This is a genomic window from Bacteroides sp. HF-4919 (genome assembly GCF_018860125.1).
In genome coordinates this window covers 1-57671 of the sequence record NZ_JAHKNF010000002.1, presented here as the reverse complement: position 1 = coordinate 57671, position 57671 = coordinate 1, and the positions used below count along the sequence as shown (strand labels likewise).

The 57671-nt window shown below is 44.9% G+C and carries 36 protein-coding genes, 1 tRNA gene and 1 pseudogene (1 of these 38 running past the window's edge); 14 read left to right on the top strand and 24 right to left on the bottom strand.

All coding sequences use genetic code 11. The annotated features are described in order from the left end of the window. Positions 1 to 761 carry the 5' portion of a M20 family metallo-hydrolase gene (locus KO473_RS04500; protein ID WP_032531066.1) on the bottom strand. The gene continues 301 nt to the left of window position 1, outside the view, so 761 of the gene's 1062 nt are visible here — the first part of the coding sequence; it begins with the start codon at positions 759 to 761; its stop codon lies beyond the left edge, outside the window. Between the two features lie 189 nt (positions 762 to 950). Here KO473_RS04500 and KO473_RS04495 point away from each other — a divergent pair, with 189 nt between their 5' ends. The 7 genes from KO473_RS04495 to KO473_RS04470 all read left to right on the top strand — a co-directional run bounded on the left by KO473_RS04495 (position 951) and on the right by KO473_RS04470 (position 10225). Then, the gene (locus KO473_RS04495) at positions 951 to 2756 is read left to right on the top strand and encodes a long-chain fatty acid--CoA ligase (protein ID WP_005784128.1); all 1806 of its coding nucleotides are present in this window, start codon (positions 951 to 953) and stop codon (positions 2754 to 2756) included. 60 nt (positions 2757 to 2816) lie between these two features. Next, positions 2817 to 3933, top strand: a protein-coding gene (gene prfB / locus KO473_RS04490; protein WP_122130148.1) for a peptide chain release factor 2 whose coding sequence is annotated in 2 segments (ribosomal slippage) — positions 2817 to 2879 and positions 2881 to 3933 — 1116 coding nt in all. Because the reading frame shifts where the segments join, the coding sequence is not laid out codon by codon here. A 152-nt stretch (positions 3934 to 4085) separates the two neighbouring features. Continuing rightward, on the top strand, positions 4086 to 4220 hold the full coding sequence (locus KO473_RS23660) for a hypothetical protein (RefSeq protein ID WP_005812004.1): 135 nt from the start codon (positions 4086 to 4088) through the stop codon (positions 4218 to 4220). A 116-nt stretch (positions 4221 to 4336) separates the two neighbouring features. Continuing rightward, complete coding sequence (locus KO473_RS04485) at positions 4337 to 5656, top strand: OprO/OprP family phosphate-selective porin (protein ID WP_122130149.1); 1320 nt, start codon at positions 4337 to 4339, stop codon at positions 5654 to 5656. Positions 5657 to 5658: 2 nt separating this feature from the next. After that, positions 5659 to 6129 carry a CYTH domain-containing protein gene (locus KO473_RS04480; RefSeq protein WP_122130150.1) on the top strand — a complete coding sequence of 157 codons (471 nt, stop codon included), beginning with the start codon at positions 5659 to 5661 and terminating at the stop codon, positions 6127 to 6129. Between the two features lie 56 nt (positions 6130 to 6185). Beyond that, positions 6186 to 7481 (top strand): DUF4010 domain-containing protein, encoded by a 1296-nt coding sequence (locus KO473_RS04475; protein ID WP_122130151.1) that lies wholly within the window; start codon positions 6186 to 6188, stop codon positions 7479 to 7481. A 170-nt stretch (positions 7482 to 7651) separates the two neighbouring features. Further along, entirely contained in the window at positions 7652 to 10225 is a 2574-nt protein-coding gene (locus KO473_RS04470; protein ID WP_005822830.1) for an outer membrane beta-barrel family protein, read from the top strand. A 229-nt stretch (positions 10226 to 10454) separates the two neighbouring features. On the opposite strand, the gene KO473_RS04465 is transcribed toward KO473_RS04470, so the two are convergent. From KO473_RS04465 to KO473_RS04430, 8 genes are all read right to left on the bottom strand, one after another. Beyond that, positions 10455 to 11678 carry a DUF2264 domain-containing protein gene (locus tag KO473_RS04465; protein ID WP_122130152.1) on the bottom strand — a complete coding sequence of 408 codons (1224 nt, stop codon included), beginning with the start codon at positions 11676 to 11678 and terminating at the stop codon, positions 10455 to 10457. After that, entirely contained in the window at positions 11675 to 13765 is a 2091-nt protein-coding gene (locus tag KO473_RS04460; RefSeq protein WP_122130153.1) for a glycoside hydrolase family 2 TIM barrel-domain containing protein, read from the bottom strand. Before KO473_RS04460 ends, KO473_RS04465 begins: the two co-directional genes overlap by 4 nt. A 56-nt stretch (positions 13766 to 13821) precedes the next feature. Further along, positions 13822 to 15357: a beta-N-acetylhexosaminidase gene (locus tag KO473_RS04455; protein WP_122130154.1), complete on the bottom strand. Its 1536-nt coding sequence runs from the start codon at positions 15355 to 15357 to the stop codon at positions 13822 to 13824. A 30-nt stretch (positions 15358 to 15387) separates the two neighbouring features. Beyond that, positions 15388 to 16299: an alkaline phosphatase gene (locus tag KO473_RS04450; RefSeq protein WP_122130155.1), complete on the bottom strand. Its 912-nt coding sequence runs from the start codon at positions 16297 to 16299 to the stop codon at positions 15388 to 15390. A 20-nt stretch (positions 16300 to 16319) separates the two neighbouring features. Beyond that, positions 16320 to 17531 (bottom strand): glycoside hydrolase family 88 protein, encoded by a 1212-nt coding sequence (locus tag KO473_RS04445; protein ID WP_181996012.1) that lies wholly within the window; start codon positions 17529 to 17531, stop codon positions 16320 to 16322. 3 nt (positions 17532 to 17534) lie between these two features. After that, positions 17535 to 19442 (bottom strand): heparinase II/III-family protein, encoded by a 1908-nt coding sequence (locus KO473_RS04440; RefSeq protein ID WP_122130156.1) that lies wholly within the window; start codon positions 19440 to 19442, stop codon positions 17535 to 17537. Positions 19443 to 19792: 350 nt separating this feature from the next. Next, positions 19793 to 21640, bottom strand: coding sequence for a RagB/SusD family nutrient uptake outer membrane protein (locus tag KO473_RS04435; protein ID WP_005779141.1), 1848 nt, complete (start codon positions 21638 to 21640; stop codon positions 19793 to 19795). A 17-nt stretch (positions 21641 to 21657) separates the two neighbouring features. Next, positions 21658 to 25011 carry a TonB-dependent receptor gene (locus tag KO473_RS04430; protein ID WP_122130157.1) on the bottom strand — a complete coding sequence of 1118 codons (3354 nt, stop codon included), beginning with the start codon at positions 25009 to 25011 and terminating at the stop codon, positions 21658 to 21660. A gap of 363 nt (positions 25012 to 25374) precedes the next feature. On the opposite strand from KO473_RS04430, the gene KO473_RS04425 reads away from it, so the two are divergent. After that, positions 25375 to 27024 carry an ATP-binding protein gene (locus KO473_RS04425; protein WP_022012545.1) on the top strand — a complete coding sequence of 550 codons (1650 nt, stop codon included), beginning with the start codon at positions 25375 to 25377 and terminating at the stop codon, positions 27022 to 27024. Positions 27025 to 27116: 92 nt separating this feature from the next. On the opposite strand, the gene KO473_RS04420 is transcribed toward KO473_RS04425, so the two are convergent. The 8 genes from KO473_RS04420 to KO473_RS04385 form a co-directional block, all read right to left on the bottom strand. Then, positions 27117 to 29555, bottom strand: a complete 2439-nt coding sequence (locus tag KO473_RS04420) for a two-component regulator propeller domain-containing protein (RefSeq protein WP_044299805.1) — start codon at positions 29553 to 29555, stop codon at positions 27117 to 27119. A gap of 139 nt (positions 29556 to 29694) precedes the next feature. Continuing rightward, complete coding sequence (locus tag KO473_RS04415) at positions 29695 to 30438, bottom strand: SGNH/GDSL hydrolase family protein (RefSeq protein WP_005779136.1); 744 nt, start codon at positions 30436 to 30438, stop codon at positions 29695 to 29697. Continuing rightward, positions 30439 to 31794 carry a glucoamylase family protein gene (locus KO473_RS04410; protein WP_122130158.1) on the bottom strand — a complete coding sequence of 452 codons (1356 nt, stop codon included), beginning with the start codon at positions 31792 to 31794 and terminating at the stop codon, positions 30439 to 30441. A gap of 158 nt (positions 31795 to 31952) precedes the next feature. Further along, the gene (gene bglX / locus KO473_RS04405) at positions 31953 to 34253 is read right to left on the bottom strand and encodes a beta-glucosidase BglX (RefSeq protein ID WP_005811975.1); all 2301 of its coding nucleotides are present in this window, start codon (positions 34251 to 34253) and stop codon (positions 31953 to 31955) included. A 126-nt stretch (positions 34254 to 34379) separates the two neighbouring features. Beyond that, positions 34380 to 35900, bottom strand: coding sequence for a RagB/SusD family nutrient uptake outer membrane protein (locus KO473_RS04400; protein ID WP_005779130.1), 1521 nt, complete (start codon positions 35898 to 35900; stop codon positions 34380 to 34382). Between the two features lie 11 nt (positions 35901 to 35911). Then, positions 35912 to 38980 (bottom strand): TonB-dependent receptor, encoded by a 3069-nt coding sequence (locus tag KO473_RS04395; protein ID WP_005779128.1) that lies wholly within the window; start codon positions 38978 to 38980, stop codon positions 35912 to 35914. Positions 38981 to 39513: 533 nt separating this feature from the next. After that, on the bottom strand, positions 39514 to 39804 hold the full coding sequence (locus tag KO473_RS04390) for a helix-turn-helix domain-containing protein (RefSeq protein ID WP_005779124.1): 291 nt from the start codon (positions 39802 to 39804) through the stop codon (positions 39514 to 39516). Between the two features lie 2 nt (positions 39805 to 39806). Then, complete coding sequence (locus tag KO473_RS04385) at positions 39807 to 40157, bottom strand: type II toxin-antitoxin system RelE/ParE family toxin (protein ID WP_122130159.1); 351 nt, start codon at positions 40155 to 40157, stop codon at positions 39807 to 39809. Between the two features lie 870 nt (positions 40158 to 41027). Here KO473_RS04385 and KO473_RS04380 point away from each other — a divergent pair. Further along, on the top strand, positions 41028 to 41381 hold the full coding sequence (locus KO473_RS04380; protein ID WP_005779117.1) for a hypothetical protein: 354 nt from the start codon (positions 41028 to 41030) through the stop codon (positions 41379 to 41381). Between the two features lie 836 nt (positions 41382 to 42217). Here the strand turns inward: KO473_RS04380 and KO473_RS04375 are convergent. From KO473_RS04375 to KO473_RS04360, 4 genes and pseudogenes are all read right to left on the bottom strand, one after another. Next, entirely contained in the window at positions 42218 to 43114 is an 897-nt protein-coding gene (locus KO473_RS04375) for an Abi family protein (RefSeq protein WP_005822858.1), read from the bottom strand. Positions 43115 to 43302: 188 nt separating this feature from the next. Next, positions 43303 to 43770, bottom strand: coding sequence for a hypothetical protein (locus KO473_RS04370; protein WP_005822859.1), 468 nt, complete (start codon positions 43768 to 43770; stop codon positions 43303 to 43305). Continuing rightward, positions 43767 to 44406: pseudogene (locus KO473_RS23765) on the bottom strand (topoisomerase C-terminal repeat-containing protein); the annotation flags it as partial. The pseudogene KO473_RS23765 and the gene KO473_RS04370, both read right to left, overlap by 4 nt. 58 nt (positions 44407 to 44464) lie before the next feature. Next, positions 44465 to 44546 (bottom strand) — tRNA-Leu (locus tag KO473_RS04360). Between the two features lie 341 nt (positions 44547 to 44887). Here KO473_RS04360 and KO473_RS04355 point away from each other — a divergent pair. Further along, the gene (locus KO473_RS04355) at positions 44888 to 47947 is read left to right on the top strand and encodes a TonB-dependent receptor (protein ID WP_044299800.1); all 3060 of its coding nucleotides are present in this window, start codon (positions 44888 to 44890) and stop codon (positions 47945 to 47947) included. A gap of 29 nt (positions 47948 to 47976) precedes the next feature. Next, positions 47977 to 49464, top strand: a complete 1488-nt coding sequence (locus tag KO473_RS04350; RefSeq protein WP_122130160.1) for a RagB/SusD family nutrient uptake outer membrane protein — start codon at positions 47977 to 47979, stop codon at positions 49462 to 49464. Positions 49465 to 49540: 76 nt separating this feature from the next. Here the strand turns inward: KO473_RS04350 and KO473_RS04345 are convergent, their stop codons facing one another. Genes KO473_RS04345 through KO473_RS04335 form a run of 3 tightly spaced genes read right to left on the bottom strand, consistent with a single transcriptional unit; the run spans position 49541 to position 54129 of the window. Continuing rightward, positions 49541 to 50572: a S41 family peptidase gene (locus tag KO473_RS04345; protein WP_005811948.1), complete on the bottom strand. Its 1032-nt coding sequence runs from the start codon at positions 50570 to 50572 to the stop codon at positions 49541 to 49543. Positions 50573 to 50586: 14 nt separating this feature from the next. Next, a complete protein-coding gene (locus tag KO473_RS04340; protein ID WP_229066957.1) occupies positions 50587 to 51423 on the bottom strand; it encodes a DUF3316 domain-containing protein in 837 nt (278 codons plus the stop codon). Between the two features lie 57 nt (positions 51424 to 51480). Continuing rightward, positions 51481 to 54129 (bottom strand): DNA gyrase/topoisomerase IV subunit A, encoded by a 2649-nt coding sequence (locus KO473_RS04335; RefSeq protein ID WP_005779105.1) that lies wholly within the window; start codon positions 54127 to 54129, stop codon positions 51481 to 51483. A 184-nt stretch (positions 54130 to 54313) separates the two neighbouring features. Between KO473_RS04335 and KO473_RS04330 the strand changes: the two genes are divergently transcribed. From KO473_RS04330 to KO473_RS04320, 3 genes are read left to right on the top strand one after another with little or no spacing between them, the layout of a single operon-like run. Next, the gene (locus KO473_RS04330; RefSeq protein WP_122130161.1) at positions 54314 to 55855 is read left to right on the top strand and encodes a glycine--tRNA ligase; all 1542 of its coding nucleotides are present in this window, start codon (positions 54314 to 54316) and stop codon (positions 55853 to 55855) included. A gap of 16 nt (positions 55856 to 55871) precedes the next feature. Next, a complete protein-coding gene (locus tag KO473_RS04325) occupies positions 55872 to 56921 on the top strand; it encodes a DUF4848 domain-containing protein (RefSeq protein WP_005822864.1) in 1050 nt (349 codons plus the stop codon). Between the two features lie 24 nt (positions 56922 to 56945). Continuing rightward, on the top strand, positions 56946 to 57509 hold the full coding sequence (locus KO473_RS04320; RefSeq protein ID WP_080783752.1) for an FKBP-type peptidyl-prolyl cis-trans isomerase: 564 nt from the start codon (positions 56946 to 56948) through the stop codon (positions 57507 to 57509). The last annotated feature ends 162 nt before the right edge of the window (positions 57510 to 57671 follow it).

The following is a 57671-nucleotide window of genomic DNA, read 5'->3' as shown; positions in this document are numbered from 1 at the left end:
TTGGAGTAAAGTTCGTTGCTTCGTACGTCCACTACGAAATTGCAACGGTCGGGGATGACATTGTGCTGTGTACCGGCATTGATCACCGTGACACTCATTTTGACAGGGCCCAGCAGAGACGATTCTTTGGCAAAACGGTAGTCGCGGAACCAGGCAATGTCGTCCAATACCTTATATATAGCATTATCACCTTCATTACGGGCTGCGTGTCCTGCTTTTCCGATGGCAGTGACATCAAGTACCATTAACCCTTTTTCGGCAATGGCAGGTTGCATTTCGGTAGGTTCTCCCACTACGGCAAAACTGATAGGAGGAAGTCCGGGCAATACACTTTCGATACCCCCTTTTCCCGATACTTCTTCTTCGCAGGATGCCAGATAAATGAGGTTATAACTTTGTTGCCTGCGGCATAGTTGCAGAAACACCTGTAAGAGTGTCACTACGCTTGCACCGGCATCGTTGCTGCCCAATCCGTAAAGTTTCCCATTCTCTTCGCGGGGAGTGAACGGATCTTTTCGCCAACCGTTGACCGGTTTTACGGTATCGATATGGGAATTGAGCAGGATTGTCGGTTTCTTCAGGTCGAACATGGGACTCAGACACCAGATGTTGTTTCCTTTACGGCCTGTGGTCATACCTTCGGCCTCGATATAGTTTTGCAGGTAATCGGCTGCTTTTTCTTCTTCGCGGCTGAGCGAAGGGATGCTGATCAGAGATTTCAGCAAGCCGACAGCTTCGGATGTAATGGATTCGTCTATCATTTCTTTTTTTGCTTTGAACGGATGCAAATGTACAAATAATACTTGAATCTTTCAGTTTGTCAGACAACTATTTATCAGGTACTATATGGCTAAGTGCCTGACTCTGTTAAGCAAAATAATTCAGTGTTCACACCTGATAATTCCAAATTAAACGATACCTTTGCAGACGAATAACTAACAACAAAGGATATGACTTATCATCATTTATCTGTCTTGGTTCATCGTCAGGCTGAAAAGTATGGCGACAAGACAGCTCTGAAATACCGTGACTATGAGAAGGCACAGTGGATCCCTATCTCTTGGAATGAATTCTCGCAAACTGTAAGGCAGGCCGCCAATGCCATGGTGGAACTGGGGGTACAGGAAGAAGAAAACATCGGTATTTTCTCTCAAAATAAGCCGGAATGTCTGTTTACGGATTTTGCCGCTTTTGCCAATCGTGCGGTGACGATTCCGCTTTATGCAACCAGTTCTCCGGCACAGGCTCAATATATCATCAATGATGCCCAGATACGTTTCTTATTTGTAGGCGAGCAGTTCCAGTATGATGCTGCTTTCAGTGTGTTCGGCTTCTGCCCCTCACTTGTACAGTTGATCATTTTTGATCCGGCGGTAGTGAAAGATCCGCGTGATATGAGTTCTATTTATTATGACGAGTTTTTGGCTAAAGGAAAAGATTTGCCGCACAATGAAGTAGTGGAAGAACGTACGGCACGTGCCAGTGCCGAAGATTTGGCAAATATCCTGTATACGTCCGGTACTACGGGCGAACCTAAAGGAGTCATGCTGCATCATTCTTGCTATTTGGAAGCATTCCGCATTCATGATATCCGTCTGGTAGATATGACCGATAAAGATGTTTCGATGAACTTCCTGCCGCTGACTCATGTGTTTGAGAAGGCATGGACTTATCTCTGTGTGCATAAGGGCGTACAGGTCTGCATCAATCTCCGTCCGGCCGATATCCAGACAACCATTAAAGAAATACGTCCGACATTGATGTGTAGTGTACCCCGCTTTTGGGAGAAGGTGTACGCCGGCGTTCAGGAAAAAATAGCCGAGACCACCGGAATAAAAAAAATGCTGATGCTGGATGCTATTAAAGTAGGCCGTATCCATAATCTGGATTATTTGCGGGTGGGTAAGACGCCTCCCCGAATGATTCAGTTGAAATATAAGTTTTATGAGAAGACTATCTATGCTCTGCTGAAAAAGACCATCGGAATAGAGAACGGTAACTTTTTCCCGACAGCCGGTGCTGCCGTTCCCGATGAAATATGCGAGTTTGTACATTCGGTGGGCATCGATATGCTGGTCGGATATGGTTTGACAGAATCTACAGCGACTGTTTCGTGTACTTCGAAGACGGGCTATGATATTGGTTCGGTAGGTCAGGTAATGCCAGAGGTAGAAGTGAAGATCGGCGAAGATAACGAGATTCTGCTTCGTGGAAAGACCATCACGAAAGGGTATTATAAAAAGGCGGAAGCGACGGCTGCAGCCATCGATGAAGAAGGTTGGTTTCATACCGGTGATGCCGGCTATTTTAAAAATGGGCAGTTATATCTGACAGAGCGTATCAAAGACTTGTTTAAGACATCGAACGGAAAATACATCGCTCCTCAGGCATTGGAAACCAAATTGGTTATCGACCGTTATATCGATCAGATAGCTATTATTGCCGATCAGCGTAAGTTTGTATCTGCACTGATTGTACCCGTATACGGCTTTGTGAAACAGTATGCCAAAGAGAAAGGCATCGAATACAAAGATATGGCCGAATTGTTGGAGCATCCTAAAATTACTGCTCTGTTCCGCGCACGTATCGATACGTTGCAGCAGCAGTTTGCCCATTACGAACAGATTAAACGATTTACGTTGCTTCCCGAACCGTTCAGCATGGAAAAAGGGGAACTGACTAATACCCTGAAGTTGAAACGCCCGGTAGTGGCACGCAATTATAAAGAGGTAATTGATAAAATGTATGAGGAGTAAGAACACAAAATTTTGTATATCTTTGCTCCCCATAATTAATGAAAACCATAAATAAGAAGTATGATTACTATTGAACAACTTAAAGACGTGAAAGAGCGCACTGATGCGCTGAGGAGGTATCTTTGACATCGACGGGAAGAAAATTCAGGTCGAAGAAGAACAATTGAGAACACAGGCTCCGGGATTCTGGGATGACCAGAAGAAGGCCGAAGCACAAATGAAACTGGTGAAAGGACTGCAAAAGTGGATTGAGGGATACAATGAGGTCAAGACACTGACAGACGAACTGGAACTGGCTTTCGATTTTTATAAAGACGAATTGGTCACCGAAGAAGAAGTAGACGAGGCCTATGCAAAGGCATTGGAGCATGTCGAAAATCTGGAGTTGCAGAACATGCTTCGTGATGAGGCCGACCAAATGAGTTGCGTGCTGAAAATTAACTCCGGTGCCGGTGGCACGGAGAGTCAGGACTGGGCATCGATGCTGATGCGTATGTATCTTCGTTATGCCGAGACCAATGGTTATAAAGCAACCATGGCCAACTTGCAGGAAGGTGATGAAGCGGGTATTAAAACCTGTACCATCCAGATCGAAGGCGACTATGCTTATGGATATCTGAAAGGTGAAAACGGTGTACACCGTTTGGTTCGTGTTTCCCCTTACAATGCGCAGGGTAAGCGCATGACTTCTTTTGCTTCCGTGTTTGTCACTCCGTTGGTGGACGATAGCATTGAAGTGAATATTTTGCCGGCCTGTATCTCTTGGGATACTTTCCGTTCGGGAGGTGCCGGTGGACAGAACGTAAATAAAGTGGAATCCGGCGTTCGTTTGCGTTATCAGTACAAGGACCCTTATACCGGAGAGGAAGAGGAAATCCTGATTGAGAATACCGAAACCCGTGACCAGCCTAAGAATCGGGAGAATGCGATGCGTCAGTTGCGGTCTATTCTTTACGATAAAGAATTGCAGCACCGCATGGCAGAACAGGCTAAAGTGGAAGCCGGTAAGAAAAAAATCGAATGGGGGTCACAGATACGAAGCTATGTCTTTGACGACCGTCGTGTAAAAGACCATCGCACTAACTTCCAGACCTCTGATGTAAACGGAGTGATGGATGGAAAAATAGAAGGATTTATCAAAGCCTATCTGATGGAATTTTCTTCGGAAGAAGCTTAAAAATAACAGAATTGTAACATCCTCCGGATTTTTCTGCTCCGGGGGATGTTTTTTTATTTCCTTTCTTTGTCCGTCATTTTATTCTCTATATTTTTGGCAGGTTAAAAGATTTGTTCTTACTTTGTTAGCGTTGAACTTTAAAGCTAACGATTATGAGTAAGAATAAGAAAAAAGTAACACACAGCAAGAAAGAAGAAGAACAAGCCAAAAAGGTCGTTAAGGTAGTTTTTGTCTCGCTGGTCATTCTGGCATTGGCTATGATTATCGGTTTTTCTCTTTTGGGCTAAGAGTGAGTGATTAGTGACTGACAATTAGTGATTAGTACCGTATAGATGAATTGTACTAATCACCGGTTATTAGCTGCTAATCACTGCCAATTAATCGCTAATCACTAAAAAGACGGATGAACAAGCAACTGATTACTATTTTTTCTATCTTCTCAATTACTTGTCTGGGGATGGTTTCTGCCCAGGAGTCTAAATCTTTTCTTCCTGAGGTGAAGAAAGAATCATTAACCTTCAGTTCGGAGGACAATAAGTTTAAACTGACTTTCAATGGCCGTATCCAGGCAGATGGAGCGGTGTTTTTGGGAGAGGATTACCAGCCCATAGGCAATGGTGTCGGATTTAGGCGTGTACGTTTAGGTGCCACTGCTGCATTTGGTAAAAGATTATCCGGTAAAATAGAGATGGATCTGACCGATGGCGGATTTTCATTAAAAGACTGTTTCATTAAATATGCTTTTCCCAACGGGCTCTACTTTAGGGCAGGTAATTTTAAAGAGAGTTTTGGGATGGCTGCAATGACTTCTTCGGGCGATTTATGGTTTATGGAGAAAGCGAATGTGGTATCGGCATTTGCTCCTGAATATCATATTGGCGTACAGGGAACTTGGGAACATGACCAGTTCCTGGGGGTAGCAGGTGTACATTTCAAGCGAATTGAAGGTAATAAAGAAAAAGATTATTCTGAAAGTAACAACAAAGCCGGAGAAGATGAAGGAATATCGGTGACTGCCCGTGCGGTTTGGCAACCTGTTTCGGCAGATAAAGTGAAAGGCTTTCATCTGGGAATTGCTGCATCTTATCGCACTCCGAAGACTACGGTTGGTTCACTGATGCCAAATACGGTGAGATACAGTACAAGGTCGCTGTCTTATATCAATAAAATCAAGTTTCTGGATACGTCGCCTATTGCCTCGGTCAGTCACGACTGGCTGGCGGGTGCCGAGTTGGCCGGATTCTACAGAGGGTTTCGTTTTCAGGGAGAATACATTATGAACAACACAGTGCGTATGGAAGGATTAGCGACGGAGAAGTTCAATGGTTTCTATGTACAGGCTGCTTATCTGCTGTTTGGCGGACAGCAGCGGTATAGTAAATCACGTGGCGCTTTTTCACAGCCGTCGTTTGGGCGTAGTTGGGGCGACATAGAACTGGCAGCCCGTTTTGACCGTATCGACCTGAACGGAACAGAGGTGATGGGCGGATCGGCCAACGGATGGACGTTTGGGGTGAATTATTATGCTACCCGGAATCTTAAATTCCAGATTAACTATTCGTATGTAGATAATGATAAATATGCCAATGCCTTCGGACAGGCAGCGGTGGGGTATAAATCGAACGGAGAGATTGCTTACAAACCCGAGGAAGTAGATGAATCGTTGGGGAAGGGGGGGAATGCATATGGCATTCTGGGACTCCGTATACAATTGAATTTTTAAATATGTCACAAGAGATAGAACGTAAGTTTCTCGTTAAAGGAGACTATAAATCACAGGCTTTTGCGCAGAGTCGCATTGTTCAAGGATATATCAGCAGTGCCCGTGGAAGAACGGTCCGGGTACGTATCCGCGATGGGAAAGGTTACCTGACTATTAAAGGAGCCTCCGATGCCTCAGGGTTGAGCCGCTATGAGTGGGAGAAAGAACTGCCGCTTATTGAGGTAGAGGAACTGATGAAACTTTGTGAACCGGGAGTGATCGATAAGACCCGATACCTGGTTCGTAGTGGGAAACACGTATTCGAAATAGATGAATTCTACGGTGAGAATGAAGGACTTGTAGTAGCTGAGGTGGAATTGGGTTCGGAAGACGAAGTGTTTGTAAAACCCGACTTTATAGGAGAAGAGGTTACGGGGGACATTCGCTACTATAATTCCCAGTTAATGAAAAAACCGTATACTACCTGGTCGTAGCTAACAAATAATCCGTATATTTGTTTCTTTAGTTACGGGCTCAAGAATAAAGATATATGGAACAACTGTACAACTACTTGCCGGAAAAGCTGGTGACCTTTATTCTGGTCACCTTGTTTTCACTTTTAATAGGACTCTCGCAACGCAAGATCAGTCTGAAGCGTGAAGGAGAAATCACTCTTTTCGGTACGGACCGCACCTTTACGTTTATTGGAATGTTAGGGTACCTTTTGTATATCCTCGATCCGGAAGAGATGCGGCTCTTTATGGGGGGCGGGTTGATACTCGGTATGCTTCTGGGATTGAACTATTACGTAAAACAAGCCCAGTTTCACGTATTCGGGGTGACGACCATCATCATTGCGCTGATCACTTATTGCATTGCTCCTATTGTTTCTACACAGCCTTCCTGGTTTTATGTCATGGTGATTGTAACCGTTTTATTATTCACTGAATTGAAGCATACCTTTACGGAGATTGCACAGCGAATGAAAAACGATGAAATGATCACACTTGCCAAATTTTTGGCTATCAGTGGAATTATTCTCCCCATGCTGCCCAATGAGAATATCATTCCGGATATCAACCTGACCCCCTATACCATTTGGCTGGCTACAGTAGTTGTCTCGGGCATTTCTTACCTTTCTTATCTGTTGAAGCGATATGTCTTTCGTGAATCGGGAGTATTGGTTTCCGGTATCATCGGTGGATTGTATAGCAGTACGGCCACTATTTCAGTATTGGCGCGTAAAAGCAGGAATATCCACTCGCAGGAAGCACCCGAATACGTTGCTGCCATGCTGTTGGCTGTGAGTATGATGTTTCTGCGTTTTATGATTTTAATTCTTATTTTCAGTTCCACCATCTTTGCCTCTATCTATCCTTATCTTTTGATTATGGCTGCTGTTGCAGCCGGCGTTGCCTGGTTTATCCACTGCCGGCGGAAACGGACGCCTGGTGCTGATCTTGTGGAAGAAGAGGATGACAGCAGTAACCCTTTGGAGTTCAAAGTAGCACTGATTTTTGCCGGACTATTCGTTATCTTTACTGTGTTGACACATTACACATTGATTTATGCCGGTACCGGAGGATTGAACTTATTATCGTTTGTGTCCGGATTCAGTGATATCACTCCTTTCATCCTGAACTTATTGCAGGGAACCGGGAGTGTGGCGGCCACTGTTGTGATGGCTTGTACCATGCAGGCCATTATCAGCAATATTGTGGTGAATATGTGTTATGCACTTTTCTTTTCGGGTAAACAGAGTAAGTTGCGCTCATGGATATTAGGCGGTTTCGGCTGTGTGATTGCGGCAAATGTTGTCGTACTTTTTTTCTTTTATCTGATTTAATGTGCGTTATCGAACAACTTCTGATAAAAAAGAATAAAAATCGCCCTATTTCACCTTTCTTAACTCCGAGGGTTTCGTAAACGAATATAAAGTCGATATTTTCGTTGCCAATCTGTAACAAATACTATGATTTTGCGTCTGATAGACTATAAACTAAAACATAACTTCACATGAGAAACAAACTACTACTATTATTGCTGTTGATGTTTATAACATCCGGCATGATGTATGCTCAACAGCAGAAACCTCAGCAAACCCAGCAACGTACAGCAGCTCCATCTTATACATTGAAAGGCGTGCTTCTTGACTCGCTGACGCAAGAGGGAGAACCTTATGCTACGATCAAAATCGTGAAAAAGAGTGCTCCCCAAAAAGCTTTGAAAATGGCCGTAACTGACTTGAATGGTAAATTCCAGGAAAAATTGACTGTCGCTCCCGGAAACTATGTCGCTACTTTTTCATCTGTAGGTAAAGTGACATTGGTGAAAGACTTCACCGTAAAGGCAGGAGATAAAGTAATTGACCTCGGACAATTGAATATGGCTGAGGCTACTAACGAACTGAAGGGCATAGAGATCGTTGCCCAGAAACCATTGGTAAAGGTGGATGTGGACAAGATTGAATATAACATTGAGGACGACCCGGACTCAAAGACCAACACAGTGATGGAAATGCTTCGTAAAGTCCCGTTGGTTACAGTGGACGGTGAAGACAACATTAAGGTGAATGGCAGCAGCAGTTTTAAAATCCATGTAAACGGTAAGCCGAATAACATGATGAGCAATAATCCGAAAGATGTGCTCAAAAGTATGCCTGCTAATACAATTAAGCATATCGAGGTAATCACTTCTCCGGGAGCTAAATATGATGCAGAAGGTGTAGGCGGTATCCTGAATATCGTTACTGTAGGCGGTGGCTTTGAAGGGTATACCGCTACTTTCCGTGCCAGTGGCAGTAACCGTGGTGCCGGTGCGGGCGGATATGCCACTATTAAGTCGGGTAAACTGACTCTGACCGGTAACTATAACTACAATTATAATACAACTCCGAAGAGCTACTCAAATAGTTTCCGTGAAAACTTCGACTCGGAAGATCAGAAATATCTGGAATCAAACAGTACTTCCGATTATGACGGTAGTTTCCAGTACGGTAATCTGGAAGCCAGTTACGAAATTGATACATTACGCCTGCTGACTGCTTCTTTCGGTATGTATGGAGGTAGTAATGATAATAACAGTGACGGACTGACTACGATGTGGAATGCAAACAGAGATGTGTTGGCTTATCAATATGGCTCTCTGAGTGATGGAAGCGGTTCGTGGTATTCGATGCGGGGTAATGTCGACTACCAGCGTACGTCTAAAAAGAATAAGGACCGTATGATTACTCTTTCCTACAAGATCAGCACTCAACCCCAGAATTCGGATTACTACACTAAGTATAGAGATATAAAGGATCCTTTTGAATTGGAAATTATTGAGAAGTTCCTATTAAACAACTCTCACTCGGATGGAAAAACGAATACTACTGAACATACCTTCCAGGTGGACTACACCACCCCTATCGGAAAGTTACATACGATAGAAGTAGGTGGCAAATATATTATCCGTAATAATTTAAGTGATAATAAGTTGTTCGAAGCTAAAGGGGCAACCGACGATTATGAATACAACAACGACCGTAGCAGTAAGTACAAGCATATGAACGACATTCTTGCTGCTTATTTAGGATACACTCTTCGTTATAAGGGCTTCTCTTTTAAACCGGGAGTACGTTATGAATATACCGCTCAGGATGTAAAATATTTGGCTGGAGCTATCGGTCCGGAAGCAGATTTCAGCACCAACTATAATGATTTTGTTCCATCTGTTACGATGGGTATTAAGATTGGTAAGACACAGAACTTGCGTGGTGGTTACAACATGCGTATCTGGCGTCCGGGTATCTGGAACTTGAATCCTTATTTTGACGACCGTAACCCGATGTTTATCAGCCAGGGTAATTCGAATCTGGAAAGTGAAAAGAGCCACTCGTTCAATCTGAGCTATAGTATGTTCAGTATGAAGTTCAATGTGAATGTTTCTTTGCGTCACTCATTTGGAAACAATGGTATTGAGCGGGTGAGCCGTCTGATCGGTAAAGGCGGTGAGGACTTCCCCGGAGGACATCATGCTCCCGAAGGTGCATTGTACAGCACGTACGAAAATATCGGTAAGAACCGTAATACAGGTCTGAGCCTTTATGCTAACTGGAATGCTTCTCCCAATACTCGTATCTATCTGAATGGTGATGGTAGCTACGCTGATATTAAGAGTCCGGCCCAAGGATTACATAATTATGGATGGAGCGCTTCTATGTATGGCGGCATTCAGCATACTTTCCCATTGAAAATACGCGCCAGTCTGAATGCCGGAGGAAGTACTCCTTACATTAGCTTGCAGGGTAAGGGATCGGGTTACTATTACTATAGCCTGAGTGTGAACCGTTCATTCATCAAAGATCGTTTTACGGTAAGTGCTTATGTTAGCAATATCTTCGAGAAATATCGTTCGTTTAACAACACTACTATCGGTGAAAACTTCTTGTCTAAGAGTAGCAGCCGCTATCCGAGCCGTAGCTTTGGTGTCAGCCTCAGCTATCGTATCGGTGAGTTGAAAGCCAGCGTGAAGAAAGCTGCCCGTAGTATCAATAATGATGATGTGAAAGGTGGCGGTGGCCAGGGTGGTCAAGGTGGTGCTAACTAAGAGTTAGGACTTCTGGTAAAGATAAAAACAGAAAGGTGTAGCTATCCGCAGTGGTAGCTACACCTTTCTGTTTTTGAATGGGGATGTGTCATTATTCACCACAGAGTAACACAGAGTCCCATAGAGCGAACTTGATCTATTGATAACTACTGAGTGTTTATCTGTGTAAATCAGTGTAATCTGTGGTGAATACGAGTTCCGGCACACCCCATTTCGTCCGGTTGCCGGTTTATAATGAATGATCTGCCGGCACCTCTTTCCCCGACCAGGCTTTCAAGTTGGTCCATTCGGCGGGAGGAGCTGACCAAAAGGCATCATCAGCAGGTAATCCCAGTGGTAAGAACCCGGTCAGACACAGATAAGTACTTCCCGTATTGATGTAGCTTTCCGACATTTTTATCTGATTACCGGAGAAACCTATCCTTAACCAACCGTTTGCATCAAAATTGTCGGCTGACCGGAACTGATTTTCAATGACCTTGGTCATTGCACAACGTACTTGGGCGGGAGTAATATGTTCGGGAAGCAGATGTAGTAGGGCAGCTTGCCCTAACGCATGAAATACTCCGGTACGATACACGATAGACCGTCCGATTACCGGATAAGTTCCTTCCGGTGAAATAAACCGTTCCAACTGTTCGGCATAGCGTCCCAAGCGTTTCTGCTGTACTTTCAGAAATTCAGCTCCCGGCATCCGGTGCTTTTGCATGACGATTAATATGTCAGTTAGCATGGGGTGAATCACAAAGCTGTTGTAATAATCGAGATGGAAGTCAGCCCCGTCACCGTATTGGGCATCTCCCTTATACCAAAGATCCCTGAACTTGCGTACTCCGTAGTTGAGGCGTACCGTGTCGCACTCACCGGTGAATTCTTGCAATGCAGCCTCTACGATAGAGGCAAACAGCAACCAGTTGCTTTCGTTGGGTTTAATGGCACGGCTTCGCTTCAACTCCGTCACTACCCGCTTGCGGGCAGATGCAGAGAGATTACCCCATAACTGTTTGGGGGCGCGCAGCAATCCTTCTGCCAGAAATGCGGCATCTACCAAGGGCTGCGAAGGTTCTCCGAAAATCAGGTAATCGGGTGAGGAGGGGTTAACGGCATTGCTGATTCCTTTTACAGTCAGCTCGATGTATTTCTTGCGTAACTGTCCTTCCGGCGTATCGTCCGCTCCCAATTCCAGCCATGGAGCCATGCCGCAAACTGTACGTCCTACTGCTTCCAGATAAGAGAAACGTTGCCGGTCGGGGGCAAGCGATTGGTATGGCATTCTTTTCTTCAGTGTTTCGTTAGCCAGATTACTGAGTACCGGATCGGCCAGGCGGACAAGTGTCTTTACCCAGACATTCCGGTCGGCAGTTCCTGGCCGGCACTGTGCCCAAAGACAGGGGACTGCCGGCCATCCTCCGGCCAGCAATCCCCATACAATAATTAAGATGATCCGTTTCATTGAAGCGATCCGTCTTCTTTATATTCCACTACCACTACGTCCGTAAGTGGTTTTTTCCCCGGAGTAGTTACACGGATGGTATTTTCTCCTACCTTCAGTTTGACACCTTTCCATACAACTGTTGAGTAAGTATCTGCTTTTTGTTTGCCACAACTGACACCGTTTACAAACAGTTCGGCTTCCGGGGCAGTGGTGAATGCCATGAAAGTCTGCTCCGGTTGGTAGCGAAGCCTGCATCGCTTCTCTGCCAAGTAAATCATCGGCTCCTGTTTGTTCCAGTTTGCTTTATAGAAGTAGTAGGAGTCTTTCTTCACCTTTCGGTCGAAGGTGACGAGACCTTTGTCATTGATACCCGGGCGGTCACCTTCCGTACGATGGGCAGCGCCGAAGTCGAACATGTTCCAAACGAATGTACCCCATACGAACGGACGTTCGGCTATGATTTTCCAATTCTCCATATGATAGTAGGTCTGCCAGTTTTCAGGGTGCCACCATCCCGAAGCGGACGGTTGCCTGAGCGAGTCCTGCTGGTGGTAGATACTGGCTCCTGCCCCGTATTCACTGATGCCGATACGTATTTCGGGATATTTCTCGTGTGTACGGTCCAGAAAGGTTGCCAATGTTTTCGGAGTACTTCCATACCAACCGTCGTAACGGTTCCAGGCAATGTTATCGGTAATGAAGTTCAAATCACCGTTCTGGTTGCTGGCGGAAGTTGTCGGACGGGTAGGGTCTTCCTGTTTCGCCAGTACATTCAGTTCTTTGATATACTCTACAGGATTGTCCCCGACTTCCTTCAGTTCATTGAACAGGCCCCAGAAGCAGATAGAGGGATGATTGTAGTGCTGGCGAATCAGTTCGATGAGTTGCTGTTTGCCATTCTCACGGAAGGAAAGCTGGTTGACAAAACCTTTATCCGCATATCCTCCGGGACCGACAAACGGAATCTCAGCCCAAGTGACGATACCGTGCCGGTCCATCAAATCGTACATATAAGTTGCCTGCGGATAGTGTGCCAGGCGGATGGCGTTGACTCCCATCTCGCGCATCAGTGCCACATCTTCTTCATGATGCTGGGGACGGAGTGCGTTACCCACTTCGGCACGATCCTGATGGCGGCATACCCCATGAAGTGGTAAATGCTTGCCATTCAGGAAGAATCCTTGAGCCGGATCGGTATGATAATAGCGTAGACCTAATGGCTGTGTTACACTGTCGATCTGTTTACCGTTCTTGTGGAGGCTGACAGTGACCTGATACATAAACGGGTCTTCACAACCATTCCAAAGACGCGGTTTTTGAATCAGTAAAGGAAGCTGTTCCTGAATATCGGTCCCCTGTTTCAGCGATATGTTTCGGTTTTCTTTGCAAATCACTTTAGAGCCGTCCGTCACTTGGATCCGAAGTTCGGCCGCTCCATCGGTTGCCCGGTTGGACAGGTTCACTTTGGCACATACTTTTGCTTCTTGGGCGCTGACGGCTTCCTGCACCAGATAAACTCCCGGTGAAGCATAATCCAAAGGCGAGATGCAAGTCTCGTCCGTAATCAGCAGATGTACATCCCTGTAGATTCCCCCGTAAAAATTGAAGTCGCCTACGAGTGGCATTATGTCCAGTTGCTCACCGTTATTGGCACGTACCAGAATGGAGTTCTTTTCTCCGTATTTCACTAAGTCTGTGATTTCGAATATAAAGGCCCCGTATCCGCCCCGGTGTTCGCCAATGTGTTTGCGGTTGATGAACACGTTGGCTACACTGTTCACACCTTCAAAGCGAAGAAACAGGCGCTTGCCTTTCCATTCGGGACGAACATATAGAGCTTTTTCATAGTTCCCGATACCCCGTTTGTAGTCTGTTTTGCCCGCAAGCGCATCTTGTGCATTCCAGGTGTGCGGCAGGTCTACCCTGCGGGTGTCTCCCTGTACCTGATGCGAGAAACGGAAATTCCAGTTATTGTTGAGTAGAATATCCTGACGCTGGGCATGAAGGGAGAGAGAGAAGACAAGTAGGAGAAGAAAGGGGCTTAAACCTTTTCCTCGACCCCTCCACCATAAGGAGGGAAAATAGTTACATTTCTGCTGTTTCATATGTTCTTGATTATGTATTGATTACTGATGTTATTATTGAGATCATCGGTATTTTTCTATCCGTTTTGTAATACGTCCGCTTTCTCCGGTCCGCCCGGTTCGGGAGTTTCTTGTGGGTGAATCACATCGAAATAATAGATGCCTTGTTCCTTCAGATAGTCCAGGAAGGACGGCAACCGCATGCAGAAACGGCTCCAGTCTTTTGCGCCGGGTGAAGTCCATGCCGATTCTGCCAAGGCTATCAAACGCGGGAAGGTCATGAAATCCAGTCGTTTGGCATCCGCGATCCGTTCGGTCCAGAGTGTGAACTGCATACCCAGTATCTGATCTTCGTATCCTTTAAAGAGATGGCTGATCGGTTCGGGAAAAGCGTAGACATCTTGCAACGGATTGAACCCATCCCAATAGCGTCCCACTTTATGTGAAGCATCCTGTACAAAATCGCCATACAGCGGACGGCGTGGAGTCAGCACTACCTGATAGCCCTGTTCAAGCGCTTTCAGCAACTGGTACTTGCGGTCGTGACGCCACCACATTACCAGTGCTTTCGAGGGGGAGATACCGGCATCTACTATTTCGTCCCAACCGATCATCTTCTTGCCTTTGGCTGCTACCAGATCGGCGGCACGGCGGATGAAGTAATGCTCCAGTCCGGTTTCATTGACCAGCCCTTTTTCCTTTATGAAGTTCTGGATATCCGGATCTGTGAACCAGTTCTGGTTACCATAGTGCACTTCGTCACCTCCGATATGGATATAGGGAGCCGGAAAGAGGGCGGTTATTTCATCGAGCACATCGCTGATAAAACGATAAGTTTCTTCTTTGCAAGGATGGAATGTGAAATGCTTCCAGCGTCCTTCACCTCCCCCCGATACCTCCGGATAGGCACGGCAGACTGCCGTGGCATGTCCCGGCATATCGAACTCCGGAATCACCATAATCTGGCGTTCGGCTGCATAGGCCACGATCTCCCGGATGTCGTCCTGTGTATAGAACTGCGGAGCTGCTTTGGCATCATGCCAATTACCGACGGCTCCTATCTCCGTCAGCTTAGGATATTTTTTGATTTCAATGCGCCATCCCGGTTCGTCTGTCAGATGCCAGTGGAATACATTGAGATGAAGCCTCGCCATCAGGTCGAGGTATTGTTTTACTTTCTCTTTGCCGAAGAAGTGGCGGCTTTCATCGAGCATAAATCCGCGCCATGCGTAGCGTGGCGAACTGTAAATCCGGCAACAGCGGATTTTGCCCTGTCCGTGCTGTGCCAGTTGTCTGATAGCCTGGCCGGCATAAAATGCGCCTTTCTCAGAAGTGGCATCAATGAAGATAGAATCCGGCGTAATTTCCAGTTGATATGCTTCATCTGAATATGCTGTACCGATGGCAGGCAGAGACTTAGAGATAGTAGTTCGTACACACTCAGCCGAAACTTCGTCATAAGAGAATGTACCCTTATGTGTCTCTATCGCAGAAGGAGCGGGGAATAGCTTTTGTGCTTGTAAGCTTTGAAAAGCAAATAGAGCAAGAAGAAGAAATTTTATTCTCCCTCTTGCTGTATTATGAATGAATAATGATCTGTTGGTTCGTTTCATCCTATGTCTTTAACTTGTTAGCATTCTTTTTTACTTAAATACTTCCATTATGGGCCTTCCGATCCATACTTGTGGCTGTTTCAGTTTGAAAATGGCAGCCACGGTAGCGGCTACGTCAAACTGCATCATGCTGGCCTGAATCTCATGCCCTTTCCTGATATTTTTCCCCGAGATGATGAACGGAGTCTCCATCTCCAGCATTGTCTTTCCTCCGTGCCCTTTATTGATTCCGCCATGGTCGGATGTTACTATAAAAATCGTTTCATCCAGCATTCCGGCTTCTTTCACCGCGTCAATCACTTTGCCGATGTATCCGTCTATTTCTTCAAGCTTCTGGTAATAAGCCGGTGTGTCATGTCCTTCCTTATGTCCTACATGATCCGGATTATCCCAGGCGATAAGTGTCAAAGCCGGCTTTTTCTCTTTAATATACTTCACGGCTTTTTCACATAGTTCCGTAGGATATTTTTCATAGTTAATCCCTTGGTTGTATTTGTTTACTGCCAGCGTATCCACCAGATATTTGATGCCGATCCATTCGTAGAGAGTGCCAATTTCAGCTTTCGGGTCAGCTTCGCGGAGCAATTGGAATACAGTTGGAAAAATGCCATCTTTACTTAATTCTTTCGAAGGAAGATCCGGAGTGCTTGAATTCCAAGTCGTGTATCCGTGTAGCTCTGGCCCTGCTCCCATGAACATAGATGCCCAGTTCACTGCACTGGACGAAGGGAGTACAGAGCGTTTGGTCAGTGTGTAAGAACCATTATTCATTAATTGTTTGATATGGGGGATATTAGCTTTCTCTACACTGTAGGCACCCCAGCCGTCCAGTCCAATCAAGACTACATGTTTGGCTTTCCACTTGCTGCCGGCATGGCAATTGGGAACTATCGTTAATAAACAGATAATTAAACAGGCTAATTTAAACACTTGTGTTTTCATGATACTTTTTTATAATAAAATTATTTATCTAAATCTTTTCTACGCTTCAGGGCTTCCAGAAAGTAGTAGTCTGCATAGTTCAGAGGTACGTCGATTTCACTATTGTGCGGAATACTGCCTACGCTATGCATCAGGATAAAATTGCCGTTAGTGCCCAATGTGGCCCGATAGTCAGGTGAGGCGAGACTATGCATGATGCGGTCTGCATATTCTCTGTAAGAAGCGGCATCGGGGACGTCATATGTGCTGATTTCGTACAGGGCAGAAGCGATGCAGGATGCGGAAGAGACGTCCCGGGGTTCATCGGGTATATTGGGTGCGTCCATGTCCCAATAAGGTATCAGGTCTTCGGGCATGTGCGGATCATTTTTCATCCTATTGAATGTTTTCAGTGCCTGATCCAGATATTTGCGGTCTTTCGTTTCACGATAGCAAATAGTGAAGCCGTAGATGGCCCATGCCTGTCCGCGTGACCAAACCGATTCATCAGCATATCCTTGTGCTGTTTGTTTATGGCGTACGGAGCCGTCCGAAATATTATAGTCCACTACGTGATAGCAACTTCCATCAGGACGGAAATGCTCGGAAAGAGTACGGTCGGCATGTGCTACGGCTACTTTATGGAAAGTGGAATCACCGGATAGTTTGGTTGCTTCGAACAGAAGTTCCAGGTTCATCATGTTGTCAATGATAACCGGACATTCCCAGCCTCTTTCACTTTGCCAGCTATTACCCTTTACATCCCAGCTTTGAATGACTCCGGCATTGGGGCGGAAACGCGTACAAAGTGATTTGGCTGCCTGTACCATTACGTCTTTATATGCAGCTGTATCGGGAGCGAGCCTCAGGCCGTTACCAAAACTGCAATTAATGATGAATCCTATATCGTGATGCCAAGTCAGGTGCTCGGCCGGGCGGATGGCTTCAGTATATTTTCTGGCCAGTGGGAGGTAGCTGGTGTCACCTGTCAGTTCGTACATATACCAGATGCTACCGGGAAAAAATCCACTGCGCCAATCGGCATATCCGCAGTAATATACAGATCCATCTCTATTGAGAGTTACAGGATTGAGACATTTTCCGCTGGCCTCGATGGTGTCGATGGCCAAACCGAGTTGTGCTTTGGCAAATTCTACATTTTCTGTTATAAAAGACGGTACTGTGGGTTTGTGGCTTGAGCAAGCCACACATATCATTGCGCAGGCTGCTCCCAATAAGGGTTTTAAGTTCATGTTTTATTGTTTTTTTATGGTAAAAGAATAATTTCCTGTTTTATGAATGTTTGTTGCTGTGAGTGTAATGCGACAAATCGATTTACCCCATACATTGGATAGCCGGGGATCTGTTAGTGGGATTATTTCTGTTTTCACATCGAACAGTTGTTTATCATATTCTATGACGGCTTTCTTTCCTTTTACTTCCAATTGAATTTTTCCCGGTATTTCCGTACACACCTGCCCCCATGTCATGAAATTGATTTGATTGGGCTGTTTGGCTGTTTTCAGACGGAAAGAATCTGAAATCCGTAATTGTCCTTTCTGAAGTGAATAGGAACGTATCCATGATTCCACTTCTGCTTCGGCCGGATAGGCTGTCGCTATATTGGCTGTGAATGTGTTTTTCCTTTTGTCAGCTTGTACTTGTGTTGCTTTATATGTTGCTCCGTATTTCTGGGGGACGCCATTAATCAGGGGGAGATTGTGATAATTGCTCTGCATGGTCCAAATGGCGTAGCGATCCTTGCTGAATGTCTGGCGTGTATAAGTCCCTACTCCGGCATCAATAAGAAAAGGAGTTTGGTCTATCCAGAATGAGAAGGTACCTGCGTCATTATGATTATGGCTTTCGTCGTTATATCCTCCTTTAGCGGCCAGGAAGTTTCCTTTATTGTCAGTTATATAGCAGAATTCGGTTTCCGGATACCAGGAGAATGGGGGAGTGAAATGTGCCGCTTGAGTTTCTTTTAGTTCGTTCGCAATTTTTATAGCAGCAAGCGTACGGTATATATCGCGTCCGGAAGGAAGCTTATTGGTGTTAATCATAGCAGCGAATCCTTTCATTTCGTTACTGTTTACAGCCTTGCCATACCGGAATATCAAGGGAGCGTCTCCACTGCTTTTCGCCGAGGCATCAGCGAAATTAACCACCCATCCTTTGCCCACGTATGAACGTGATATATATTCGCCCATATTCTTTATCATGGGATTATCGAAGATGGAGACAGTTCCTCCGGTAACGGCTGACAGTAATTCCAGATAATCAAACATTTTTCCTGCGGCATGTCCCCAGTAGGAGGGACCTTCCTCACATGCACCGTCGGTATGGGTATAGTTGATGAATTTATCTACCGAAACCATACTGCGGTATACTGCCTTCGCTAACATTTCTTTATCATTTTCAAGCAGCATAAAACACATTAAGGCGTTGCTGTTACACCAAGGATTCCAGTTGTTGACCATCATTCCCGGTTTATAGTCCACTGCCATCCACCAGAAGTGATCGTTATTCATGTAAGGATCCAGTATACGCTGTTGGAGCGTATGCCGTAAACGTTCGGATATGGCAGGATTGAGTTTGTCAAATTCTTGATGCATGTAATAATAGGTCCATGCGAGTAAAGAGCCCAGGTCACCTGCTGTCAGGTCTATGATGTTTTCTTTAAAATCGGGTAGTGAGCGGTGAGACTGTTGTGCATTCAAATGGGCGGCCAATGCCCAGGAAGTCATCTCGCAGGAATGATATACACCGTTGATCAGCTGATCGATAAATCGTCCTTTCCCTTCTGCGAGTTCAGCGAGTAGCAGGTCGGCTATGGCATTGTTATTGTTGGCGAAGGGAGTTTCCATAACGCTACGGTTGCCGCTGCGTTCAAATTCCATATAATCAGTAGCTTTCACAACCTGCCATTGATAATTCAGCTGCTTTTCTCCGCGAAGGATACATTCATTCTTGAAAGAGCCTAAAAAAGTGTCCCATCCGGTTCGGTCGGTATAAGCAGGATAAGTGACCCATTGTTGATTTAATATAAGCACTTCCTGCAAACTGCTTACGCTGGCTTGTTTTTGAAGATAGTTCCGTTCTGTATAGCTGAGGGCTCTTACAGTACAGCATAGCAAGAGAGTGAATATTAATAATTTCTTCATCGTAATAAAATTAAGATTTTAACGTAGGCAAAGTAACAAAATTTATTGCTATTTCATCTTACTAAATGGTTCTTAATGCTATATAAATTTTCTATTTTAGTTGGATATTTGAGGGAGTCAATCCTCAAAAGAGGAAAAGTCGATAAGAGAGTTTATTTAGAACTTTCTTTTCAGATGGAATAGAGGGCGTGTGTCGAAACTCATCACAGAAGACACTGAGTAACACAGAGTGAATTTTAAGTCATTGATTATCTATGTTGATAATCTGTGATAATCCGTGTAATCTGTGGCGAAAAGAGTTTTGACACACCCCTTTGGTTTATAAGAATCAGTAGCTTAAACGTATTTGTTTAATTCCAGCCCGAGTTCTGAGTCAGTGATTTATTCATATCAGTTTCATGTTTTGGGATTGGCCATACATAATATTGGTCTCCTCCCCATGTATAAGGATAGGTGACAGTACCCCATACATCTTTCATCCCGGCTGTACCATCAGCATTATTAAACTTACTTTCTTTCCATGTTTTCCAACGGAGTTCTTCGTAAAAGTCAACCCCTTCACCTGCTGTTTCCCAGCGGAATTCATTCTGGATGCGAATGCGCATATCTTCCTGTCCCTGGACCATAGTGGCAGTATTGCTGTTCAACAGTGCAACACCGGCACGTTGGCGTACTTTATTCAACCATTCGATGGCCTCGTCGGTTTTACCCTGCTCATTCAATGCTTCAGCCAATCCTATGACGACAGTTGCGTAGCGGATAATTGGCAGGTCAATCGGAGATTGTTCGCGATTGGTCATTTCACTTGAACCTTCGGCAACAAATTTGCGGAACAAATAGTATAAATGGCTCTGGGTGTCAGTGCGTAAGTCATAAGGATAATCGGTGTCGGCACCATAATAAGGCCAGCGTGAAGTGAAGGTGTGGTCTACGCTGTTTCCGGAACCATCATATGTAGCATATGGAGTGATGACAGTCTGGGCTAAACGAGGATCGCGGCTGTCATAAGCAGCTTTAATACGGGCCTCGTTTCCTGCCGGCAGATAGAATGCTTTTGCCTTGTCACTCAGCTTTTCCAGACGTCCGTCTACTTTTGCTTTTATTTTTTTTACCATATCGTCCAATGCCTCTTCCGTACCGTCAAAGCCGATTTCGCGATACTGTGCTTTTACTGTTGCCGGATCAGTATTACGCAAGAAGAATACTTCACGGTCTTTAATATCTAAGCTTGAGAACCCCGGAATGTATTCATCCCAGTTAAATTTACTGCCGTCTATATTTTCGTAGGTTTCTACAAAATCCACACTGGCCAACATGGTGTTCCAGCAAGAACCAAATGTAGTACGGCCACCATAACGGAAGCTCATGGAATTTCCGTAAGTGCTGCCATTGTTATCGATACACTGCAAAGAGAAGATAGCTTCATCACTCTGTTCATTAGCTTCCTTGAAGAGTTGCTTGTAACCATCCTGAAATAATGAATGTCCCAATTCACCTACTTTACGGAAATCTGCTTCCGCCTTACTCCATTCTTTGGTCCACAGATAGATTTTGCCACGCAGTGCATAAGCCACTGATTTGGTGACATGACCCCATTCTGCTTTACCGGCAGCGATACGGTCGGGGAAATTCGGATCGTTTATTGCGTCGGTTAAATCTTGTATGCAGAAATTCCATATATTCTCTTCGCTTTCACGTGGTTTGTCTGCTTGATCAAGTTCCATAGGCGTATTATAATAAGGAACACCCCTGAAGACTGCATTCAGTTTGTAATAATAAAACGCACGCAATACTTTTGCTTCGGATAATAATTTGCCTTTTACGCTTTCACTTATCGGTGCGTCGGGTAGATGTACAATGGCATCATTGGCACGATAGATACCAGCATAATGTTGTTTCCAATAGTCTGAGAATATTCCGGAACCGATAGAAGCTGTACCGGCCAGCAGTGGATAATCGTTGTCGCGGCAGGTTGCACCCACGCTGAATGCCTCCATTAGATAAGCCTCTTTTGCCACATACCCTTCGCGCAGGGTGGCGTAGATAGAGGCTACTCCCATAGTACAAAAGTTTTCATTACTCCACATACTGCCCGATGATGCTTTATCATATGGCTTTGTATCCAGTAAATCTCCCTGGCAACTGCTTATAGCAATTGCTGTGGCTGTTAATATGAATAATTTATTTAATAGTTTCATAAGATTTCAAGATTTATTTAGAATGTTATATTGGCACCTATTGCAATTGTTCTAAACGGAGAATAGCCCATACCGGTAGCAGATTCCGGGTCTTGGCCTTCAAATCCGGTAATTGTCAGCAGATTTTCAGCTGAAACGTAAACACGTGCATTCTGCATAGCGATTTTTGAAACCCAGTTTTTCGGTAGAGTATAACCTAAAGACAGGTTCTTCAATTTGATGTAATCACCTTTGTATAGCCATAAAGTTGTATTTCCATGACGATTTTGTACATAGCCGTCTATATAAGCCATACGCGGATATTTCGCATTGATGTTGGTACGTGGATCATCCGGATTTTCGGGATTGTAGAAATAATGGTTTTCGGCAATCCGTTGTGCGATGGTGCTACCCCATTCTGTAGATGCGGCATTATAGCCAGTGGTTGCTCCCCAGTATATGCTGAATCCGGCAGCTCCCGCCCATACCATAGAGAGGTCGAATCCTTTCCATGCGGCAGAGGCCTGAAAACCGAAATTATATTTGGGCTTATTGGATGTTTTTTGGAAAGTATAGTCGTTATCGTCACCATATACTCCATTATTATTGGAGTCGGCATAGATGTAATCACCATACCAGATCTTGTTTTTGGCAACCGTCTTGCCTGGTTGAAATTCATATCCGGCTGCGATCATGTCTTTTACCCATGTCATATCTTTTTCTGTACGGATCATACCGGTCTTAGGTCCTCCTTGAGGATTTACGCTGCCATCCGCATTGTAGTAAGAGCCATTGCCATGATAAACGTTCCGTAAATAGTATTCATTCATCATGCGGCCTTCAACAATGGGGGTTGTGCCACCACTGGACACTTTACCGATATTATCTTCCCATTTACCTCCGGTCAGTTTGTTATTCGGATCTTCTACCCATGTTCTTTCATAAGAGCCGTTATAGGCATCTATATTGCTTTTGTTGTATGAGAAGTTGCCGTTAATGGAGTAGCTTACCCCTCCTATGTTATCACGCCATCCCAGTGATAACTCAACTCCCTTATTGCTCACTTTGGCGAGGTTCTGACGGGGGGCAGTCATTGTTCCGAATACATAAGGAATAGTTGGGCGGTATAAGATACCGTCGGTTTTCTTCTGATACAGGTCGGCACTTATGCTCAGACGGTCCTTTAATAAATTAACATCAACACCAAAGTTGACAGAGGTGGTAGATTCCCATTGCAGTAAGCTATTGGCGATGGCACCCATATACAGTGCAGAATTTAAGGCATTTCCAAATACTGCGTTGGTGGTACTGTATACCGACATGTATTCGTAGTTACCAATTTCAGAGTTACCTAATTTACCCCAAGATGCACGGATTTTCAGGTTATCCAGCCAGGCACGGGTATTTTCCATGAAGCTTTCTTCTGAGATGCGCCATGCACCTGATAAGGAAGGGAAGAATCCCCAACGATGATCTTTATGGAAGCGTGAGGATCCGTCATAACGGAAATTCGCCTCAAATAAATACCGGGAATCATATGCATAGTTCACGCGTCCGAATACAGAACGTGTGGCATAATCCTGGGTTGCACCTTTGGTACTTGTCATTTCGGTTGCTTCATCAAACTGGTTCAGTGATTCGTCGATCAAGCCTTTCTTTGCGGCATCTACAGTATAGTAATTCTTGTAGAATTCCTGATAACCTAACAATGCGGATACGTCGTGTTTCTGAGCAAATGTGTGATGGTAGTTTAACAGGTTTTCCAATGTATAAGAATAATTGGATTCATAACCGAAACTTGTGCTTAATTGAGAAGGAGGAGTGATACCATCGACAATTACCCCGTCACTGAAACGTGTCTGATAAGCGGGTACTCCCCATTGGCGGGTTTCGTAGATGTAACGGTTGTAATTGAAGTTGAAATCCCAACTTAGATCTTTAAAGAACTTGACCTTACTAAACAGGGTCGTGTTGAAACGGTTGTAGCGTTTGAAGCCATCATTCCGTGCCAGTTTATATAGTGGGTTATTGGCTGTTGCACGTTCGTCCGGACATTCCGGGTAGCCGAAACTTCCGTTCCATTCGGGATAAGTACCGGCTGTAGATTGTCGGAGGAAAGTATTGGCATTGCTAAAGTCACCCACCTCACGGTCCATTTGTGAGGCATAAGTGCGCGTACCTAAAGTCAACCATTGAGTTGGGTTGGCTTCAATATTGGCACGTACAGAGTAGGTTTTGTTGGCTGTATTGTCTACAATACCTTCATTATCCTGATAACGGGCTGACAATAAGAAACGAATTTTGTTAGATCCTCCTGAAACCGAAAGATTATGTTCGTGTATCATACCTCCTGAGTATAGCTCTTTCAGCCAGTTGGTATTTGGGTATGCGATGTAATTAGGAACACCGTTCTCGTTTACTCCATTGGGATCTTTTGATTTCTCTCTCCACAAATCGATATACTTTTGGTCAAAAAGAGTTCCGGAGCCAACATTTTCGCAAGATTCGTTCATTAATTCCATATAATCCGCATAATTGCTCATAGTTTCTATCATGCGTGTCGGGCTGTTGAAAGAGACGCGTCCACTATAGTTTACCTGTATCTTGTCGCGATCGCCGCTTTTTGTTGTGACTAAGATGACTCCGTTGGCAGCACGGGCACCATAAATAGCACAAGAAGCTGCATCTTTTAGAATAGAGATATTTTCTATGTCCTGAGGGTTAATGGCATTCAATGAACCTTCCATGCCATCGATGATAATCAAAGGTGAGGCATTATTCATTGTACCGTTACCGCGTACCCGTAGGGTTGTGTTATCCTCTCCCGGCATTGCCGAGCCTGAGCTGGCTTGAAGTCCTGGACTTAGACCGGCTAATGCCGAAGATACTGTCGTAATGGGGCGTGATTTAGTTTGTTCTTCAAAATCAACGGAAGATACGGCACCTGTTAAATTTGCTTTCTTCTGTGTGCCATACCCTACCACTACTACCTCGTCGAGTGTTTTGCTGTCTTCTTCCAGTTGGATGTTGAAAGACACCTGGTTGCCACTTACTTTGACTTCTTTATTGAGATAGCCGATGTAAGAGATTTGCAGTGTTGCGTTGGACGGTACTTCGAGACTAAACTCTCCGTTCAGGTTTGTGATGACGCCAATAGTTTTATTACCTTTTACAATGACGTTAGCTCCGATAATCGGTTCTCCATTTGCATCTTTGACAATACCTTTAATCGTTCTGTGCTGTTGGGGGACTGCTGTGATCGCATCTCCGTTTTCAACTGTTTCTTGTGAAGAAACAGCCCAGGCACTACCGCTTAAAAGCATTATTAACGATGTACTTACAAGTACCCTTTTAGAAGATAAGGGTAGCAAATGTAATTTGCTTTTTCTCATAATACTTTAGATTGAGTTAATAAAAGTGTTAAATACATCGCAAAACTACGGTAACTGATCTGATCCGATGTGATACTTTTATTCTCAATAGGGGCACTAATTATTCAGAGCCTATTTGGAATCTGTCCTAATCCGTGTTTTCCATATGGTTTTATGTACAAAATTTTGTGATAAGATGCTAAATTGAATAGGAATCTTGGGCATAATTTGTTCTTTTTCATGATCCGTATACTATTAAACTTTACAAAAAACAAATGAAAGAATCGGACTATGTCGTGAAGCAGACCTCTCTATGCTATTTTTGTTCGCAGTATAGACACTAATTGTTCTTAACTCAGTAGAAGTTCCAGAAGAACTTTGGCGATGTCGCTGGAGAAAGAACGTATTGAAAAGGAACATATTGAAGAAATGAATCAAGCTAAATTACGATTCTTTACCAACGTGAGCCATGAGTTCCGTACTCCTTTAACTCTCATTATAAGTCAGGTAGAACTTATGTTACAGAAGAATACAATACCTCCATCTTTGCACAACAGTATTTTCAGGATAAGGAAGCATGCCCAACAAATGAAACTCCTAATCTCAGAATTACTTGACTTCCGGAAATTCGATCAAAACTATATCCAATTAAAACTATCGGAACAAAGTCTGAATACATTTTTGGAGGAGGTCTATCTGTCTTTCTCAGCTTATGCCTCTCAGAAGTCTATTTCTTATCATCTGAAGCTACTGGAGCAGGATGTATTTATTTGGATAGATGACTGGCAAATGAGAAAGGTTCTGTTTAATTTGCTTTCGAATGCTTTTAAACATGTTCCGGATAAAGGAAAAATAAATATATTGACCTCTACTACGCCGGATCAGGTAATTATTGCGGTTAAAGATTCCGGAAATGGCATTAGTAAAGAAGAACAGGAGCGGATATTCGACCGTTTTTATCAGGCAGACAATCGGAATAAAGCGATTCATGTTGGCACTGGTATCGGGCTCGCATTAACGAAAAGTATTATTCAGCTACATCATGGTACAATTGAGGTAGAAAGTGAGTTAAATGAAGGAAGCTGTTTTATTGTGAAGTTACCTAAAACTCGTGCTTGTTTTGAAAAGGATACTGAAGTCGTTTTTCTGGAATCTCCAGAAAAAGAGCCTATGATACAAGAGAGTACCATACCGGATGAGAACTTTATGGAAAAGGATGATTCTATGTTCGAAACTCCCTTGATAGATGGGCGGGAAGGGAAACGGAAAGTTCTGTTGGTAGAAGATAATGTGGAACTTCTGCATGTACTCAAAGAAATATTTTCATCACTTTATCAGGTGGTGACGGCAGCTAATGGCGAGGAGGGATTAAAACAGGCTTTTGCAGAAGTTCCCGATTTGATAGTGAGTGATGTTATGATGCCGGTAATGACAGGAACGGAGATGTGCCTGAAAATAAAGAATAACATAAACCTGTGTCACATTCCGATTGTATTGTTGACTGCACTTGACACTGTAGACCAAAATATTGAAGGACTACGTCGTGGGGCAGACGACTATATCACCAAGCCATTCAATGCAAAAATCTTAATAACCCGTTGCAATAATTTGATCCGTAACCGCTTGTTGATGCAAAGCCGTTTTGCTAAAGATCAGATTTCGGAAGTCAACCTGTTGGCTGCTAATCCGATAGATAAAAGTTTCTTGGATAGAGTAATCAAAGTGGTAGATAAGTATGTTGATAATGAGGATTTTGATATTGGTATATTATGTCAGGAACTTGGAATGGGACGGACATTGTTGCACACAAAATTCAAAGCATTGACAGGAATGACACCCAATGAATTTATTCTAAATCACCGATTGAAAAAAGCATCGCTGATGTTGAAGAACGAACCTTATTTGCAGGTAGCAGAAATATCCGATAGGTTAGGTTTCGGTTCTCCGCGCTATTTCAGTCGTTGTTTTAAAAACCAATATAACGTTACTCCGATGGAATATCGCAAAGGAGCTAAACAGGAAAATCTTAAATGACCTAAGTTGGATACCGGATAAGGAGAATAACATCTGAAAGTAAATTTATGCTCGTAAAGAAACTATTTAATCAATATGGACTCATGGTCTATTTAAATAGCCGGATTAAAAAGAATCTGATGATAGGTGAGAGAAGAGGGATTTTGCCGTAATATCGCCAAAGTTCTTCTGGAACTTTTTTCGCGCCATATAAAGTAGGTCACTGAAATGCTGATGGTGATGTAACTGAGCCATGCCCACCAAGTAAGATACCAGGGAGTGCTGATATGTATCTGTAATAAGATTTCTTGTGCTTTGCGCATTTTCAGCGAGTTGCCTTTTTGGCGTACGTGTAGCACGTAGTCTCCAGGATCAAGGTTGGTGTATTTCAGGCTTGTTTGTGAGGTGAGTGACCATTGCTTGTCAAAACCTTCTAACTGATACTCATACCAAGTATTATTCAGTATATCCACATAGTTGGAAGAAGCAAACTCAATAGTCAGGTTATTTTGAGCGGCATTTAGATTTACTTCCCGGACAAAAGGGAGCCCTTCTGTCAGTATACGACTTTTGTCATCCGGACTTATCCGTGCGTTGTTGACGGATAAACTTGAAAAATAGAGTTTAGGTTTGGGATATTCTTTGTTCAGGTCTTTTTCCAGAAAAGAACTAAGCCCTCCTGTACCTCCAATAAATATTGTATGGTCACTACACATCCATACACCACAACCATTAATGATGGATGAGAGGGACAGTCCGTTATCCAGTTCAATGGAACGGAATGATTCGGTGGTTGGATTAAATAGTGTGATACCCCGATCACTTGTGATAAGTATGTTATCTGTCGAAGTCTGTAGAAGATTATAGCAATAATTGCTAAGTAGTTGGTTCTGTTCGGGAGTATAGTTGATGCAGGTCTGAGTTTGTTCGTTATAGCAAAAAAGTCCTGAACCTAAAGTGGCGATATAAAGATATTGATTGTTACCTTTCAAAATCTTGCTGATGCCGAACTGTCCAATGGATGCAGGCAGGCTGAATGATTTGACTTCTTCGGGGTGTTTCAGGTTTATACTATATAAGTTAGTACCTGCCGACAACCAGAGAAAGCCTTTGGGGTCAATGGTGAAAGTTTGATAGTAATATCCGTCATAAAGCAAGCGGAATTCATTCGTATCGGGATTCATGGAGAAAACTCCGTTGCGTGCGGAAACGATTAGCTGGTCGTTATAGAAAGATACTTGGAAAATAACATCATTGGGCTCTTTTTTGCCTTTCGTGGAGTAATTGAGGTAGTTGTAAAAACGTCCTGTTTTGCGGTCGAGCCGGGAAAGACCTCCCATATGCGTACCTATATATAAGCAGTCTCTTTTAGGGTCGTAACAAATACTCTTCAGATTGTTGTGGGGCAGAGAGTTGGGTCCTCCGGCAGTGTAAGTCCTGAAATGCCCCGCTTGGCGGTCTAAACATGCCAATCCGCCACCATCGGTGCATATCCATAGGTGATGATCTTTGTCCTCGGTCATGGCCCCGGCGAACGGGTAGTTGAGACAGTCACTGCGATCGGGATTATAAGTGTAGTAATTGAATGTGTTGTTATCCGGGTTGAAGTAGTTGACTCCTCCATAATAACTACCTATCCAGATAGTGCCTTGTATATCTTGATAGAGCGAAAATATAGAAGAATGGCTGAGTCCTCCCGGGCGTTGTTCTTGCTTGATGAGGCTGTAGGTTTGGGTGTGTGGATCATATTTTTGTAAACCGTCGAAGGTTCCGAACCAGATGTTCCCTTGCTGATCTTCAACAAATTCACGTATTTGTTCACTGGAAATGCCTTTGGGGGATGAGGGGTCATAAGGAATACGGTTAATTTGTCCGTTTCGGTTGATATGGTATAGCCCTTGTGTACGGCAACCTACCCAAAGTTCCTGACTGGAATCTTGGAAAATACGGTAAACATCTACTTTGGGGATCAGGCATTGAACCGCTCCTTTATTTTCTGTCGTATATAGGCCTTCTTTGGCACCGATATAAAATCTGTTGCCATCTGTCATCAGATAGTTGATGGATGGTATACCTGTTTTTTGCTGAAAATCTAATTGATTGTTTTGGGGATTGTATCGGAAAATAGAGTCGTGCCCGGCACACCATATCTCACCGGCATGAGATGTTAGAGCATAGACAGAGCCTTGACGCAGACGTTCGAAAGTCTCTTTACGAATATCGTATTTCAATAAAGCACGATCAACAATTAAAAACACATCTCCGTTTTGACTTCCAGTAATGGCGCTCACCTCATTCCCTATCAGAACTTTCTGATCCGGTTGATTCCCGTTCTGGATCCATGCTTTATAAACCGTCATCCTATCACTATTGTAGATGTTGACCCCTTCACGTGTACCAAACCACATTCTACCCAGTTTATCTTGATAGATAGCCATAACAGACGATTGCGAAAGACCTTCTTCTCTACCTATGTGTTTAAAATATCCGGCGTATGATAATTGAACGATGAAAATGCCGATAAAAGAAAAGGCTAATTTGTGTTTATTCATAGTTATTCCGTATTTATAAACGCAAATATATAAATAACAGATAGATTTAGTATACCAACTCTACGAAAAAAGTATATAAACAGAAATAAACCTCCCTACCATTCAACAGATAGGGAGGCTTGTGGGGGAAATCGTAGGTTTATCGGATGCTTTCCTGTATTTTCGGTTTCAGGATAGCGGTCCAGAGATCGTAGCCATTCTGATTCATGTGCAGGCCGTCCGGTTTAAAGATATCTTTTCGCAGTTCTCCGTTTGCACCGTACAAGCAAGAGGCTACGTCGACATAAGTGAGTCCGTCCGTCTTCGAAGCATACTCTTTAAGCAAAGTATTAATGATTTCATGCTTCGGAATCATCTCCTTGCGTGCGAGCGAAGGCTTATAGGAGAGAATGAATATCGGAATATCCGGATAGTCCCGTTGCAGCCGGTTGGTCAGTAAACGAAAAAAGTCGAATGTTTCTCCGACAGTCAGATCCTCGGGGGTACCTGCAAGATCATTTTCTACATAAACCACGATACTGCGCGGGTGATATTCCCGGGCAATCACGTCGTAATTATAAAGCATGTCTCGTAAGGCGGCACCACCGTATGAACGGCGGAGAATCTTCAGTGGGGCCATGTCCCGGTAAATGTTATCCCACAAGTTGATGGAAGAACTGCCTAAAAAGAGAACGTCGCAAGAAGTATCTCTCAATGTCCGGTTTTCTGTTTGGTACCGGTCTATTTCTCCTTGGTATCGGGTTACCCATGTAACCGGATCCGTGTGGCGGACAGGAAGATATTCGCTGAAGCGCACAGAATCCTGTGGCGTTTGTACCTCTGCTGCAAGAGTGTTGCAGCAGAGGAGGACAGTACAAAAGGTGATAAATATTGATTTTATCATTTATTTCTTTACGTTAAATCCAAGTTTCTTCAATCCGTTCTGCACGTCGGGATGACTCATGAAAAGTTTCCATAGAAGTCCGGTCCGGTAGTTTTCTATCATTACGGCTATCGGCCCTTGGTCGATGGCCAGATATCGCTTCGGATACCAGTCCGCGGTTTCGCTGAAGGCATCATAGAATCCGTAAGGACCGAATACCTTATCTCCCATCTGATACAGATGACGCATCACTTGCAGTGACTGGTCCGGTGTATAGACGATGGAAGAGAGGGCGGCGGTGGGAGAGATCACTCCCCGGTCATCACGTTCCAACGGGCCGTGGGCAGCATATCCATCCACGGAATAACTGGCGGTCAGCCCCCAGCAGTCAGCCCCGTAACCTTTATAATGTTTGGGGTTGCGGATGCAATATTCACGGTTTACCAGTGTAAGATTTCGCATCTCGTTGAAGTAGCTCGGGCAATATTCATCTTTCAAACCCACCGGATCGAGTCCGAGGAAGGAATACTGCGCCCAGAACAACGGACCGACTTCTCCACCCTGATAGCGGAGATGCAGTTCGATACCCTCTACCCGGTGTGGAGAAACAATCGCGCCATTCTGTGCCCATCCTTCATGATATACCGCAGCCGGCACTCCATGAGTAGGAGAAGCAGCGGCAAGGATATACATAATCAGGCATTCATTGTAGCCGTGTACCGGAAAGTTCATTTCCCAACCATATTCCGGACTCCAGTGCCAGTAAAGCACATTTTGCCCGTCACGGCGATACCAGTTCCAGTCTACCTCCTGCCATAGTTTATCGATACGTGCCGCAAGAGCTTTCTCTTCGGTTGAACCTCCTGCATAGTATTGATGTACGGCCAGCAAACCTTGCATCAGGAAAGCTGTTTCTACCAGATCGCCTCCATTATCTTTTTGTCCGAAAGGTTGCACACGTCCCGTTTCACCGTTCCACCAGTGTGGGTAAGCGCCTTTAAAGCGGTCCGCCTTTTCCAGGAAACGGACTATTTTCTCCATGCGGCGCAGCCCTTCTTCCCGGCTGACATATCCACGATCGATACCCGCCAGTATGGCCATGATGCCGAAGCCGCTTCCTCCTGAAGTAACAATCTCCGGACCTCCGGCCGGATATTCGCCATCCATATGATAGCGTTCGCGTGCCAGTCCGCTATTGGGTTCGGCTGCTTCCCAGAAATAATTGAAGGTTCGTCGCTGGACGGTATCCATCAGGGCATCGTCTGTCAGGGTAGCGACAGAAGAAGGTTTATCCTTTGGCTTGCAAGCTACAAGAAGAAAAAGAGCGAAGAGGAAGAAGAGGAGCTTGCTGTTGTGAGTGACAAGTTGGGTATTCATAATGATTTCTTGTTTGTAATGGTTTTGGTTTCACCACAGATTACACGGATTTTCACAGATTAATCATTTATCCCGTTGATATTTAAGATTAAAATTCTGTGTTAATCTGTGTAATCTGTGGTGAGATTAATTCATTTCTATTCCCTTGTGTAGCCGATTCAACGCAACGTGAACCGTGCCGTTTTCACGTTTTGGCTGTCAGGTCCTATCATCACATCGAAATCGCCCGGTTCGGCTACGAATTGCAGGTCGGCATTGTAAAACTTCAACATTTCCGGAGCAATCGTAAAACGGACAGTACGCGACTCATTGGGCTGCAGGTAGATCTTTTCAAATCCCTTAAGCTCTTTTACCGGGCGGGTGACACTGCCTACGAGATCACGGATGTAGAGTTGCACTACTTCACTGCCGGCACGGTCTCCGGTATTCGTTACGGTGACGGAGGCTACCAACTGATTGTCCATCCCGATGGAGGGTTGACTTAAAGTGACATCACTGAAGCGGAATGTGGTATACGACAATCCATATCCGAACGGATAAAGTGCATCATTGTCTACGTCCAGATAGTTGCTGCGGAATTTCTCAAACCATTTGCCTTCTTTGAGCGGGCGACCTGTATTTTTGTGTGCATAGTAAAGCGGAATCTGGCCTACATTCTTCGGGAAAGTCATGGTGAGTTTGCCGCTTGGGTTCACTGCTCCGAACAGTACATCGCCGATAGCCAAGCCTGCCTCCGAACCTCCGAACCATACGTTTAAGATGGCGGGTACATTCTCCTGCTCCCAGTTCAGCACCAACGGACGGCCAGTGAAGAGTACGAGAACCACCGGCTTGCCTGTTTTCAGTAAAGCTTCCAGGAGTGTGTGTTGTACGTCCGGCAGGTCGAGGTTGGTACGACTGCTGCTTTCGCCGCTCATTTCCGATGATTCGCCCAGCGCGGCAATGATTACGTCCGACTGTGAAGCTATTTTCAACGCTTCGTCCAGCAGTTGCTTGTCAGTACGGTTGTCGCGGTTCAGCGAACGGCCAAACAGGGTGGCTCTTTCCTCATAGGCAGCATCGCTTATCAGGTTACTGCCTTTGGCATAAAGAATCTTTGCCTGATTGCCTACCCACTCGGTCAATCCCTCTACCAGAGATGGGCTCTTGTCCAGAACTGCCGCCACACTCCACGTACCCGGCATATTCGAGCGGGTATTGGCCAAGGGACCTATCACTGCGATGGTACCGGTGGGTGAGAGAGGGAGAAGGGGAGAGGAACCGGGAGAGAGCTGTCCGTTTTTCAGTAGTACGAAACTTTCTCCGGCAATTCTCCGGGCTACGGCACGATGCTCTTTGGTAAAGATGTCACGTGCCGGACGTTTCAGGTCACAATATTTATAAGGATTGTCAAATAATCCCAGTTTATATTTGGCTTCCAGAATGCGGCGGCAAGCGGTATTAACGGTTTCTACCGATACTTTGCCTTCTTCGATCGATTTTTTCAATGTGCCGGCGAAGCCTTCACTGACCATGTCCATATCTACTCCCGCATTGATGGCACGTGCCGATACGGTTTGCAGGTCGCCAATCCCGTGTTCTATCATTTCAGAGATTCCGGTGAAGTCTGTCACTACGAATCCGTTAAATCCCCATGCTCCACGCAGCACATCGGTCATCAGCCATCGGTTGGCAGTTGCCGGCACACCCTCCACTTCGTTGAATGAAGCCATTACACTGCCTGCTCCAGCTTCAACACCAGCCTGATAGGGGAGCATGTAATCGTTAAACATCCGTTGGCGGCTCATGTCTACGGTATTGTAGTCCCGTCCGGCTTCGGCTGCCCCATACAAGGCAAAATGCTTGATACAAGCCATGATCTCATCGTTACGGCGCATATCCTTTCCCTGATATCCGCGTACCATGGCTTGGGCAATCTGAGCTCCGAGGAAAGGATCTTCGCCCGAACCTTCGGATACCCGTCCCCAGCGTGGATCGCGACTGATATCTACCATCGGACTGAAAGTCCACGAGATGCCGTCAGCGCTTGCTTCGATGGCTGCGATACGTGCCGATTCTTCGATGGCCGGAATATCCCAGGTACACGAAAGCCCCAATGGGATAGGAAAGATGGTTTCGTAGCCGTGAATCACGTCCATACCGAAGAGCAGAGGGATACCCAGACGGGAATTTTCTACAGCCAGACGCTGTACGTCACGAATTTTATCCACCCCTTTCAGGTTGAAGAGTCCACCTACTTCACCTCGCTTTATCTTGGCGGCTATGTCACTGCTTTTAGCTTGTCCGGTGGTGATTTCACCCGTTACCGGCAGGTTAAGCTGCCCTATTTTTTCTTCCAGGGTCATCCGTTTCAGCAGATTGTCCAGAAAACGGTCCATGTCCTGAGGAGCTTTTTGCGCTTGCAGCCCCAACGGGAGTAAAAGTGCAAGCAGAATGAGTAAAGAATATTTCTTGTTCATAACTGTATATGGTTAAGAGTTCACCACAGATTACACGGATTATCACAGAGAAGAGATCCATTGGATTGATAATCTGCACTTAATATATCTATGATAATCTGTGTAATCTGTGGTGAAACTCTGAGATTAATAATCCGGGTTCTGTACCAATACGCCTTTCGACTTGTCTATCTCGTCCTGTGGAAGTGGTAGCAAGGCATTCTTGGGTTGATAACCCGTTTTGCCAGCAGCATGTAGCACTTGCGAAGCGATACCCCAGCGTACCAGGTCGTAGAAACGTCCCGATTCCAATCCGAGTTCTACCCGTCGTTCATGCCGGATGGCATCACGCAACACGGTCTGATCCAATGAAGTCACTTTGGGCAGAATGTCCGGGTTGTTGCCACGGGCGCGGGCACGTACCATTTCCAGATAACCCGATGCTTCGCCTGTTTTCCCTAACTCATTAGCCGATTCTGCTGCCATCAGCACTACGTCGCCATAGCGGATGATACGGATGTTCACCCAGAAACCATGACGGGTAAACTCCTCACGAAGTGCCGGGTTGGTATAAGCTTTCTTGTTAAAGTAAGCCCCGTCAGCCTGTGATACCGGAGACTCTCCATAAGGCTTGTTGGTGTTTTCAGGAGTGATCGGGTCGTCATCCGAACGGCGGAAGTAGAGCAGGGTAGCGTCTTTGCGCGGGTCACCCGGTTCGAATGCTTCACCCATCAGTTCGGTTCCCATATGCCATCCCCAGCCAAGGTCCCATTGGCCGGAGCCGCGTACACCTTGTACCTCGCAGAACTGACTGCCTATTTTATCACTTGCAGGCAGGGCGGCAGTCGATGCACATTGCAGCTCAAATACCGACTCACTGCTGTTTTCGCCATCATCGGTAAAGATAACGTCATAAGGGGTGTCCAGATTATACTGTCCGGAATTCATTACATCGGTTGAGGCAGTATACATGTTCTGCCAGTCGTTACGCATCATATACGTGCGGGCATGCAGTGCACGGGCACTTCCCCAGGTTAGACGTCCCAGGTAGGCAGACTGCCATTGACGGGGTAAAAGCCCTTCAGCCTGTGTCAGGTCTGAGTCGATCTGTTTATAGATCTCTTCGGCGGTGGTCTTCGGTACATTGGCTTCCGAGGCGTCGTTCACTTTGAAAGTGACCAACGGCACTTCGCCGAATGCACGGACCAGGTTGAAGTAACAGTAAGCACGGAAGAAAAGAGCTTCTCCCTTATTCCGGAGATCATTTTCTTCTGTCAGGTTACCTTTCTCGATGGTTTCTATCACGTCGTTGCATTGATAGATGATAGCGTAATTCTGGCTCCAGTAGGCTTTGATCAGTCCGTTATTGGTATTGTACTGGAAATCATCGTACATGGCAGCCTGATCGGCACCGTCGCTCGCCGTACTTCCTTTTTCCGAATCTTCCGAGCGGAAATATTCGATGGCAAAGGCCGGGATACCTGCGGTAATGTTATAGTTACGCATCATGGTGTAGATATTGAAGACTTTTCCTTCGGCAAGTGCTCCGGGATTATCATCTTCGGTGAACTGCCCTTGAGGGTGACGGTCCAGAAAATCGTTGCAACTGCTGAAGCTCAGAGCCGATACGGCTAATGCAATGGGTAGGATGTATTTATTTAGTTTCATACTCTGCTTCGTTAAAATGTTAAGTTAATACCAAATGTATAGACTGCCGGTACCGGATATGTTCCGTTATCCACTCCGAAGGCAATGGCCGATCCGCCGATTTCCGGTGTATAGCCCGTGTTATGCTTCCACGTCTTCAGGTTTTGTATGTTGACATAAACCTTCAGAGCCTGCATGCGTATTTTCGCCAGCAAGGTTTTGTCGAAGTTGTAAGCCAGTTGGAGGTTACGGATACGGAAGAAGCTGCCGTCTTCGATGAAGTACTCGGAGTTCTCGCTGTTGATGGCATGTTTTGTATTCAGCAGGGGTTGCGTGTTCGATGTGCCTTCTCCGTGCCAGCGGTCGAGACGTTGCTCCATATAATTGAACTGTGCCCAGTTATAATTGTCCCAGGTACGGTAAATCTGATTGCCGCCTTGTCCCATCATTTCCATGCTGACTTCCCAGTTCTTATATGAAAGGCCGAGGCTGATGCCGTATGTTACGTCCGGTGTCGGATCACCGATCATCGTGCGGTCGTCCGGTGTGATTTTTCCATCTCCGTTTACGTCGGCAAACTTAAGGTCGCCGGGTGTGACGGTTGCCAGTGTATTCGCCGGTGAAGCGTCGATCTCGGCCTGGTTTTGGTAAACGCCCGCTACTTTGTAGCCATAGAAATAACCGATCGGATAACCTGCCATTGTGTAGCTTTGGCTTTTGTCGCCTGCGATGATGGAGTATCCTTCCTGTACCAGACTCTTCACTTTGTTACTGATAGTGGTCAGGTTCGCGCTGACAGAATATCCCCAGTCGCCGATCTGATCTCTCCAGGAGGCCATCAATTCGATACCTTTGTTCTCAATCTCTCCAAGGTTTCCGATACCCGGTACGGTTCCCGACAATCCCGGTACGGTAGCCAGCAGGTCTTTGGTATTCTTCTTGTAATATACTCCTTCCAGATGGAAGCGGTTGCGGAACATATTGGTCTCGAATCCGGTTTCCCATGCTTCTACTTTTTCCCAGCGGAGGCGCGGGTTGGGCAGGTAAGCCAGTTGGTATCCGGGATAGATGATAGCCGGTTTGCCGAATACGGCAGCGAAAGCATTCTCCAACAACGGTTCTGCCGGATAAGCCCTATCCATATTCTGGTTACCTAATGTGCCCCACGAACCTTTCAGTTTCAACATGTCCAGCCATGTGATGTCTTTCATGAACTCCTCTTCAGTCATCAGCCATCCGGCACCTACAGAGTAGAAGTTCTGCCATTGGTTGCCCGTGTATGCGAAGGCCGATGAGCCGTCACGACGGAACGAGCCGTTGAACAGGTATTTCCCTTTATAATTATAGATGACACGGGCCAGCATGGACACGGTGGTGCGTTCCCACTGTGTACTTCCGTTGGTAGCGGTAGCCAGATCGCCAATGCTGACGAACCATTTATCGGGATTATTCGGAATCACCAGCCCGATACCCTGTCCGCGCGAAGCATCCAGTCCGCTGAGTGAATTGTAGTAGGTTGTGAAACCGGCAGTAGCGGTCAGGTTGTGTGTACCATCGGCAAAACTGTTTTGGTATGTCAGCAGATAGTCACTCTGCACTTTGGTTTCGTTTTGTTTGTTCTGGCTCACTTCCGTCTTTCCCGTTCCGAGTGTAGCCACATTGCCGGCTACGGTTGCGTCATATACTTTAATGATCGGTTTGTAAGTCCGGCTGTCATTGGTGGCATAATCCATGGAGAACATTGCTTTGAATGTGAAATGCTTCAGGAAATCCACTTCACCGTAAATGCTGCCCGATGCACGGTAATTGATGGCGCGGGTGGTGTTGGCACGCAGATCTACGTCGACCAACGGATTGGTCATCTGTGCTTTCTGGAATTCCGGCAATGAAGTATACAGACCGTATTCTTCGTTGTAAACCGGAGCTACAGGAGTAGTGCGAATCGCGTTCAGGACCGTTTTGCTGTCGGCCGGGAGCATTCGTGCTCCGTTGAACTGAAATCCCACTTTGATATCTTTGGTGATCTTATAATCATTACTTGCATTGATCGTCACTTTGCTATACTTCTCATGCTTAATGTTTCCCTGTTCGTGCGAGTAGCCCACACCGAGATAGAAACTATGTTTTTCCGAAGCACCTGTGATACTGATATTATTGTTCGTGATGAATCCGGTCTGGAATATTTCGTCTTGCCAGTCCGTATTTGCGTTCCAGTTGCTGAAGTCGAATGGGGTGTTTCCCTGATTCGCCATCTGCTCGTTATAGAGTTCCTTGAACTGTGGCGCATTCACCATTTTGATTTTGTCTACTACGGTTTTCCATCCGAAAGAGGTGTTGATATTGACCAGCGTCTGTCCCTCTTTGGCACGTTTGGTAGTTACGATGATCACGCCGTTGGCACCACGTACACCGAAGATAGCCAATGAAGAGGGGTCTTTCAATACTTCCATCGATTCGATGTCTTCCGGGTTCAGGAAGTTGATATTGTCATTGAAGAGTCCGTCTACAATATACAGCGGCTTGTAACCATTGATGGAGTTTGTGCCGCGGATACGGATTTCGGGATCGGCACCTGCCTGTCCGGAATTGACAATCTGCACACCGGCAATCTTTCCTTGTAGGGATGATAGTGGGTTAGTGGCCGGTTTGTTGGCTATTTCCGAACCCTTGATGTTGGTGATAGAACCGGTCAGGTCACGTTTCTTGGCGCTACCGTAACCGATAATTACTGTTTCGGCAAGCATTTGGGAGTCGTCTTTAAGCGTGACATTAATTACAGTCTGCTGCCCCACTTTGATTTCCTGCTTTTCATATCCTACATACGAGAATACAAGCACATCTTCAGGGGTAACAGAAATGGAGTATTTGCCATTCATATCGGTGATGGCTCCGGTAGAAGTCCCTTTTACCAGAATAGATGCGCCGATCAGGGGCTCATGGGTTGAATCTGTAACAGTACCCGTTACTGTTTTGGTTTGCGCCATGGCTACCGATGCGCTCAGCAGTAGGCACGTCAGGACAAATACACTTTTTAGCCATAAGGCTCTCTTCTGCCGAAGAAGTCGTAAAGGTTTAGTCTTCATTGCATTAAATTTTACCATTGTATAACTATTTTGATTTAACACACCTTCTGCCAGTTCTCTTTCAGATACTCGATAGTTATATCGACGGCAAAAGTACCCAATGAAACAAATAAATGTCGAAAAAGATGTGAACGGATGGAGACTCCCTGCACTTTTAACATATGCCGGACTTGGAAACTGACTAATGTATTTTTATATATGGCTCCCTGAATGGATCGGTCAAAAACAATTCGCCCAGATGATAGAAACATCACCTGGGCGAAACCATTTATACTGTGAGGACTATCCTTCGGTGCGACTTGGTCATTTGCTTCAAAACCGCTCTTGTCTCAATCTTTTGTTGCAGTGGTAACGTGGGAATTTGATATAGTTCTTTTTGTGTGTTTATAAAGATGAGACACATAAATATATAAAAAAAAGATGCGTTTTCTTTATACGTTCATGGAGATATATAAAGAAAATACGTTTTTTTCTACATTGATATAGTCTCTGAGCGAACCGGATAGAAACAATTTGCCCGGATGATGGAAACATCATCCGGGCGAAATCATTTAAATTTGTACTTCGATATTCAGCTTACCGCCAAGCCCCCTTTCAACTATATCTATCAGGGTTTTTAGGGTCAAGTTACCTCCATCATTCTCTACTTTAGAGATAAACGTACGCTTTTTATCAATGCGCTCAGCCAGTTGAGCCTGTGTCATTTCTTTCTTCTGACGGGCATTACGGATTTGAACGCCAATGCGCAGTGTTTCAAGTTCACGCTCCAAATTGTCTCGTCTGGGTGTACCTTTTACACCGTAAATTTCATCTTTTAATTGATCTAATGTTGTTATATCCATTATTACCTCCTTTTTTTATCATCATAATATTGGGCCATCAACCGGACAGCCTTGTCTATCTCTTTTTTAGGGGGTTTCTGCGTCTTTTTCTGAAAACCGGAAAGCAAAACCACTAATCGTCCCTTATCGAAAAAACAGAAGACACGAAATATATCGCTACCTAAGGTGATACGCATTTCATACAGACCGTCCGTACTCTCTATGTGTTTAAGATACTTCGTTGGAATACATTCTATATTTTCTAAAATATCTAAGATCTTAATAATCTTGTTTTGTACTTTCGGAGATTGCTCCCTATAGAATTCTTTAAAATAGGACTTATACATAAGGAGCTCTCTAACCTTCTTTTCCATTCGACAAAGGTAACGTATATGTTACATATAAACAAGCGAAAAGTTCAGCAATTACAAAGATTTATGATACAACTACCCTTTCAACCCGGAAAACGAAGGCAACCGGTAAACGTGTCTTTTTCCTCTTTTCCCGCACGAAGATAGGGTGCAGCCGTTCATCCATCAATGACCGCTACGCTATTTCAGCACAAAATATCCTGCGCTCCTGCGTCGTGCGGTATTTTCTGTCGAAATTCATTGCTGGCTGCCCGTCTGTGTCCGGATGGATGTTTAAGAAAAAAGGAAAAAAATGTGTAGGGGCTGCGCTGGTGATACCGGAAATTATGTGCACCTTTGTATGTTTCCAGCAGTGTAGGCCTTGCCGGTTACTTGGCGGCTGCTGAGAGACGACTATTTAAAAACTTTAGATAAACGGTTCTGCTCCCGTGCCTGATACTGTAATGGGTCGGCATATTTTTCTTTCTTGCCTTGGCATTGAAAGTTTGATAGTTTAAACGGGTCAGCAGAGCCGTTCTATTTTCGTTAAATCACCCTATACTAATGGCGCTCAGTAAACAATCCTATCAATAAAAGTGTTTCATTGTACTTTTTTCGTCCGTTTGCTATGGTATTTCAGAAATAATCACCATCTTTGTAATGCGTTATGTGATTTTTTTGATGTAGAATAAAGGGACTGCATTTCTTTGTTTTACACTAACTGTAGGTGTATAATTTTATATGCCTACAGTTTCTGGATAAAAACGGCTCTGCCCCCGGGACTAATACCGTAATGGGTTAGCATATGCTTTTCCTTGCTCTGCATCGAAATTACATAACGCAAGCGGGTCAGCAGGGCCGTTCATTTTTCCCTGCCCGATTTACGTTTGAATTATGGGCGAACAATCTACTATCAAAATTCTGTATTTCCATCGACGCAAAACCAACGCAAGCGGTTGGTATAAGTTGGAATATATTTTTCAGCGAGGTAAAAAGATTCTGCATTATACACTCTCTACCCGGGATTATGAATATTTAGAAAGTTTCTGTTCCCCCTGCATTGCCGAACGTTCAGAAGTGATTGTCTATGTGGCCGAACTTCTTTTGGAAATCCACAAAGTGAAATATTCTCGCTTGAAAGTCAACCCAAGTTATGCCTATGCTACTTCTAAATATAAACCCCGAATCAACCAAATGTGCAAAAAGAGCCGTTACCACAGAACATCTGTCATTATAGACGGGCTATAGTACTTTGATTTTTCATAATAAATTCTCTTTTATAATTGGCCTTGAATCTAAATTCTGCTCACCTAACCAGTTAGCTCGCCGAACCGCTGTCACTCTATCCCCCCGGAGGACAGCGGTTCTCTTTTTGCTTTGCAATTATCAGACTAAGTGACGCTATTGGGTTTAACCTTAAGATAGATTATCGGTCAGGTTAGTGAGTTCTCAAATCAATATCAAGTAAGAATCGGGAAGAAACAAGGCAGTTGGTATCTTAAAATATAAACTCTTTAATGGGTTGTATCTAAGTGTTTTATGATGAATCTATGCTTCTTTATCTCAGCCCTGCTACCCGGGCCTATGGGCCCGGGTAGCAGGGCTCATCAGCCCGGGCATCGGGGCTCATGGGCCCAGGTATGCGGGCTGAGATAAATAGTATACCATTTTCGGTTAAACATTAAAGGAAAACAAAATGCTCTAAACGATATTTTTACTTGAAAAGTGAACTTCTTTCTGTTGTAAATCAGTGGATTATATTCTGATATATCTCTAAACCGGCGGGTGGAAGATGGAAGATGAGGGTGGAAGATGAATGGGCTGAAAACGCTATCTTCCACCACTATATCATATTGTATATTAAATAGATAGGTGTTGAAAGGTGGAAGATGGAAGATCGGAATGTTTTTTTTGTATGAGAGGGGAAAGAAAACAAATTATGGCACCGAATTAGTCACCGATTTTGTGTTTGTATTTTTCGGATCAGCGTAAAAACCGTAGCCAGCCTTTTAGGACATAGCGGATTGGAGCATACAGAGAAATGGTTATACCTTATTTACCCATAATTTAGGCAACATTGTGGCCTATTTCCAAATATCCTCGTTTTCCCAACCAGCCGGAAAGCCCATCGCACGGACATCTATCGAAGGATAGCGGGAAAGCAAATCCTTGAACCTTTCGACAAACGAGTGGTTCGGATTGATTATATCCAGCAGATAAACGGTCATGCTCAATATGAAATAAACCTGCTGTGTGCCATTCGCCGAAAGCGTGACAAAGGGTTTGCGTGGTGAACGGGGCATTAACGGGCGGATGCTAAGTGTCCGATTCCATAAGCGGCAATGATGTGCGCAAATGTTACGGATATAAACAATGCTGTGCAGCCATGAAGCAAAAACAGTGTCGGGCAACCCGAAATAAGCCGCAATGCTCCGCTTTGCCCTTCCGGGAAGCAGATTATTGTATAGAATCGACAATGTACCGAAAGAAGTTATCTCCATTGTTATCCAACTTGGCGGAAAAGGATCGGAATACTTGGATTTGAAAGCAGTGACAAATTCCTCGTCACTGCGCTGGTACTCTTCATCTATCTTTGACAATATCTTGGCGTGACGTACCGGATTGTTAAAATGGGAAGCATCGGCAAACCAATATCCATCCCATTGGGAAGAGAGTATATAGGCGGTCTGTGTGCGTACAGCCACTTCGATCTTTTCCAGTTCCGTAATAATCAGCTTGCGAAGCTCGCTATCAAACTTATAGATATTGTAAGCGGCATCGAATGTACTGCCGGGCTTGAACAAATGTTTTTGCTTGTCTGCCAGCAAAGGATACCAGTAGCCGCTCAAACGGTAATAACTGATATTGCGTAGCAGGTGCAAGGCTTTGGTTTCGTCTGTGAAAACAAGCCCACGCTGTTTGAGCAAAGCAATCTGATCCGGAAAAGATATGAGTTGTTTGGGATAAGGAATTTTAGTCATAGGGGTATAAAAAATAAAAGGCTTACCCTGAGCGCGCTGATCTGACGGGAAGCGGGGTAAGCATGTTGCTGCAAAGGTAAAACTATTCTCTTGAAATACAAAACACTTGCCATATTTATTTTGATTTTATAGGGGTTATACGGGTGTACGGGGTTTTCTGCCCCGAACACCCGTAACTTAATTGTGCATCACGGATGTAATACCTTAAAATCCCGCCTGCCGCCCCCATCTATCAGCCCGTCCCTGCGCAAGCGCAAGAGAACTTCGTTCGCCGCCTGGCTGCCGAAATTGCGGACACAGTACAGGCGGGCGAAGCGGAACCGTTTCAGGTGGATAAGCAGATGTTCGACCGTGAACAGGCTTAGTTCACGGCAAGCCCTGACGATGCGTTGCGACAAGCCGAAATCATCCAGCGGGGTGTCTAACAGCCTGCGGTGTTTGCCCGGTCTGCCCCGTCCTTTCTCCGTCTGCATATCGTCATAGATGGTATCTACCCGGTTACGCTCGAAAAGGGCGAAAAGGGATGTGCTGTCGGTCATCAGGACGGTATCGAAACGGGCAAAAGCGATGTGGTTGCTATTCATCCAAAGAGTGATGCGCTGCACGTCCGTTCCACAGATACGGGCGGTTTCTTCCACGGATAACCAGCCGTTCATCGTCTGCCGCCCTTTCCTTTTGCCTTGTCCGTGCGGGGCGGGAACTCGTACACGGTGCGGAAGTCCTTGTCGAAGGTAACGTGCGCATCGAAAGTTTTGCCGTCCTTGTTCTTAAAGCCTTTGATAAGGGACGTTTTGCCTTTGATTACAAGGTCGGCAATCTGATTATCCGTGAGTTGCTTCTCGCCTTTGCTGCGGAAAACGGTCAGCCCACAATCCACGTTGCTACACTTGGCGACTTTCGGATAGAAGAGGATACGCCCGGACTGGCATTTGGGGCAAGGGAGACGTTCACCGTCCGTAACCGATACCTGCACCTGCAAAAGTTCTTCGGTGATCTGGGCGGCAACCATATCGTAGATTTTGCGTTCGTCGTCCGATAGTTCGCCGGGCAGACATTCGGTGATAATCAGGGCGTGGTGGTCAGTGACTTTCCCGGCGTCCACGCTGCGGCAGTTCTTGGCTGACCTCCTTGCACCGGGCTTCGGCAACTGTGACCGTACCTGTGGCGGTTACGGCACTAAGGGCGGTGTTTGCTGCCGGAAGGGTTTCGTACTTATGTTCGGAGAGTGCGGAGAACGGGATGCCGTTCTTTTCCGCTGTGACCTTGATCTGGTAGTAGGTCTGCGGGTTAAAGAAAAAGCCTGCCAAAACAATTGTTTTAGCAGGCTTTTTATACAACATTGAAAGTTTGTGCGGATGATAGGACTCGAACCTACACGTCGCGAGACACCAGATCCTAAGTCTGGCGCGGCTACCAATTACGCCACATCCGCTCACTAAATGCTCACTCGTTTGGAGTTTTGCGCTGCAAAGATAGATACTTTTTCCGATTTTACAAATTTATAAGCAATAAAGTTATTTACCGGGGAATCTGCGGGCGATCTCTATCAATGTAGCTTTTCCTCTCAGGGGCTCTTGTCAAGAGGGTTGTAGAATAGTTCCACATCTTTGTGGAGCAGTTCTACAACCCTTCTTTTCATTTTTAGCTTTTCTTGAATATTTAATACTCTTATTTACTGATGTTTAGACTTTATTGATTTCATCAATACTTTTGAGGTACAATTATTGGAGTACAAGTGCAAATAGGTATTTGTAGATTTAAAATGATTAGCCAATGAGAAGTTTGAAAACAGTGTTGATTATCTTGTTGTGTATGTGTGGTATACATGTGCAAGCACAACAGTTGGAAATAAAAGGTTTAGTGACGTCATCGGAGGATAAACAGCCGCTTATCGGAGCTACGGTTGCCGTAAAAGGGGTACCGGGAAGGGGAGTGGTAACGGACATGGACGGCCGTTACACTCTGAAAATAGAACCATCAGATAAAATCCTTGTCATATCCTATATAGGAATGAAATCGTCTGAGGTCAAAGTGCCGAGGAATGGAGTCTTGAATGTGGTGTTGCAGCCCGAATCACTTAATCTGGATGAAGTTGTGGTGACCGGATACGGAAATTTTTCAAAGTCATCCTTTACCGGATCAGCTAACACCTTACGGGCCGACATGCTGAAAAACGTACCGGTACTTTCTGTAGAACAGAAGTTGCAAGGTATGACCACGGGGGTAAATATTACTTCCGGTTCCGGCCAGCCAGGAGCTAATCAGAGTATCCGTATCCGTGGTATGGGTTCATTCAATGCATCCAATGAACCTCTTTTTGTGATTGACGGTATACCGGTCACTTCCGGCAGTATGGGAGCCGGTACGGGGGCCGATGCTGCCTATATGAACAATGCGAAAACAAATGTGATGAGTACTCTTAATCCTGCCGATATCGAGAATATTACAGTGATAAAGGATGCCGCCGCCGCTTCTCTTTACGGTTCGCGTGCCGCGAACGGGGTGATTCTGATCACTACCAAAAAAGGAACGGTAGGGCGGACTAAAGTTACTTTGAGCGCCAGCGGAGGCTTTTCTAATGCAGCTGTCAACTTCCGTCCCACATTGAACGGTGAACAACGCCGTGAAATGATTTATGAAGGTCTTTACAACTCTGCAGTAGACAAGGGACTTCAATCTCCCGAAGCATATGCAAACGCCAATATTGATACATATGCAGGGATACCGGAACTGGGATATACGGACTGGAGGAAAGAACTGATCCGAACCGCTCATAATCAAAACTACGAGGTGACGGCTTCCGGAGGTAACGAGCGAACTACTTTTTATGCTTCTCTCGGCTTTAACCGTCAGGAAGGTCTGGTCGAGAATTCTAATCTGGACCGTTACTCTGCCCGCCTGAACATGACACATAAAATAGGTAGCCGTGTCGAGGTAGGAGGTAACATGATGTTCACCCAAATAAGTCAGGAGATGAACGAGGAGCGCGGTTCCAATATCAATCCCTTCCTTTGTGTTGCTGTGTCTGCCACACCTTCTATGCCTGTGCGTGACGCTTCGGGCAACTATGTGGGGTCTTACATAGGTACCAATGTGAATCCGCTTCGTGACATCCGTACCGACTATAACCGCAGTCGTATGACACGTATGTTCTCCACCGGTTATGCTTCGGTAGATATCATCAAAGGATTGAAACTGAAAGAGACTCTGAGCTATGACTATACTGTGCAGAAAGATTCCCGCTATTTGAATCCGCTTAGCGGGGCAGGTCCCAAGAGCGGAAGTGATGCTCAGACCTCAAAGGGATTTACCGAATATGGTAAGCTATTGTCGTCTACTTCACTCAACTATACCCATACATTTGCCGCTAAACATCACCTTGACATTTTGGCTGCCTATGAACTGGAAAGCTATCAGAGTGATAAAGCTATGGGAGAGAAGGCTAAACTCCCCTCGGATGTGTTGCTTGAGCCGGATAATGCCGCTGTGCTGAAGAGCTTTGTTTCTTCTACACAGGCATACAGAATGATTTCTTACCTGTCCCGTTTGAACTATGATTACGATAATCGTTATTACATTGCAGGCAGTTATCGCCGCGATGGCAGTTCCCGTCTTGCTCCGGAAAGTCGGTGGGGAGACTTCTGGTCTGTTTCCGGTATGTGGCATCTGAGCAGTGAACCTTTTATGGAGGCTGTGAAGCCGGTATTGAATGATGTAAAAATCCGTGCTTCTTATGGTGTCAATGGGAATCAGCCGGGAGCTTTTTACGGATATATGGGGCTATACAGCTACGGGCAGAACTACATGGGGGCAGCAGGTTCATATGAGTCTGCTCAAGCTAATCCCAAACTGAAATGGGAAAAGAACTATAACCTGAATATTGGGCTTAGCCTGACTTTTATTGACCGTATCTTTGTGAATCTCGAATACTACAACCGCGATACAAAGGACTTGCTTTATAATCGCCCTATCAGTTCTACTACCGGTTTCCTGAACTATCTTGCAAACATCGGTCAGCTCAACAACAAAGGGGTGGAGTTCGAACTGCGCACGATTAACTTTGCCGGTCCTGACTTCAACTGGACATCGGTGCTGAATTTAACACATAACCGTAATAAAATCGTGGCACTGGACGGAGATATAAAGCAATCTGTCGAGGGCTCCTGGTTTATTCATAAAATAGGTCTTCCTTACAATAGTTTCTACGTGAAAGAGTTTGCCGGAGTAGACCCGTCGACCGGGAAAGCTCTTTATTATCTCAATACACAAGATGAACAGGGGAATTATAATAGAGAGATGACTGACGATGCTTCTAAAGCGCAAGCTATTCCGTATAAATCTGCTGATCCTAAGATATCGGGAGGGTTCACTAACATCATTTCTTATAAGTGGTTTGATCTGGGACTTACCTTTACCTATTCGTTGGGAGGATATTCTTTTGACAAGACAGGTACTCTGATAGAAACTGACGGCAGCAAAGAAAAGTCATACAACCTGCCTGTATATGCTTTGGACCGTTGGCAGAAGCCGGGAGATAGAACTGATGTGCCTCGTTTTGTATTGGAACAGGGAGCCGGTCCACAAAATTCATCCCGCTATATTCACAGTACCGATCACATCCGCCTCAAGAACCTGACACTCGGTTTCACACTTCCCAGCAGATGGGTACAAAAGGCACTGATAGAGAATGCACGTGTCTACTTCTCAGGAAGTAATCTGCTGACATGGGCCAAATGGAAACAGTATGATCCTGAAGTACCGGTTAATGGTGAGGTGTTCTGTGAGGCTCCTCCCATGCGTACCTTCAATTTTGGGGTTGAGATAACTTTCTAAATCATTCATCATTATTAATATTCAGATATATGAAACGTACACTTATATACATGTTTGCCGCTATGTCGCTTGTGGGTTCTTCTTGTTCCGGCGACTGGCTGAATTTAAATCCATCTACCTCTGTGACTACTCCGCAAGCCATCCGTACACTTGAGGAAGCACAAATAGCTTTGAACGGCATTTATCGCATTGCCGCTTCACATAGTTATTATGGTGATAATTATCTCTATTATGCCGATTGCCGTGGTGAAGATGTTCAAGCACGTGTCAGCAAGGGAGCCGGAAAACGTGTATCACCTTATTATGAGTTCAATGTCACGGCAGATGATGCCTTGAATATTACCCGTGTATGGAATCAGCCTTATAGTGTCATTCATCAGGCAAATAGTCTGCTGGAAAGAATAGAATCCGGTGCGGTGGTTACCGATGATGTTGTGGCTCTCAACTGTATCAAAGCTGAAGCGCTTGCTTTGCGCGGACTGGCTTTGTTCGATCTCACCCGTCTGTTTGCTATGCCCTATACCTTGAACAATGGTACTTCTTTGGGAGTACCTATTGAGATTAAAACAACTTTGCCTACTCACCAGCCTGCCCGCAATACGGTGGCCGAATGCTATCAGCAGGTGATAGACGATATGACAGGTGCACTGAAACTCTCGGCACTTTCCGCTGATAAGAAAAACGGTTATCTTAATGTGTGGAGTGTCAAAGCATTACTTTCACGGGTATATCTTTATATGAATGATAATGAAAAGGCTCTCGCATTGGCCAAGGAAGTGATGAATAACGGTGGATTGTATCAGTTGTTCACACACGATGAATATCCTACTGTATGGGGAAAAGACTTCAATTCTGAGTCACTGTTTGAGTTTTACTACACTCTTTCCGAGCCTGATGGCGGAACGGGAGGTGAAGGCGCTCCGATGGTTTATGCCGATAATGTGAAGGATTGGAACAACCTTGTACTGACCAAAGCATTCCTCGATCTGTTGGGAGAAGACCCGGATGATGTGCGTCATTCATTGAATCGTTTGCCGGAGAAACCGGAAGAGGATATATTGCCCGAAGGTTCCAAGGGGCATCCTAAATATCTGAATAAGTATCCGGGCAAGACGGGGGATAATCCGCAGGATAATGACATCTGTATTATCCGTCTCTCCGAAGTTTACCTGAATGCTGCCGAAGCTGCCTTTAAGTTAGGGGGAGCAGAAAACCTAAAGTTTTCTTTGGATTGCCTTAATGCCATCGTGAGCCGTGCTAATCCGGCGAAGTCTGTAAAAGAGCCGGAGTTGAGCCTGGAGCGTATCTTGAAAGAACGCCGTAAGGAATTGGTAGGAGAGGGACATGCTTTCTTTGATGCCATGCGAAATGGTTTGTCTGTAAATCGTACCGGTGGTTGGCATTTGCCTTCTGTAGCGGCTGCTGCGGTTATTGCTCCGTCTGATCCGCGGGTAGCATTACCTATTCCGCAGGCGGAGATAGATGCTAACCCGAATATGGTGCAGAATCCGCGTTAATGCTTTCTGGGAGGTGAGATATACCGGTTTCCCGGATGACAAGGCTCGAACCGGCATGTTGTGAGACACCAGACAGTTATTCACTGAGGAATCTGCGGGCGATCTCTATCAATGTATCTTTTCCTCTCATTTCGTCTTCTTGCAGCATATCTACCTTAATGTCCGGTTCAATGCCGAACTCGATGTGCTTCATCTGTGCATCGAAGTGAGGGCTGGCAGAGAAACGTACGCTCCACCCGTTGGGCAATTCGGAAGTAAAGGGCATACCCGATCCTCCTCCGGTTTTATCTCCGATGATGGTGACATTGGGCAGGCAACGCATGTGGTTGACAAAATCGTTGGTTGCGCTGAAAGAACGGCGATTGGTCAACACGACTGCTTTCTTTTGCCAGCGTACCCCATTGGCCGGTTCCAGATAGATGGCATAGGGTTTAGAGAAGTCGTTGTGTCCGGTTCCTGTCTTATGGCAGATGTATCCTGTCAGAACCTTTTCGTTAGTGAATCGGGAAGCGATGCGGGCGGAATTTGTCGCGTTTCCACCACCATTATCGCGCACATCGATAATTAGTCCATTGCATATGGCCAGGTAGGAGAGCACTTCGTCCAAGTTGCCGTTGCCAATCGGGTCGGCAAAGCTTTCATACCGTATATAGCCGATGTTGTCTTTCAGTATCTTATATTTGAGGCCTGCTGCCGTACGATAGTCCGTACTGGCACGGCCCAGATAGGAATCTTCAACCAGGTCTGCACGGAAGTTACGGGGATAATCCTGATACCAGGCGTCGTAGTAAGACACGTTGTGTGCCGAAGCCAGATTGACATGCCCGTCCTGCAATTCATAAAGCATTTCACTCAGAACTTCGAACAGCCCTTCGTTGCTCATATTCGGGGTAATACGTTTTTGATATTGGGTATAGATATCATCCCAGTCGATTTGTTTGTAATCGAGAAAGCAATATTGCCGGTCGATGATTTTCCATAACTGCTCAAAGTTTCCTTGTGGATCGTTGGCATACTCTTCTTCCCGGATACAGGAAGAGAGGAGAGCCAGAAAGAAAATCAGGCAGAAGCTTTGTTGCAGGATACTATGGATAGGAGGATTCTTCATGATTCACTTCTGTTTTAATAGGCTCTGACGGCAGGTGGCAGGGGAGTTCCGTTCTTATTTCGGATACGGAACAGATCGTGTACAAATCCCACCATGAAAACTTGTGAATAAGTATGTGTCTTGATTCCGTTCAGTTTGGATTGTTGGAGATCACACAAATAGCTAAGGCGCATTTTGGTATATCTGATTGGAAAGTCGACTGATATCATCTGTCGTAACGCCGGCTGATTATGCAGAGAAGTAAAACGGACTACGCCACTGGCGTGTCCGAGTGTGAATATTTCGTAGTAAGATTGCCCGTAATGGGGAGAGAACATGAGCCCTATTACCGGAAGATTAACCTGGTAACGTAATGCCAACGGATAATTTTTTATTTTTGTATGCCAGATGGCCATTCCCGAAGCGTCCAGGTTGATGTAAGCACGGGCTGAGGCCGGATTGTTGGTATTGCGCAGATTGTAGACAAAGCCGCCGTTGAAATCTCCCATTCCTCCGGCAAGCAGCTTAAAGTTGTCTGTTATGCGGAACTGATAGTGCAGTCCATAGTTCCAATTCACTAATCCGGCAAATGTATTGTTGTTATCTACCCGGTTGTGAGTATATGCCAGGTTTGCCTGGAAAAAGTTCTGTACCGAGACATTGCCATCGCCCCAGGCGGTCATACGCATTGTTTCGCGTGAGATACGAAATTCGATACCTTTATATTCCTGCGGAGAAAGATAGGTGTCGAATACATTGGTGTATCCCACACCGTACATGGTGGCACGTGTCACATAGCGGGTAGCTTGAAGTGAGTCTGTGCCGTTACCATTTCCGTTCCCTCCAAAAGAAGGGAGAGCGATTGCTATCATTAATAATAGCAATATACTTGTATTTACTTTCATACGCAGTTTTATCTTGGACTTGTGCTAAAACAGCTTCATCTGTCCGGTCATTTCATCGAGTATGTCGTTTTCTGTTTTACCATTGTCCGGGTCCAGATTTTCCGGTTCTTCATCCGTGTTTTCATCATCCGTGGTTTGTGGCGGATCCGGGAAACGGGTCGGTTCCAGTTCGTTGATGGTCTCTACTGTATAAGTAGTGAGACGTTTCCCTTTGGCCTTAAAACCTTTGACGGCAATGAATTCTTCGGCATCAATGACAACAGGTTCGCGGAAACTGTCGTGACCTCCGAAGATGATTTCCAATCTTGGGTAATACTCATCCGTCAGTAAAATCAGGCGGTTATGTTTGTTCTCACCCAGATAGTTCTGCTTGCGGGCAGTGGCTTCGAAGCAGAAACGTTTCAGGTACGGATAGTTCTGTTGGTCGGCATCATAAAGCGCAGCCGTCCATATCTTGTTGGCATCGAACTTCTCGACGATACTCACATTATCTTCGTAGTGATTGCTGAGATCGAAGTTTGAGGTATAGAACTCTCCGGTGTTCAGCACAACAAGGATGCTGTCGTCGCTCTGGAACTCACCCAAATATTCACCCCGGCCGTCGTAATTGAGGCGGAGCACATCGCGGTCGAACCATACTTTACGTCCGCCCAGTGTAGAGCCTCCCCGTTGTTTCAATACAATTTTGTGTACCGGCAGACGTGTCAGAATGACGCCCTGACTTTGTCGGCTGCGAATGGTCACTTCACTGAAATCACGCTCGAAGATGATGCGGCGTACACGAGGATTAGGTTTCAAGGTGACCTTGATGATTTCAGCTTCACCATTGGGGTTGGCACTGAAATAAGAAATGCGTGAATCGGGTTTACCTTGTGTCACGTCGTATTCACGGTCGCGTACGATGGAAGTGACTGCAAACCGTTTGATATAGTGTGTTCCTTCTGCACCGTCGCGGTAGGCTACGTTGTAGATGGTGCGTTTGTCATTCTTCTTAAATACATTGACGTAGATTACGTTTTTGCCCACAAACTTTTTGTCGGCTACGGGAGTGACCATGTAACGCCCGTCCCGGTAGAAGATGATCACATCATCGATGTCCGAACAGCATGCCACGAATTCGTCTTTCTTTAATGACGTTCCGATGAAGCCTTCTTCACGGTTGATATAGAGCTTTTCGTTGGCTTCCACCACTTTGGCGGCTTCAATGGTGTCGAAGTTGCGCAACTCAGTACGTCGGGGGAAGTTTTTCCCATATTTATCTTTAAGCATCCGGTACCATTGGATGGTGTACTCCACGATGTTGGCCAGATGATTGTTGATCTCGGCAATGTCTTCGTTCATGCGGGCAATAGCCTCTTCCGCCTTGTCGGAATTGAACTTCAGGATACGTCCCATCTTGATTTCCATCAGGCGGAGGATGTCTTCTTTCGTCACTTCACGTATGAATTGCGAATAGAAAGGAGTCAACCGTTCGTCGATGTGTGCGCAGGCGGCATCCATATCTTTAGACTGTTCGAACTCTTTATCTTTATAAATGCGCTCTTCAATGAATATCTTTTCAAGAGAAGCGAAATGCAGGCTTTCCTGTAGTTCGTCTTTCTTGATTTCCAGTTCCTGGCGAAGCAGGGACAATGTATTGTCGGCAGATTTTCTCAGGACGTGGCTGATGGTGAGGAAGTGAGGCTTCTGATCATCAATCACACAACAGTTGGGCGAGATGCTTACTTCGCAATCTGTAAAAGCATAGAGGGCATCGATTGTTTTGTCCGATGAAGTGCCCGGAGCCAGATGGACAAGGATCTCTACGTTGGCTGCTGTGTTGTCGTCTACCTTGCGTATCTTTATTTTTCCTTTGTCGACGGCTTTCAGGATGGAGTCGATGACCGAAGTCGTAGTCCTGCCATAAGGAATTTCGGTAATGGCGAGTGTTTTATTGTCTACTTTATTGATTTTAGACCGTATCTTTACTGCTCCACCGCGTTCACCGTCGTTGTATTTCGACACGTCAATAGAACCTCCGGTCTGGAAGTCGGGATATAGTTTGAACTCTTCGTTTCGCAGGTAACTGATGGAAGCGTCGCAAAGTTCGTTGAAGTTATGTGGTAAGATCTTGGATGAAAGTCCTACGGCGATACCTTCTACTCCTTGTGCCAGCAAAAGTGGGAACTTCACCGGCAAGGTGATAGGTTCTTTGTTTCGTCCGTCATACGACAGTTTCCATTCGGTTGTTTTAGGGTTGAACACTACATCGAGTGCAAACTTTGACAGGCGTGCTTCGATATAACGGGGAGCGGCCGCACCGTCACCGGTAAGGATATTACCCCAGTTACCCTGGCAGTCGACCAATAAGTCTTTCTGTCCCAACTGTACCAATGCGTCACCGATGGATGCATCGCCATGAGGGTGAAACTGCATCGTATGTCCTACAATGTTAGCCACCTTGTTATACCGCCCGTCGTCCATGCGTTTCATGGAGTGCAGGATGCGGCGTTGCACCGGTTTCAGTCCGTCGTTGATATGGGGCACGGCTCGCTCGAGGATAACGTATGAAGCATAGTCCAGAAACCAGTTCTGGTACATTCCTGTAAGTTGATGTTTAATGCTTTCGTTATGTGAGTCCGCCGGCTTATAGTCAGAATGTCCTTCCGTAATCTCGTTGTTCTCTTCGCTCATAAAATCAAATTTCCCTCTGGTTTTAACAACAAATTATCTTTTTTACATCATTATTGGGTGATGTGCAGGCAAAAATACGAATTTAATTGAAAAAAATCATTTACTTTGCAGATTATTTCTGAGTCTGGCTTACAGGCAGATGTATGAAATGTAAATTGTAAATGACTAAATTGAAAATAAGACGATGGCACAAGAAGATGTTTTTAAGAAGTTAGTATCACATTGCAAAGAATACGGTTTTGTGTTCCCCTCAAGCGATATCTACGACGGATTGGGCGCAGTGTATGACTACGGACAGATGGGTGTTGAACTGAAAAACAATATTAAAAAATACTGGTGGGACAGCATGGTGCTGCTGCACGAAAACATTGTCGGCATTGACTCTGCAATTTTTATGCACCCTACCATCTGGAAGGCTTCCGGACATGTGGATGCATTTAACGATCCGTTGATTGATAATAAAGACTCTAAAAAGCGCTATCGTGCCGATGTACTGATTGAAGATCAATTGGCTAAGTACGACGATAAGATTAATAAAGAGGTGGCCAAAGCTGCCAAAAGATTTGGTGAAGCTTTCGACGAAGCTCAGTTCCGCAGCACCAATGGCCGTGCTCTTGAGCATCAGGCAAAACGTGATGCATTGCACGAACGTTTTGCAAAAGCACTGAATGATAACAATCTGGAAGAACTTCGCCAGATCATTATCGACGAAGAAATAGCATGTCCTATTTCCGGGACCAAGAACTGGACGGAAGTCCGCCAGTTTAATCTGATGTTTTCTACCGATATGGGGTCTACTGCCGATGGAGCCATGAAAATTTATCTTCGTCCGGAAACTGCGCAAGGTATTTTCGTAAACTACCTGAATGTACAGAAGACCGGTCGTATGAAAGTTCCTTTTGGTATTGCACAGATTGGTAAAGCTTTCCGTAACGAAATTGTAGCCCGTCAGTTTATCTTCCGCATGCGTGAGTTCGAACAGATGGAGATGCAGTTCTTCGTTCGTCCGGGCAGCGAATTGGAATATTTCAAGAAATGGAAAGAAATTCGTTTGAAGTGGCACAAGGCACTTGGTTTTGGCGATGATCATTATCGTTTCCACGATCACGATAAATTGGCTCACTACGCGAATGCCGCCACCGATATTGAGTTCCTGATGCCATTCGGTTTCAAAGAAGTAGAAGGTATTCACTCTCGTACTAATTTCGATCTTTCCCAGCACGAGAAGTTCTCCGGAAAGAGCATTAAATATTTTGATCCCGAGTTGAATGAATCGTACACTCCGTACGTAATCGAAACTTCGATCGGTGTCGACCGTATGTTCCTCAGCATTATGTCTGCCGCTTATTGTGAAGAACAGCTGGAGAACGGTGAAAGTCGTATCGTATTGAAATTGCCTGCTGCATTGGCACCCGTGAAGTTGGCTGTAATGCCGTTGGTAAAGAAAGACGGACTGCCTGAAAAGGCTCGTGAGATCATTGACAATCTTAAGTTCCACTTCCATTGTCAGTATGATGAAAAAGACAGTATCGGTAAACGCTACCGTCGTCAGGATGCCATCGGTACCCCGTACTGTGTGACTGTTGACCATCAGACATTGGAAGACAATTGTGTGACACTGCGTAACCGCGACACTATGGAGCAGGAACGTGTGGCAATCTCTGAATTGAATAATATCATTGCCGACCGGGTAAGTATTACCTCGTTGTTGAAAACAATCCAATAATTTAAAAGATTTAATTATGAAAAAAATCCTATTGTTAACATTGGCTGTCGTATTATTGGCAGCTTGTCAAAAAGAAGAAGAAAGTAGTGTTGCCGGAACTTATTCGTTTCGTGTTGTTAGTATCGGGGAACATGGAGAGTTCACTCCGCTTACAAGAACTTCACACTCTGATCTGTCGGATCAGAATCAACTGAGTTTACAATTCTCTTCTGTGGATGAATATCAAAAGTTCCTTTCTAATTTTGGCTCTTTGAATAGCGAAGAGCGTATAAAATTGACAGATGGTTTAGGATTTGTTTCATTAGAGAAATTATTTATCCTTGCTGATGAAGAGTTGGAGCAGATTGGTGAAACCGCGGTAAGTGAAGCTGATTTTAGGTCAAAGTATGATCAATATAAGAATAAATACAGTCAATATTTTATTTTTAATGATGAAGACCTTACGGATTTGTCTCCTTACATACCGGAATGCGGGAATGATATTGATGCTTTCCTTGTAGGAATAAATCAAACAGTGGTTGTCGGTAATGAAGTGCGAAAGATTTCTTTCTCTCGTCAAATGCGTGAAGAGGATCGTCTGTTGTCTGATAAAAATTTGCCGGAGTATAATGCAGGAGCCGTTTTGACCAGAGCAGGTGATTCTGATTTGCCATTGAATGGTTTTACTGTAACTGTTGGTAGCAAAAAGACTATTTTTAAAGCTTCCACTAAAAAAGGGACATTGACATTGGGGAACACGACATATAATGGTACCGGATTGTGGTTTCATTTCGAAGCGCGAAAAAAAATGTGGTATGGATGGAAAAGTGATCCTGCAAGAGATTTTGCTTTTTCTTTTGCCCCTGCTGGTGCTTCTGGAGTATATCTTCCTAAGTCAAAAGGTAAAGTTGACTATCGTGCCAGATTCATTCAGGAAAGTCCTACACTTACTCCAATTTCAGGAATTGTGTATGTTTGGACCGATCAAACTGTAGATGTTCCGGGATCTGACCATGTGTATCCTTCATTTGCTGTTTGTGATAATAATAAAGCATATAAGGCTAAGATTAGCTTTGTCATTAATTGATTCTACGGGAAATAATATTATAATATGATAAAAAAGAGTTTATGGATACTACTTGTACTGTGTCTGTTCTTCGCTTCTTGTGAAGAGACTAAAGAAAGTGGTAAATTTGATAATTGGCATGCTCGTAATGAAGGATTTATTGATTCTTTGCGGACTGTTTTTGAAAATAAAACAGATCCCCGTTTAGACACTATTCGTCCTTTGACAAATCCGGGTATCATGGTGTACTATAAAGATATCACTCCTGAAGGAGATGATATAAAGAATGAGATACCTTTGTACACTTCTTCTGTTAGCGTCTTTTTCCGAGGCTCGTATATAACAGGTGAAATTTTTGAGGAGAACTTTAAGGGAAAAGATCCAACGTCTTTTGACTCTCCTCTAACGAAAACCGTAAGTGAAGTTGTGTGGTTCGAAGCTCTACAACATATGAAAGTTGGGCAGCGTTGGTTGATTTATATACCTTGGCAGATGCAGCCAAATAATACGGGAAAGTCTGATTATATCCCTGCGGGGTCGTCCGTGAAAGTACCTGGTTATACTACGTTGGTTTACGATTTACAGTTATTGTCAATAGTTGAAAAGTAATCCTCTCTGATATCTTCTAAGAGGGTGTCCGAAAAGGGTACCCTCTTTTTTTATGTAAAAGTCCGAACTTTCCCAAGCTCGGACTTTTTAATTTGCTCTAAAATGTTTATCTTAGAGCATGTTAATCGATAGTGCAAATATACAATTTAAGGAGTATTCTCA

What these genes read in the sequence shown, in the direction of transcription:
- KO473_RS04425 (WP_022012545.1), top strand. Translation starts at nt 25,375, where the DNA reads ATGTCGCTGGAGAAAGAACGTATTGAAAAGGAACATATTGAAGAAATG.
- KO473_RS04470 (WP_005822830.1), top strand. Translation starts at nt 7,652, where the DNA reads ATGAGAAACAAACTACTACTATTATTGCTGTTGATGTTTATAACATCC.
- KO473_RS04355 (WP_044299800.1), top strand. Translation starts at nt 44,888, where the DNA reads ATGAGAAGTTTGAAAACAGTGTTGATTATCTTGTTGTGTATGTGTGGT.
- KO473_RS04440 (WP_122130156.1), bottom strand. Translation starts at nt 19,442, where the DNA reads ATGAAGAAATTATTAATATTCACTCTCTTGCTATGCTGTACTGTAAGA.
- KO473_RS04340 (WP_229066957.1), bottom strand. Translation starts at nt 51,423, where the DNA reads ATGATAGCAATCGCTCTCCCTTCTTTTGGAGGGAACGGAAATGGTAAC.
- KO473_RS04420 (WP_044299805.1), bottom strand. Translation starts at nt 29,555, where the DNA reads ATGAATAAACACAAATTAGCCTTTTCTTTTATCGGCATTTTCATCGTT.
- KO473_RS04325 (WP_005822864.1), top strand. Translation starts at nt 55,872, where the DNA reads ATGAAAAAAATCCTATTGTTAACATTGGCTGTCGTATTATTGGCAGCT.
- KO473_RS04415 (WP_005779136.1), bottom strand. Translation starts at nt 30,438, where the DNA reads ATGATAAAATCAATATTTATCACCTTTTGTACTGTCCTCCTCTGCTGC.
- KO473_RS23660 (WP_005812004.1), top strand. Translation starts at nt 4,086, where the DNA reads ATGAGTAAGAATAAGAAAAAAGTAACACACAGCAAGAAAGAAGAAGAA.
- KO473_RS04460 (WP_122130153.1), bottom strand. Translation starts at nt 13,765, where the DNA reads ATGAAACAGCAGAAATGTAACTATTTTCCCTCCTTATGGTGGAGGGGT.
- KO473_RS04385 (WP_122130159.1), bottom strand. Translation starts at nt 40,157, where the DNA reads ATGGAAAAGAAGGTTAGAGAGCTCCTTATGTATAAGTCCTATTTTAAA.
- KO473_RS04395 (WP_005779128.1), bottom strand. Translation starts at nt 38,980, where the DNA reads ATGGTAAAATTTAATGCAATGAAGACTAAACCTTTACGACTTCTTCGG.
- KO473_RS04480 (WP_122130150.1), top strand. Translation starts at nt 5,659, where the DNA reads ATGTCACAAGAGATAGAACGTAAGTTTCTCGTTAAAGGAGACTATAAA.
- KO473_RS04320 (WP_080783752.1), top strand. Translation starts at nt 56,946, where the DNA reads ATGATAAAAAAGAGTTTATGGATACTACTTGTACTGTGTCTGTTCTTC.
- KO473_RS04330 (WP_122130161.1), top strand. Translation starts at nt 54,314, where the DNA reads ATGGCACAAGAAGATGTTTTTAAGAAGTTAGTATCACATTGCAAAGAA.
- KO473_RS04380 (WP_005779117.1), top strand. Translation starts at nt 41,028, where the DNA reads ATGGGCGAACAATCTACTATCAAAATTCTGTATTTCCATCGACGCAAA.
- KO473_RS04350 (WP_122130160.1), top strand. Translation starts at nt 47,977, where the DNA reads ATGAAACGTACACTTATATACATGTTTGCCGCTATGTCGCTTGTGGGT.
- KO473_RS04345 (WP_005811948.1), bottom strand. Translation starts at nt 50,572, where the DNA reads ATGAAGAATCCTCCTATCCATAGTATCCTGCAACAAAGCTTCTGCCTG.
- KO473_RS04445 (WP_181996012.1), bottom strand. Translation starts at nt 17,531, where the DNA reads ATGAACTTAAAACCCTTATTGGGAGCAGCCTGCGCAATGATATGTGTG.
- KO473_RS04390 (WP_005779124.1), bottom strand. Translation starts at nt 39,804, where the DNA reads ATGGATATAACAACATTAGATCAATTAAAAGATGAAATTTACGGTGTA.
- KO473_RS04495 (WP_005784128.1), top strand. Translation starts at nt 951, where the DNA reads ATGACTTATCATCATTTATCTGTCTTGGTTCATCGTCAGGCTGAAAAG.
- KO473_RS04335 (WP_005779105.1), bottom strand. Translation starts at nt 54,129, where the DNA reads ATGAGCGAAGAGAACAACGAGATTACGGAAGGACATTCTGACTATAAG.
- bglX (WP_005811975.1), bottom strand. Translation starts at nt 34,253, where the DNA reads ATGAACAAGAAATATTCTTTACTCATTCTGCTTGCACTTTTACTCCCG.
- KO473_RS04485 (WP_122130149.1), top strand. Translation starts at nt 4,337, where the DNA reads ATGAACAAGCAACTGATTACTATTTTTTCTATCTTCTCAATTACTTGT.
- KO473_RS04375 (WP_005822858.1), bottom strand. Translation starts at nt 43,114, where the DNA reads ATGACTAAAATTCCTTATCCCAAACAACTCATATCTTTTCCGGATCAG.
- KO473_RS04455 (WP_122130154.1), bottom strand. Translation starts at nt 15,357, where the DNA reads ATGAAACGAACCAACAGATCATTATTCATTCATAATACAGCAAGAGGG.
- KO473_RS04475 (WP_122130151.1), top strand. Translation starts at nt 6,186, where the DNA reads ATGGAACAACTGTACAACTACTTGCCGGAAAAGCTGGTGACCTTTATT.
- KO473_RS04370 (WP_005822859.1), bottom strand. Translation starts at nt 43,770, where the DNA reads ATGAACGGCTGGTTATCCGTGGAAGAAACCGCCCGTATCTGTGGAACG.
- KO473_RS04435 (WP_005779141.1), bottom strand. Translation starts at nt 21,640, where the DNA reads ATGAAACTATTAAATAAATTATTCATATTAACAGCCACAGCAATTGCT.
- KO473_RS04430 (WP_122130157.1), bottom strand. Translation starts at nt 25,011, where the DNA reads ATGAGAAAAAGCAAATTACATTTGCTACCCTTATCTTCTAAAAGGGTA.
- KO473_RS04410 (WP_122130158.1), bottom strand. Translation starts at nt 31,794, where the DNA reads ATGAATACCCAACTTGTCACTCACAACAGCAAGCTCCTCTTCTTCCTC.
- KO473_RS04465 (WP_122130152.1), bottom strand. Translation starts at nt 11,678, where the DNA reads ATGAAACGGATCATCTTAATTATTGTATGGGGATTGCTGGCCGGAGGA.
- KO473_RS04450 (WP_122130155.1), bottom strand. Translation starts at nt 16,299, where the DNA reads ATGAAAACACAAGTGTTTAAATTAGCCTGTTTAATTATCTGTTTATTA.
- KO473_RS04400 (WP_005779130.1), bottom strand. Translation starts at nt 35,900, where the DNA reads ATGAAACTAAATAAATACATCCTACCCATTGCATTAGCCGTATCGGCT.